The organism is Pseudomonas sp. FBCC-B1667 (genome assembly GCF_059133255.1).
The window spans coordinates 1,267,959-1,325,629 of record NZ_CP101437.1 but is presented as its reverse complement, the minus strand read 5'-3'; the positions used below and the strand labels follow the sequence as shown (position 1 = coordinate 1,325,629).

At 59.6% G+C, this 57,671-nt stretch carries 52 protein-coding genes (2 of these 52 cut by a window edge); 33 read left to right on the top strand and 19 right to left on the bottom strand.

What is annotated here, in order from left to right; all coding sequences use genetic code 11:
* Both lptG and lptF read right to left on the bottom strand, forming a co-directional pair.
* Nucleotides 1-982 carry the 5' portion of an LPS export ABC transporter permease LptG gene (gene lptG / locus NL116_RS05795; RefSeq protein ID WP_494376379.1) on the bottom strand. Its footprint begins 80 nt before the window's first position, so only the first 982 of its 1,062 coding nucleotides appear in the window; it begins with the start codon at nucleotides 980-982; the stop codon falls past the left edge of the window.
* On the bottom strand, nucleotides 975-2,093 hold the full coding sequence (gene lptF, locus NL116_RS05790) for an LPS export ABC transporter permease LptF (RefSeq protein WP_494376378.1): 1,119 nt from the start codon (nucleotides 2,091-2,093) through the stop codon (nucleotides 975-977). The genes lptG and lptF overlap by 8 nt, the downstream gene beginning before the upstream one ends.
* Nucleotides 2,094-2,401: 308 nt before the next feature.
* On the opposite strand from lptF, the gene NL116_RS05785 reads away from it, so the two are divergent.
* From NL116_RS05785 to rlmF, 5 genes are all read left to right on the top strand, one after another.
* Nucleotides 2,402-3,892 (top strand): leucyl aminopeptidase, encoded by a 1,491-nt coding sequence (locus tag NL116_RS05785; RefSeq protein WP_494376377.1) that lies wholly within the window; start codon nucleotides 2,402-2,404, stop codon nucleotides 3,890-3,892.
* A gap of 60 nt (nucleotides 3,893-3,952) precedes the next feature.
* On the top strand, nucleotides 3,953-4,381 hold the full coding sequence (locus NL116_RS05780; protein WP_494376376.1) for a DNA polymerase III subunit chi: 429 nt from the start codon (nucleotides 3,953-3,955) through the stop codon (nucleotides 4,379-4,381).
* Nucleotides 4,382-4,389: 8 nt separating this feature from the next.
* Entirely contained in the window at nucleotides 4,390-4,779 is a 390-nt protein-coding gene (locus NL116_RS05775) for a DNA polymerase III subunit chi (protein WP_494376375.1), read from the top strand.
* Nucleotides 4,780-5,003: 224 nt separating this feature from the next.
* The gene (locus NL116_RS05770; protein WP_494376374.1) at nucleotides 5,004-7,850 is read left to right on the top strand and encodes a valine--tRNA ligase; all 2,847 of its coding nucleotides are present in this window, start codon (nucleotides 5,004-5,006) and stop codon (nucleotides 7,848-7,850) included.
* Nucleotides 7,851-8,116: 266 nt separating this feature from the next.
* The gene (gene rlmF / locus NL116_RS05765; RefSeq protein ID WP_494376373.1) at nucleotides 8,117-9,139 is read left to right on the top strand and encodes a 23S rRNA (adenine(1618)-N(6))-methyltransferase RlmF; all 1,023 of its coding nucleotides are present in this window, start codon (nucleotides 8,117-8,119) and stop codon (nucleotides 9,137-9,139) included.
* 132 nt (nucleotides 9,140-9,271) lie between these two features.
* Here the strand turns inward: rlmF and NL116_RS05760 are convergent, their stop codons facing one another.
* Nucleotides 9,272-9,553 carry an HU family DNA-binding protein gene (locus NL116_RS05760; RefSeq protein WP_007905514.1) on the bottom strand — a complete coding sequence of 94 codons (282 nt, stop codon included), beginning with the start codon at nucleotides 9,551-9,553 and terminating at the stop codon, nucleotides 9,272-9,274.
* Nucleotides 9,554-9,948: 395 nt separating this feature from the next.
* On the opposite strand from NL116_RS05760, the gene yejK reads away from it, so the two are divergent.
* Nucleotides 9,949-10,953, top strand: coding sequence for a nucleoid-associated protein YejK (gene yejK / locus NL116_RS05755; protein WP_007944833.1), 1,005 nt, complete (start codon nucleotides 9,949-9,951; stop codon nucleotides 10,951-10,953).
* A complete protein-coding gene (locus NL116_RS05750; protein ID WP_494376372.1) occupies nucleotides 10,953-11,303 on the top strand; it encodes a glutaredoxin family protein in 351 nt (116 codons plus the stop codon). Before yejK ends, NL116_RS05750 begins: the two co-directional genes overlap by 1 nt.
* A gap of 34 nt (nucleotides 11,304-11,337) precedes the next feature.
* Here the strand turns inward: NL116_RS05750 and NL116_RS05745 are convergent, their stop codons facing one another.
* From NL116_RS05745 to NL116_RS05730, 4 genes are all read right to left on the bottom strand, one after another.
* Nucleotides 11,338-12,273 (bottom strand): glutathione S-transferase family protein, encoded by a 936-nt coding sequence (locus tag NL116_RS05745; protein ID WP_494376371.1) that lies wholly within the window; start codon nucleotides 12,271-12,273, stop codon nucleotides 11,338-11,340.
* Between the two features lie 88 nt (nucleotides 12,274-12,361).
* Complete coding sequence (locus NL116_RS05740; RefSeq protein ID WP_494376370.1) at nucleotides 12,362-12,682, bottom strand: GIY-YIG nuclease family protein; 321 nt, start codon at nucleotides 12,680-12,682, stop codon at nucleotides 12,362-12,364.
* 39 nt (nucleotides 12,683-12,721) lie between these two features.
* On the bottom strand, nucleotides 12,722-13,192 hold the full coding sequence (locus NL116_RS05735) for a nuclear transport factor 2 family protein (RefSeq protein WP_494376369.1): 471 nt from the start codon (nucleotides 13,190-13,192) through the stop codon (nucleotides 12,722-12,724).
* A 110-nt stretch (nucleotides 13,193-13,302) separates the two neighbouring features.
* Nucleotides 13,303-13,935 carry a response regulator gene (locus NL116_RS05730; protein WP_494376368.1) on the bottom strand — a complete coding sequence of 211 codons (633 nt, stop codon included), beginning with the start codon at nucleotides 13,933-13,935 and terminating at the stop codon, nucleotides 13,303-13,305.
* 354 nt (nucleotides 13,936-14,289) lie between these two features.
* Here NL116_RS05730 and NL116_RS05725 point away from each other — a divergent pair, with 354 nt between their 5' ends.
* From NL116_RS05725 to NL116_RS05695, 7 genes are all read left to right on the top strand, one after another.
* Complete coding sequence (locus tag NL116_RS05725) at nucleotides 14,290-14,919, top strand: DUF1120 domain-containing protein (protein WP_494376367.1); 630 nt, start codon at nucleotides 14,290-14,292, stop codon at nucleotides 14,917-14,919.
* 66 nt (nucleotides 14,920-14,985) lie between these two features.
* The gene (locus NL116_RS05720; RefSeq protein WP_494376366.1) at nucleotides 14,986-15,606 is read left to right on the top strand and encodes a DUF1120 domain-containing protein; all 621 of its coding nucleotides are present in this window, start codon (nucleotides 14,986-14,988) and stop codon (nucleotides 15,604-15,606) included.
* 50 nt (nucleotides 15,607-15,656) lie between these two features.
* The gene (locus tag NL116_RS05715) at nucleotides 15,657-16,373 is read left to right on the top strand and encodes a fimbria/pilus chaperone family protein (protein WP_494376365.1); all 717 of its coding nucleotides are present in this window, start codon (nucleotides 15,657-15,659) and stop codon (nucleotides 16,371-16,373) included.
* Between the two features lie 117 nt (nucleotides 16,374-16,490).
* Nucleotides 16,491-18,956: a fimbria/pilus outer membrane usher protein gene (locus NL116_RS05710; RefSeq protein WP_494376364.1), complete on the top strand. Its 2,466-nt coding sequence runs from the start codon at nucleotides 16,491-16,493 to the stop codon at nucleotides 18,954-18,956.
* Between the two features lie 10 nt (nucleotides 18,957-18,966).
* Nucleotides 18,967-20,103, top strand: a complete 1,137-nt coding sequence (locus NL116_RS05705; protein WP_494376363.1) for a DUF1120 domain-containing protein — start codon at nucleotides 18,967-18,969, stop codon at nucleotides 20,101-20,103.
* An 81-nt stretch (nucleotides 20,104-20,184) separates the two neighbouring features.
* Nucleotides 20,185-20,808 carry a DUF1120 domain-containing protein gene (locus NL116_RS05700; protein WP_494376362.1) on the top strand — a complete coding sequence of 208 codons (624 nt, stop codon included), beginning with the start codon at nucleotides 20,185-20,187 and terminating at the stop codon, nucleotides 20,806-20,808.
* Between the two features lie 78 nt (nucleotides 20,809-20,886).
* Entirely contained in the window at nucleotides 20,887-21,537 is a 651-nt protein-coding gene (locus NL116_RS05695) for a DUF1120 domain-containing protein (RefSeq protein WP_494376361.1), read from the top strand.
* Nucleotide 21,538: 1 nt separating this feature from the next.
* Here the strand turns inward: NL116_RS05695 and NL116_RS05690 are convergent, their stop codons facing one another.
* Nucleotides 21,539-22,849: a CynX/NimT family MFS transporter gene (locus tag NL116_RS05690; protein WP_494376360.1), complete on the bottom strand. Its 1,311-nt coding sequence runs from the start codon at nucleotides 22,847-22,849 to the stop codon at nucleotides 21,539-21,541.
* Entirely contained in the window at nucleotides 22,839-23,498 is a 660-nt protein-coding gene (locus NL116_RS05685; RefSeq protein WP_494376359.1) for a FadR/GntR family transcriptional regulator, read from the bottom strand. Before NL116_RS05685 ends, NL116_RS05690 begins: the two co-directional genes overlap by 11 nt.
* 210 nt (nucleotides 23,499-23,708) lie before the next feature.
* On the opposite strand from NL116_RS05685, the gene NL116_RS05680 reads away from it, so the two are divergent.
* Nucleotides 23,709-24,167: an REP-associated tyrosine transposase gene (locus NL116_RS05680; RefSeq protein ID WP_494376358.1), complete on the top strand. Its 459-nt coding sequence runs from the start codon at nucleotides 23,709-23,711 to the stop codon at nucleotides 24,165-24,167.
* 142 nt (nucleotides 24,168-24,309) lie between these two features.
* On the opposite strand, the gene NL116_RS05675 is transcribed toward NL116_RS05680, so the two are convergent.
* From NL116_RS05675 to NL116_RS05660, 4 genes are all read right to left on the bottom strand, one after another.
* Nucleotides 24,310-25,074 carry an amino acid ABC transporter ATP-binding protein gene (locus NL116_RS05675; RefSeq protein ID WP_494376357.1) on the bottom strand — a complete coding sequence of 255 codons (765 nt, stop codon included), beginning with the start codon at nucleotides 25,072-25,074 and terminating at the stop codon, nucleotides 24,310-24,312.
* Nucleotides 25,075-25,084: 10 nt separating this feature from the next.
* A complete protein-coding gene (locus NL116_RS05670) occupies nucleotides 25,085-26,182 on the bottom strand; it encodes an amino acid ABC transporter permease (protein WP_483840358.1) in 1,098 nt (365 codons plus the stop codon).
* A 10-nt stretch (nucleotides 26,183-26,192) separates the two neighbouring features.
* Nucleotides 26,193-27,374: an amino acid ABC transporter permease gene (locus tag NL116_RS05665; protein ID WP_494376356.1), complete on the bottom strand. Its 1,182-nt coding sequence runs from the start codon at nucleotides 27,372-27,374 to the stop codon at nucleotides 26,193-26,195.
* Between the two features lie 65 nt (nucleotides 27,375-27,439).
* On the bottom strand, nucleotides 27,440-28,471 hold the full coding sequence (locus NL116_RS05660) for an amino acid ABC transporter substrate-binding protein (protein WP_494376355.1): 1,032 nt from the start codon (nucleotides 28,469-28,471) through the stop codon (nucleotides 27,440-27,442).
* 467 nt (nucleotides 28,472-28,938) lie between these two features.
* Here NL116_RS05660 and NL116_RS05655 point away from each other — a divergent pair, with 467 nt between their 5' ends.
* The 5 genes from NL116_RS05655 to NL116_RS05635 all read left to right on the top strand — a co-directional run bounded on the left by NL116_RS05655 (nucleotide 28,939) and on the right by NL116_RS05635 (nucleotide 34,157).
* Entirely contained in the window at nucleotides 28,939-29,595 is a 657-nt protein-coding gene (locus NL116_RS05655) for an alpha/beta hydrolase (RefSeq protein ID WP_494376354.1), read from the top strand.
* 84 nt (nucleotides 29,596-29,679) lie between these two features.
* On the top strand, nucleotides 29,680-31,167 hold the full coding sequence (gene rhlB, locus NL116_RS05650) for an ATP-dependent RNA helicase RhlB (protein ID WP_494376353.1): 1,488 nt from the start codon (nucleotides 29,680-29,682) through the stop codon (nucleotides 31,165-31,167).
* A gap of 137 nt (nucleotides 31,168-31,304) precedes the next feature.
* Nucleotides 31,305-32,252, top strand: a complete 948-nt coding sequence (locus NL116_RS05645) for an ornithine cyclodeaminase family protein (RefSeq protein ID WP_494376352.1) — start codon at nucleotides 31,305-31,307, stop codon at nucleotides 32,250-32,252.
* A 60-nt stretch (nucleotides 32,253-32,312) separates the two neighbouring features.
* Nucleotides 32,313-33,440: an NAD(P)/FAD-dependent oxidoreductase gene (locus tag NL116_RS05640; protein WP_494376351.1), complete on the top strand. Its 1,128-nt coding sequence runs from the start codon at nucleotides 32,313-32,315 to the stop codon at nucleotides 33,438-33,440.
* A 90-nt stretch (nucleotides 33,441-33,530) separates the two neighbouring features.
* On the top strand, nucleotides 33,531-34,157 hold the full coding sequence (locus tag NL116_RS05635) for a helix-turn-helix transcriptional regulator (RefSeq protein ID WP_494376350.1): 627 nt from the start codon (nucleotides 33,531-33,533) through the stop codon (nucleotides 34,155-34,157).
* Between the two features lie 116 nt (nucleotides 34,158-34,273).
* Here NL116_RS05635 and NL116_RS05630 read toward each other — a convergent pair whose 3' ends face one another.
* The 6 genes from NL116_RS05630 to NL116_RS05605 form a co-directional block, all read right to left on the bottom strand.
* Nucleotides 34,274-35,050, bottom strand: a complete 777-nt coding sequence (locus NL116_RS05630; protein WP_494376349.1) for an ABC transporter substrate-binding protein — start codon at nucleotides 35,048-35,050, stop codon at nucleotides 34,274-34,276.
* A gap of 317 nt (nucleotides 35,051-35,367) precedes the next feature.
* Nucleotides 35,368-35,820, bottom strand: a complete 453-nt coding sequence (moaE, locus tag NL116_RS05625; protein ID WP_494376348.1) for a molybdopterin synthase catalytic subunit MoaE — start codon at nucleotides 35,818-35,820, stop codon at nucleotides 35,368-35,370.
* A 3-nt stretch (nucleotides 35,821-35,823) separates the two neighbouring features.
* Nucleotides 35,824-36,066, bottom strand: a complete 243-nt coding sequence (gene moaD, locus NL116_RS05620; protein WP_494376347.1) for a molybdopterin converting factor subunit 1 — start codon at nucleotides 36,064-36,066, stop codon at nucleotides 35,824-35,826.
* Nucleotides 36,063-36,536 (bottom strand): cyclic pyranopterin monophosphate synthase MoaC, encoded by a 474-nt coding sequence (gene moaC / locus NL116_RS05615; RefSeq protein WP_494376346.1) that lies wholly within the window; start codon nucleotides 36,534-36,536, stop codon nucleotides 36,063-36,065. The genes moaD and moaC overlap by 4 nt, the downstream gene beginning before the upstream one ends.
* 230 nt (nucleotides 36,537-36,766) lie before the next feature.
* Entirely contained in the window at nucleotides 36,767-38,161 is a 1,395-nt protein-coding gene (locus tag NL116_RS05610) for a PhoH family protein (RefSeq protein ID WP_494376345.1), read from the bottom strand.
* 345 nt (nucleotides 38,162-38,506) lie between these two features.
* Nucleotides 38,507-39,631: a polysaccharide deacetylase family protein gene (locus NL116_RS05605; protein WP_494376344.1), complete on the bottom strand. Its 1,125-nt coding sequence runs from the start codon at nucleotides 39,629-39,631 to the stop codon at nucleotides 38,507-38,509.
* Nucleotides 39,632-39,826: 195 nt separating this feature from the next.
* Between NL116_RS05605 and yaaA the strand changes: the two genes are divergently transcribed.
* From yaaA to NL116_RS05540, 13 genes are all read left to right on the top strand, one after another.
* Nucleotides 39,827-40,606, top strand: a complete 780-nt coding sequence (yaaA, locus tag NL116_RS05600) for a peroxide stress protein YaaA (RefSeq protein WP_494376343.1) — start codon at nucleotides 39,827-39,829, stop codon at nucleotides 40,604-40,606.
* An 825-nt stretch (nucleotides 40,607-41,431) separates the two neighbouring features.
* Nucleotides 41,432-42,748, top strand: coding sequence for a nucleotide sugar dehydrogenase (locus NL116_RS05595; protein ID WP_494376342.1), 1,317 nt, complete (start codon nucleotides 41,432-41,434; stop codon nucleotides 42,746-42,748).
* 103 nt (nucleotides 42,749-42,851) lie between these two features.
* Nucleotides 42,852-44,333: a mannuronan synthase gene (alg8, locus tag NL116_RS05590; protein WP_494376341.1), complete on the top strand. Its 1,482-nt coding sequence runs from the start codon at nucleotides 42,852-42,854 to the stop codon at nucleotides 44,331-44,333.
* A 35-nt stretch (nucleotides 44,334-44,368) separates the two neighbouring features.
* On the top strand, nucleotides 44,369-45,538 hold the full coding sequence (locus NL116_RS05585) for a PilZ domain-containing protein (protein ID WP_494376340.1): 1,170 nt from the start codon (nucleotides 44,369-44,371) through the stop codon (nucleotides 45,536-45,538).
* 9 nt (nucleotides 45,539-45,547) lie between these two features.
* Nucleotides 45,548-46,954: an alginate biosynthesis TPR repeat lipoprotein AlgK gene (algK, locus tag NL116_RS05580; RefSeq protein WP_494376339.1), complete on the top strand. Its 1,407-nt coding sequence runs from the start codon at nucleotides 45,548-45,550 to the stop codon at nucleotides 46,952-46,954.
* On the top strand, nucleotides 46,951-48,438 hold the full coding sequence (locus NL116_RS05575) for an alginate export family protein (RefSeq protein WP_494376338.1): 1,488 nt from the start codon (nucleotides 46,951-46,953) through the stop codon (nucleotides 48,436-48,438). Before algK ends, NL116_RS05575 begins: the two co-directional genes overlap by 4 nt.
* 26 nt (nucleotides 48,439-48,464) lie before the next feature.
* Nucleotides 48,465-50,054 carry a mannuronan 5-epimerase AlgG gene (gene algG / locus NL116_RS05570; RefSeq protein WP_494376337.1) on the top strand — a complete coding sequence of 530 codons (1,590 nt, stop codon included), beginning with the start codon at nucleotides 48,465-48,467 and terminating at the stop codon, nucleotides 50,052-50,054.
* A 10-nt stretch (nucleotides 50,055-50,064) separates the two neighbouring features.
* Entirely contained in the window at nucleotides 50,065-51,513 is a 1,449-nt protein-coding gene (locus NL116_RS05565; RefSeq protein ID WP_494376336.1) for an alginate O-acetyltransferase, read from the top strand.
* Nucleotides 51,514-51,521: 8 nt separating this feature from the next.
* On the top strand, nucleotides 51,522-52,646 hold the full coding sequence (locus tag NL116_RS05560) for a mannuronate-specific alginate lyase (protein WP_494376335.1): 1,125 nt from the start codon (nucleotides 51,522-51,524) through the stop codon (nucleotides 52,644-52,646).
* Nucleotides 52,647-52,857: 211 nt separating this feature from the next.
* Nucleotides 52,858-54,423, top strand: a complete 1,566-nt coding sequence (locus NL116_RS05555) for an MBOAT family O-acyltransferase (RefSeq protein ID WP_494376334.1) — start codon at nucleotides 52,858-52,860, stop codon at nucleotides 54,421-54,423.
* Nucleotides 54,424-54,434: 11 nt separating this feature from the next.
* Complete coding sequence (locus NL116_RS05550) at nucleotides 54,435-55,610, top strand: alginate O-acetyltransferase (RefSeq protein WP_494376333.1); 1,176 nt, start codon at nucleotides 54,435-54,437, stop codon at nucleotides 55,608-55,610.
* Nucleotides 55,611-55,627: 17 nt separating this feature from the next.
* Nucleotides 55,628-56,284 (top strand): alginate O-acetyltransferase AlgF, encoded by a 657-nt coding sequence (locus NL116_RS05545; RefSeq protein WP_494376332.1) that lies wholly within the window; start codon nucleotides 55,628-55,630, stop codon nucleotides 56,282-56,284.
* Between the two features lie 207 nt (nucleotides 56,285-56,491).
* On the top strand, nucleotides 56,492-57,671 hold the 5' portion of the coding sequence (locus tag NL116_RS05540; protein ID WP_494376331.1) for a mannose-1-phosphate guanylyltransferase/mannose-6-phosphate isomerase. It continues 272 nt past the right edge of the window; the window shows 1,180 of its 1,452 coding nt (coding positions 1-1,180); its start codon is at nucleotides 56,492-56,494; its stop codon lies off the right edge, out of view.

The following is a 57,671-nucleotide window of genomic DNA, read 5'->3' as shown; positions in this document are numbered from 1 at the left end:
AACCGAACACCAGGCTCGAAGGCCCCAGCAAATCCTGGACGATACGGAAGGTAAAGCCCACCAGAACCCCGGTGAACACACGCTGGCCGAGGGTCACCGAACGCAGAGGACCAAAGATGAAGGAAATCGCCATCAGTACCAGAGCCGCCGTCACCAGTGGCTGCAACACCTTGACCCAAAACGCCAGCCAGTAGCGGCCATTGCTCAGCCCCTGATCCGCCAGATAGTGGATGTAATTCCACAATCCGCTGATCGACAGTGAATCTGGCGCCATGACCACGGTGTCCAGCAATTGAGGGCTAAGGGCAATTTCCCAGCGTTCGACCGGGGTGGTAACCACTTCGGTGCTCTTGTCGTGGAACACCGTGGTCGTGACGTCGCTGAGTTGCCAGTGATCCTTGTCGAAGTCGCCACGCTTGGCAAAGCTTGCCGACAACATGTGCCGTTCTTTATCGAAGCGATAACGAGTCACGCCGTACAGGACACCGTTGGGCTGCACGGAGTTGACGTGGATGAATTCGTCACCCTGTCGGTGCCACAAGCCGTGCTTGGCGCTTTGCGCATCACCACTGCCCTGGGCCAGCGAGCGATTGGCCTGCGCCGTGACTTCGGTCGCAGGCGCAACGTATTCGCCGATCACGACACCCACGACCATCAGGATCAGCATCGGCTTCATGACCGCCCAGACGATCCGACCGATTGACACGCCCGCGGCGCGCATGATGGTCAGCTCGCTGTTGCTGGCCAGACTGCCGAGGCCAATCAGACACCCGATCAGGGCCGCCATTGGCAACATGTCGTAAAGACGACGCGGAGCCGTCAGCAAGACGTAACTGGAAGCATCCATCAGCGTATAGGTATCGCTGACCTCACCCATCTCGTCGATGAAGGCAAACAGTGTCGCCAGGCCGAGAATTATCCCCAGTACTGCCAGGATGGCCGTGAATACGCTGCTTCCGATGTAGCGATCGAGCTTAACCACGAGCCACCTCCAGCGCGCTGCGGCGACTCGCCATCTTCAAGCGCAACGGCTCCCAGTAAAGCAACCCGAGACCGATGATCAGGAACATCCCGTGAACCCACCATAATCCCAGGGCCGGCGGGATCTTGCCTTTATCGAGGGCGCCGCGGGCGGCAATCAGGATAGTCAGGTAAGCCATATAAAGAAGAATCGCCGGCAGCAGCTTGAGGAAACGACCCTGGCGCGGGTTGACCCGCGACAACGGCACCGCCATTAACGTCACGATGAACACCAGCAACGGCAAGGACAGACGCCATTGCAACTCAGCGCGCATACGCGTGTCATCGGTCCCCATCAAGGAACGAGTGCTCATTGCATCACGGTCGGTCACTTCGTCACTGACGTCCGGCTTTGGCAGCAATACCCCGTACTCGTCGTACTTGATCGCGCGATAGTCGGCCTGCCCCGGATTACCGTCATAGCGGTAGCCGTTGTCGAGAATCAGGTAGCGGTTGCCGTCCGGACGGATTTCCTGGCGGCCCTTCTCGGCCACCAGCACGGAAATCCCCCGATCCTTCTGGTCAGAGTTGGTGTTCTTTTGCGAAATGAACACACCTGCCAGATTGACACGATCATCGGTCAACTGCTCGGTGTAGGTGACCCGGGTCCCGTCCCGCAACGCCTGGAAGCGACCCGGCTCGAGGGTATCGAACTCGGTCAGCGCATCCTGCTTGTTCAGCAGCAACTGGAACTGGTTGGCACCTTGTGGCGCCAGGCTCAGGCTCAGCCAGGCCACGATCAGCGCCACCAACGTGGCCGGAAACAGGGTAATGACAAACAGACGCTGCTGGCTCATGCCGGTGGCCGACAGCACAGTCATTTCGCTTTCGAGGTACAGACGACCGTAGGCCAGCAGGATCCCGAGAAACAGGCCCAGCGGCAGGATCAGCTGCAGGAAGCCCGGCAGGCGGAAGCCCATGATCAGGAACAGCGAGCCCGGATCCAGAAGGCCCGAGGCCGCCTGGGCGAGGTATTTGATGAAGCGACCGCTCATGATGATGACCAGCAGCACGGCGCTGACAGCGCTCAAGGTCAACAGGACTTCGCGGGACAGATAACGGAAGACAATCAAACCAGACACTCCAGGGTTGTCAGGCTAAGGCGGCCAAACAAGCAAACGTATCAGACAGCCCGCAGGGCAGAGCCGCCGAAAAAGATGGCGCATTATCCTGTGATTGAGTGCGCCTGTCACTGCGCATGCTCAAGCTGGCGTTCAATGCGCTGAAGATCGTACAACCGAGGGTTGTCAGGCGCAGGGAGCGAGGTTCAAACTGCGGCCTTTGTCGCGGGCCGTGACCTGCGTTTTTCCATCTATATAAGCAAGCGTCTGTGCGTCGCCGTTTTGCCCGCGCACGTTGACCATTATTCAGGGACCCGGACATGGAACTGGTTGTAAAAAGCGTTAGCCCAGAAACGTTGAAGACCGCCACGCTGGTCGTAGCCGTCGGTGAAGGCCGCAAGCTCGGCGCCGTGGCCAAACAGCTCGATGAACTGACTGGCGGCGCGATCAGCGCTGTGCTCAAGCGCGGTGACCTCGCGGGCAAAGTCGGCCAGAGCCTGTTGCTGCACAGCCTGCCGAATCTCAAGGCGGACCGTGTCCTGCTGGTCGGCGTGGGCAAGGACGAAGAGCTGGGCGACCGCCCGTTCCGCAAAATCATTGCCGGCGTACTCAACACGCTGAAAGGCCTGGGCGGCACCGACGCCGTGCTGGCGCTGGACGAAATCGTGGTCAAGGGCCGCGACAGCTACGGCAAGACCCGCCTGCTGGCTGAAACCCTGGTGGACGGCAAATACACCTTCGACCAGTTCAAAAGCCAGAAAGCCGAACCTCGCGCCCTGAAGAAAGTCACCCTGCTGACCATCAAGGCTGCGCAGGCTGAAGTCGAGCGCGCCGTGACCCACGCTACCGCCATCGCCAACGGCATGGCCTTCACCCGCAACCTGGGCAACCTGCCGCCGAACATCTGCCACCCGACGTTCCTCGGCGAGCAAGCCAAGAACCTCGGCAAAGAATTCAAAACCCTGAAAGTCGAAGTCCTTGATGAGAAGAAGATCAAGGAACTGGGCATGGGTTCGTTCTACGCCGTGGGCCAGGGCAGCGCCCAGCCTCCGCGCCTGATCGTCATGCAATACAACGGCGGCAAGAAATCCGAGAAGCCGTACGCCCTGGTCGGCAAAGGCATCACCTTTGACACCGGCGGCATCAGCCTGAAGCCGGGCCTGGGCATGGATGAAATGAAGTACGACATGGGCGGCGCTGCCAGCGTGTTCGGCACCCTGCGCGCCGTACTTGAGCTGAAACTGCCGATCAACCTGGTGTGCATTTTGGCGTGCGCCGAGAACATGCCGAGCGGCAACGCATCGCGCCCTGGCGACATCGTCACCACCATGAGCGGCCAGACTGTGGAAATCCTCAACACCGACGCTGAAGGCCGCCTGGTGCTGTGCGATGCCCTGACCTACTCCGAACGCTTCAAGCCACAAGCCGTGATCGACATCGCGACTCTGACCGGCGCGTGCGTCGTGGCCTTGGGCGCCCACACTTCAGGCCTGCTGGGTAACAACGACGAACTGATCGGCCAACTGTTGAGCGCCGGCCAGACCGCTGACGACCGCGCCTGGCAATTGCCGCTGTTCGATGAATACCAGGAGCAACTGGACAGCCCGTTCGCCGACATCGCCAACATTGGCGGGCCGAAAGCCGGGACCATCACCGCTGCCTGCTTCCTGTCGCGTTTCACCAAGAACCTGAACTGGGCGCACCTGGATATCGCCGGCACCGCATGGACCAGCGGCGGCAAGGACAAGGGCGCGACTGGCCGCCCGGTTCCATTGCTGACTCAATACCTGCTGGACCGCGCCAAAGCCTGAAACCGTTGACCCGGGGCGGCGTTGCTTTCGGGCAGCGCCGTGCCTGGCTCAGGAACCGCAATGACCAAAGTCGACTTCTATATCCTGCCCAGCGCCGATCCTTCGGCACGGCTGGATTTTGCCTGCAAGCTCACTGAAAAAGCCTGGCGCATGGGCCACCGCATTTACCTGCATTGCAGCGATGCCGCTCAGCGTGAGGATCTCAATGCGCGCCTTTGGGCGTTCAAGGGCGAAAGTTTTATACCGCATGGCCCCGCCGACAGTGAACCGGACAGTTTGATCGTGCTGGGGCTCGGTGATGACTGCGGCCTGCACCAGGATCTGCTGGTCAATCTCGACCTGAAAGTGCCGGCATTCGCCAACAAATTCGCCCGCGTGGCAGAAGTGGTGGTGGAAGATCCGACGATTCGTGCGGCTGCGCGGGAGAGTTTCCGTTTCTACCGCGAACAGGGCTATCCTCTGCAAGATCACCGTTTACAGCGACTCTGAGCATTCCGATGGACACTCCAAAACCGCAACAAAAGTCCGCTCATCTGCTGGACGACCTCGAGTCGATCCGCCAATTGCTCGGCGATGACAACCTGCAACCACCGCTATTGACCGACACGGTCATCGACGGTGATCAGGAACAGATTCCCATGTTGTTCGAGTCTGTCGGCAATGCGCCGCAGTCGGTCGAACCGACGCCCCCGCCCGCCCCCGCCACGCAACCCTCGCCGAACACCAGCAAAGGCCCCGACGCCCTGCTGCATCTGGACAGCGAACTGCGCGCTGCTGCGATGCTGATCATGCAAGACGTGATCGACGACTTCGCTCCGCACATCGAGACCGAAATCAAACGCCGCCTCGAAGCGCGGATGGAGCGGCTTCTCAGCCAATACGAATAACCAGAATCCCCCCAAATCCCTGTGGGAGCGAGCTTGCTCGCGATGAGGCCATAACCTTCAACATCCATGTTGACCGACCGACCGCCATCGCGAGCAAGCTCGCTCCCACAGTAGATCAGCGCTGGATTTGACTGCGCCCTGTCCGCACCTGCTCGCCCTGCGCCCCATGCCCCGCTATACTTGCCGGCTTTTCCTGAATAAATGCCAATAGGGTCCCGCCGCGCATGGATAAGACCTACCAGCCGCACGCCATTGAAACTTCCTGGTACAACACCTGGGAGTCTGAGAATTACTTCGCCCCGCAAGGCGCGGGCGAGTCCTACACCATCATGATCCCGCCGCCGAACGTCACCGGCAGCCTGCACATGGGCCACGGCTTCAACAACGCGATCATGGACGCCCTGATCCGTTTCCGCCGCATGCAGGGTCGCAACACCCTGTGGCAGCCGGGTACCGACCACGCTGGCATTGCCACGCAGATGCTCGTGGAACGTCAACTCGAAGCCAAGGGCCAGAGCCGCCACGACCTGGGGCGCGAGAAATTTCTCGAGAAAATCTGGGAATGGAAGGATGAGTCCGGCGGCAACATCAGCCGTCAGATCCGTCGCCTCGGCTCGTCCGTAGACTGGAGCCGTGAGCGCTTCACCATGGATGACGGCCTCTCGGAATCCGTAAAAGAAGCCTTCGTGCGCCTGCATGAAGATGGCCTGATCTACCGCGGCAAGCGCCTGGTCAATTGGGATACCAAGCTGCACACGGCGATTTCCGACCTTGAAGTGGAAAACCACGACGAGAAAGGCTTTTTGTGGAACCTGAAGTACCCGCTGGCCGACGGCGTAAGAACCGCGGACGGCGATGATTTCCTGATCGTCGCGACCACTCGCCCGGAAACCATGCTCGGCGACTCCGCCGTCGCGGTTAACCCGAACGACGAACGCTACAAAGCTTTGATCGGAAAATTTGTCGAGCTGCCGCTGGTCGGCCGCCGCATCCCGATCATCGCGGACGATTACTGCGACCCTGAATTCGGCACCGGCTGCGTGAAAATCACCCCGGCCCACGACTTCAACGACTACGAAGTCGGCAAACGCCACAACCTGCCACTGCTGAACATCTTCGACAAAAACGCGGCCGTACTGCCGGCCTGCCAGGTGTTCAACCTCGACGGCACGCTGAACGAAAGCATCGATGGCAAGATCCCGGCCGAATACGCCGGCCTCGACCGCTTCGAAGCCCGCAAGCAAATCGTGGCTGCATTTGACGCTGCAGGCCTGCTGGTCAGCGTCAACGATCACGCCCTGAAAGTGCCGAAAGGCGACCGCTCCGGCACGATCATCGAGCCGTGGCTGACCGACCAGTGGTACGTTTCGACAAAGCCATTGGCCGAGCCAGCGATTGCTGCCGTTGAAGATGGCCGCATCCAGTTCGTGCCAAAGCAATACGAAAACATGTACTTCTCGTGGATGCGCGACATCCAGGATTGGTGCATCAGCCGTCAGTTGTGGTGGGGCCACCGGATTCCGGCCTGGTACGACGAGTCGGGCAAAGTCTACGTCGGTCGCGACGAAGCCGAAGTACGCAGCAAGAACAATCTCGGTCCAGACGTGGCACTGCAACAGGACAACGACGTTCTCGACACCTGGTTCAGTTCGGGCCTGTGGACCTTCTCCACGCTCGGCTGGCCTGAGCAGACTGAGTTTCTGAAGAAATTCCACTCCACCGACGTGCTGGTAACCGGTTTCGACATCATTTTCTTCTGGGTTGCCCGGATGATCATGCTCACCATGCATCTGGTGAAGAACGAAGACGGCACGCCGCAGGTTCCGTTCAAGACCGTTTATGTGCACGGCCTGGTGCGCGATGGCCAGGGCCAGAAAATGTCCAAGTCCAAGGGCAACGTCCTGGACCCGCTGGACATCATCGACGGTATCGAACTGGAAGAGCTGGTACAGAAACGCACCTCCGGCCTGATGCAACCGAAACTGGCGAAGAAAATCGAGAAGCAGACCCGCGACGAGTTCGCCGACGGTATCGCCAGTTATGGCACCGACGCCCTGCGTTTCACCTTCTGCTCGCTGGCGTCCACCGGCCGTGACATCAAGTTCGACATGGGCCGCGTCGAAGGCTATCGCAACTTCTGCAACAAAATCTGGAACGCCGCGCGTTATGTTCTGGACAAGGGTGAAGACTGCGGCCAGAACGGCGAAGCCTACGAACTGTCCCTGGCGGATCGCTGGATTATCTCGCAGCTGCAACGCACCGAAGCCGAAGTCACTCGTCAGCTTGACCAGTTCCGCTTCGACCTGGCGGCACAAGCCTTGTACGAGTTCATTTGGAACCAGTATTGCGACTGGTACCTGGAACTGTCCAAGCCTGTGCTGTGGGACGAAAACGCCCCGGTTGAGCGTCAGCGCGGCACCCGCCGCACCCTGGTCCGGGTGTTGGAAGTCGCGCTGCGCCTGGCGCACCCGTTCATGCCGTTCATCACCGAAGAAATCTGGCAGCGCATTGCGCCGCTGGCCGGTATTCAGGGCAAGACGATCATGCTGCAACCTTGGCCAGTGGCCAATGAAGAGCGCATTGATCCGGCCGCCGAAAACGACATCGAATGGCTCAAGGAACTGATGCTCGGCACGCGCAACATCCGTGGCGAAATGAACATTGGTCCTGGCAAGCCGCTGCCGATCTTCCTGAAGAATGTCAGCGCCGAAGACCAGCGCCGCCTCACCGAGAACGAAGCTCTGCTGAAGAAGCTGGCTCGCCTCGAATCGATCACTGTGCTGGCTGCCGGCGAAGAAGCGCCGCTGTCCGCCACGGCACTGGTGGGCGAGATGGAAGTGCTGGTGCCGATGGCCGGCCTGATCGACAAGGACGCCGAATTGGCCCGCCTGGACAAGGAAATCCTGCGTCTGCAGGGCGAAGTTCAGCGAGTGGGCGGCAAGCTGTCCAACGCCGGTTTCGTCGACAAGGCCCCGGCTGAAGTCATCGAGAAAGAACGCGCCAAACTGGCCGAAGCCGAACAGGCTTTGGGCAAGTTGGCCGAGCAGCACGCGCGAATTGCCAGTCTGTAACGGCACATCGCGATGAAAAAGGGAGGCCGCAATGGCGTCCCTTTTTTGTGCCTGCCCCTGTCCTCCCAATACCTCAAATCCCCTGTGGGAGCGGGCTGGCTCGCGAAGGCGGCGTGACATTCAACATTGATGTCGACTGACACCCCGCCGTCGCGAGCAGGCCAGCTTTCACACTTGATCGGCGTTGTCCGCACTTTTGTCATCAATACCGAGCCGATGTGGGACAATACCCGCCACTTTTAGCCATACCCGAATCGACAACGCCCATGAACGCCCCCCGCACACCAAGACCTGCGCGCAAAAAGCCTGACACCGCCACCCCGGCCAAAGCCGTGGAACCGCGTGAAAAGGCCAGCCTGCACCCGCGCAACCGCCATCAGGGTCGTTACGACTTCCCGGCACTGATCAAAACCACGCCGGAACTGGCGAAGTTCGTGATCATCAACCCGTATGGCAAGGAAAGCATCGACTTCGCCAGCCCGGATGCGGTACGTGTGTTCAACCGAGCGTTGCTCAAGTCGTTTTACGGCATCGCCCATTGGGACATCCCCGCTGATTACCTTTGCCCGCCGGTTCCGGGGCGTGCCGACTACGTGCACTTCCTCGCCGACCTGCTGGCCAGCGTCAATGACGGTGAAATCCCTCGCGGTGCGCCGGTCAAGGTGCTCGACATCGGCATGGGCGCCAACTGCGTCTATCCATTGATCGGCTATAGCGATTACCGCTGGCACTTCCTCGGTTCGGAAATCGACCCGACAGCCGTGGCCGCCGCCAAAGCCATCGTGCAATCAAATGGACTGAACAAAGCCATCCAGTTGCGTCAGCAAAGCAATCCCAAGCACATCCTGTTGGGCTTGCTGGAGCCGGGAGAACGCTTTGACCTGACGATGTGCAACCCGCCGTTCCACGCCTCGATGGACGAAGCGACCAAGGGCAGCGAGCGCAAATGGCGCGCTCTGGGCCGTGCCGACCCAAAACGTAAATTGCCGGTGCTGAACTTCGGCGGTCAATCGGCAGAGCTGTGGTGTGAAGGCGGCGAAGCGCGGTTTGTGACGCAATTGATCGCCGAAAGTGCGAGCTTCCAGCACAAAGTGTTGTGGTTCAGCACTTTGGTGTCGAAGGCCTCTAACTTGCCTGCGATCCAGACAGCGTTGAAAAAGGCCGGCGTCCTGGAAAGCCAGGTGGTAGAGATGTCCCAGGGTCAGAAACAGAGCCGCTTCGTTGCCTGGACCTTCCAGACCAAATCCGAGCAGCAGGTCTGGCGCGAGCGCTGGGTTAAAAAAAGCTGATTACCTGACCGTCACAAATCAAATGTGGGAGCAAGCCCGCTCCCATATGGGTTTAGCGGTGTTCGCGGCATATCACAGCCACAAAAAAGCCGTGCCCGGATTGCTCCGGAGCACGGCTTTTTTTACTGCGTCTTACTTGTTAACAGCGTCGGTCAGGCCTTTGGCCACAACCAGCTTGATAACTTTCTTGGCAGCGATTTCGATGGCAGCGCCAGTCGAAGGGTTACGGCCAGTACGGGCAGGACGCTCAGTCACTTTCAGTTTGCCGATACCTGGCAGAGTGATTTCGCCGCCGTTTTCCAGCTGATCAGCAACGATTTGGCCCAGTTGGTCCAGAGCGTTACGCGCGGTGGTTTTTGGCGCGTCGATAGCTTCAGCGATGTCGGCGATCAGTTGGTCTTTAGTAAGAGCCATGTAGTGTTCCTTCCCTATCAAATTCATATGGATTGCAGAGTGCAGTGTCAGCCATCGAGCCCGATCTTCTGGATCTGGCACCCTCGGCCAATAACCACTGGATCGGGGTTATAGATACCGAAATCAGGGTTTGGTTCGACCTGACAAATGCTGAATGCACGCTTAACGCAGTGACTTCGCGCAAGACGGGGCAAAACTAGCACAGAGACGGGGAAATATCCGCCTCTAGCTACCCATTTGGTCAGCTTTATTACTCTAAAACGGGAAAAAAACGCATAAGCGCCACCGGTCGCTCCGGATTTGCCCTTCATGCCGCGCCAAAACCAGTGGTTGCGGTACACTTGGCACTTTTTCGGGGGAGTACGCCCTCCTCTCTTCAATCAGCCGAGAAGCCCATGCCGATCCGTCATTGCATCGTCCACCTGATCGACAAAAAACCCGACGGCACACCTGCAGTTCTTCACGCCCGCGACTCTGAACTCGCCGAGTCGAGCGCTATCGAGAACATGCTTGCCGACCTCAATGAGAGCTACAACGCCAAACAAGGCAAGGCCTGGGGTTTCTTCCATGCCGAATCCGGCGCGCACCCGTTCAGCGGCTGGCTGAAGGAATACTTCGAGGGCGGCAAGGACTTCACGGCGTTCAGCCGGGTGGCGGTGGAACATCTGCAAAAGCTGATGGAAGAGTCGAACCTCTCGGTGGGCGGCCACGTGCTGTTCGCGCATTACCAGCAGGGCATGACCGATTACCTGGCGATTGCGCTCCTGCACCACAGCGAAGGCGTTGCAGTGACCGATCAGCTGGACGTAACCCCGTCCCGGCACCTGGACCTGGGCCAACTGCACCTGGCCGCGCGGATCAATGTGTCCGAATGGCAGAACAACAAACAGTCCAAGCAGTACATTTCCTTCATCAAAGGCAAGAACGGAAAAAAGGTGTCGGAGTATTTCCGCGATTTCATCGGCTGCCAGGAAGGCGTCGACGGCCCGGGCGAAACCCGCACCCTGCTCAAGGCGTTCAGTGACTTCGTGGAAAGCGAAGATTTGCCCGAAGAGTCCGCCCGCGAAAAGACCAAGACCCTGGTCGATTACGCCAGCAGCCAGGCCAAGCTCGGCGAACCGATGGGCCTGGAAGAGCTCTCGGAGCTGATCGACGAAGAACGCCCGAAAGCGTTCTACGATCACATCCGCAACAAGGACTACGGCTTGTCCCCGGAAATCCCGGCAGACAAACGCACCCTGAATCAATTCCGTCGCTTCACCGGCCGTGCGGAAGGCCTGTCCATCAGCTTTGAAGCGCACCTGCTGGGCTCGAAGATCGAGTACGACGAAGAAGCCGGCACGCTGATCATCAAAGGCTTGCCGACGCAACTGACCGACCAGCTCAAGCGACGCAACTGATGCTCGGCAGCGTACTCAAGAAATTCCTGCTGATCCTGCTGGTGATCGTGGTTTATCAGAACTGGGGCAAGATCGAGCGGGTGTTCAACCCTTCACAGGTCGTGTCGGAGCAGACTCAGGCCAAGGCCAGCGTCGTGCTCTACGCCACCGACTGGTGCGGCTATTGCAAATTGACCCGGCGTTTTCTCGATCAGAAAGGCATTCCGTACAAGGAATTCGATATCGAGAAGGATGCCGAGGCGCGCAAGGCGTATGAGGCGCTGGGTGGCGGCGGGATTCCGATCATCGATGTGAACGGGACGTTGATTCGCGGGTATGACCCGGACGCAATCCTCGCAGCCCTGAAATAACTGTGGGAGCGAGCTCGCTCCCACAATGTGTACGTCAATGTTTTTCGATGCGGAATCCAAAGCGCGGAAAATGCACATGCACCACACCGCCGCGTTCGTCCTCTCGGCGCAGGATCAATTCCTCGCTGCCCGCAAACAGCAACTCGCCCGCCACGGGATCAACCCCGTAATCGATGGCCGCGATTTTTACCTGCTCGCCAGGCTCAAACCCGTTCGGCTCTGCGAACGGCTCATCGGGCAACGCCGCTGGCGTGGCATTGCGCGCCACTTCCAACGCCTCCGCGGATGTCATCTCGCTGGACGCACCATGCCCAAAGCCCATCACCCGCCCAAACCAGGCTGACACAGCCGGATAGGCATCCACCCACGGCGATGTCACCGGCGTCGCCTTGAGAAACCACAACGGATGGGCCAAGGCGAAGTCGGCAATCGACGGCTCGCCAAACAGGAAATCACCCTGTTCGCGCTGCAGCTGCTGCTCCAGACGCGCCATGATCGTCGGCCATTGATGTTTTGCCTGCTCGGAGGACAGCCTGGTCGCGCTGCCACCACTGAACAGCCCGGCGCGGTCGGCGAGGAACGCCTTGATCGCTTCCGGCGACAACTTGCCAAAGCGCACGGCTATCGATTCCGGCTGAAAGACCAGGCTGACCGCGTGCTGGAACACCACCGAATCAGCCCAGGCCGCAAAGGTCGCGGCAATCATTTCCTGACCTTCCGGGAAAAACGCCGGCAAGGCTTTTTCCTGCTCCAGGCGGCGAGCGATCAGCGACGTGTCGCAATAGATATCCGCGCCGATCTGCAACACTGGCGTCCTGCGGTAGCCACCGGTCAGCGCCGTCAGATCGGGTTTTGGCATCACTGGCGAGATGTGCACTGAGCGCCAGGACAAGCCCTTGAAGCCCAACAGCAGGCGAGCTTTTTCGGCAAAAGGGGACGTTGGGTAATGATGAAGAATCAACTCGGACATGCTCGGCTCCGTCGCACGGATAAGGAATTCGCAGCTTAGCGCGCAATCAACAAGCGGCCTACGGGTCTGCCTGATAGGAACGTATCAGTCAGGTTGATAAGCCCACAGCGGCGCTCGCGACCAGACATTCCTTGGCGCTTTTCCTGAGTTTTTTGATCAACCGTTCCTGGCGCAACGCGTCGCTTTTATCGCGACAGGCTTCTGTGTAGACGAGCGCCACGGCCGGGCTGGAGAGGAAAAACCGCGCGCCCTTGCCGCTCTGGTGAGTAGCGAAACGGCGCACGGGGTCGTCGCTGATGCCGCAGTAGAGCGAACCGTTGGCTGCGCGAACGAGGTAGACAAACCAGGGTTTGCTGACGGGCAGCACGGAGTCGGCGGCAATGTCGGAAGATTCGCTGAGGGCGCTCATGTGACGATCAAGGCTTGTAGGAAACAAGCCGCAATCTTATCAGCGACTGGCCTGGAATGCCTTCAGCCCCTTCAGGGCTTGAGCACGAACGGCGTTTCTGACCTGAGGCGTCCAGCCCAGAATCAGCCCTTTGAAACCCAGCGCCTGCCGCGACCAGGACCACAGATCGAAGCTGTCATGGTGCTCGCAAATCTTGCCGTCGCGAAACACGAAGCGTGCCTGAATGTCGTTGACCACAATGTTGCCGGTCTGGCTGAACAGATACGTGGCGACCCAGTGAGCGCCACCGGTACGCTCGTCGGCCCGCACGTTGTCGAAGGTCAGGGAAAAGTCCTTGGCCCGCGTGGTGAGCATGCGCCACATGTCGCCGGCATCACGACCGCGCAATTCGCCGAATGCCGGATCGCTGAACACCACATCGTCGGTGTAGCAGGCGCTCATGGCTTCGGCATCCAGGCGCTGGAAGGCCTCATAGAACCGGGTGATCAAGGCGTTGTGGGCATCACTCATGGGCAAGCTCCGGACGTTTCAAGAATTGCCTGCACGATAGTCTGCAAACATGGGGAAGACCATGGGCATTCGCGGCGGGAATATCGGGACTGCCCGAGTGCGTTGCGAACCTAATGCACCATGCCACTCTCACGGGCATAGGCAAAAAGGTCCACATCCGTGGAAATGCCGAGCCGCTGCATCGCCATGCTTTTCTGTTTGCTGATAGTCGAAACGCTGCGTTTGAAGTGCCCTGCGATCTCACTGACGGTCATGCCACTGGCGAGCATTCTGACCACCTCGTGCTCTTTTGCCGAAAGCACAGCAGAACTCGACTGACCCTGCGCGTCTGCCTGAAGCAGTGCGGTGCGCAACGATTCGCTGACGTAACGGCGCCCATCAGCCACCGACTTGATCGCCTGGGGCAGTTCCTTTGTCGACGCGCCTTTGTCGATGATCGCCACCACGCCCAGTGCGAACGCCGCCCTCAGCGTGGTGACGCTGGCAAACATGGTGACCAGAATGATCGGCATCGTCGGGTAGCCACGTCGCACCCGGCTCAGCATTTTCAACCCATCGGCCTGCAAGTTGCCCGGCATGCAAAAGTCGGTGATCAACAGATCACAAGGCGTCGTGCACAGCAGACTCAACAGACTGTCGGGACCATCCGCCTCCCCTACCACCACGCATGTCCGGTTCAGATCGACGAGCATTCGCATGCCGATACGAACGACCGGATGGTCGTCAGCAATGATTACGCGCATTGTCGGAATAATCCTGTTTGGTGGCCGGAATGCGCGAAAAATAGCGCTATCCGGGTCCTACCACAACGCCCCATCCCGAGCGTCACACCACCTCACCCAATGTAATCGGGGGGCTGGTCTTTCTCCTATGGAACAAAAAGAACCGCCCTACATTTTCAAGCGACATCGGCCACACCGAAGGCTTACAGACAACGCGACGCAGGCGAGCGATTTGTAGCCTGCAACGCTCTTTCATACACCAGCCCCTCCGTTTTCGTATTAGTTGCATTCCGCCAGGCTACGTCGACCGATAGATTGCGCCCTGTCCGTACAGGGCAATTACCCAACAATCTTTCATCAAGGAAGAGCCAGCACATGAACACACGTTTATCCCTCCTGACCGCTGCTTTGCTGCTGACCGGTGTCTCATCCGCTTTCGCCGCCTCCAGCACGGACCTGACTGTAAAAGGCCTGATCACTCCGAATGCATGCACACCCGTACTGGCCGGTGGCGGCATCGCCGATCACGGCAAGTTTTCCGTGCAAGACCTCAATGCCGACACACACACTTACTTGCCTGAAATAATCATGCCAATGACAGTGAGCTGCGATGCCGCTACGTCGTTTGCCATAAACCCGATTGATAACCGTGCAGGCACAGGCACTTCGGGTAATTACTTTGGCCTGGGGCTGATCAATACCAACGAAAAGCTGGGCCACTTTCGCGTTATTCCGCGCAATGTGATGGCGGACGCTACCCATGCTCAAGCCATTCTCTCCACGGATGGCGGCGAGACCTGGCTCAAGGAAGGGTCGACAGCATTCTGGGGGGTCAACAACATCTGGAGTGTCGGTGCTCTGGGCGCCGACGTTGCTCCAATCGCGATGAAGGATTTGAGCCTTGAGTTACGTGTGCGTACCGGTATCGCCCCCACCAACAGCCTGACCCTGACCGATGAAGTCACACTCGACGGCTCCGCAACCCTCCAGATCAAGTACCTGTAGCCCTCCGTCAACAACGGGCAACACCCGGTACTCAACGTTGCCCGCTTACTCAAAGGACGACCCATCATGGACAGATGCTCCCTCGCTCTATGGACCCCACTGCTGATCGCCTGCGCCCCTGCGGCCTTCGCCTCCAGCAGCACAGAATTGAGCGTCACCGGCCTGATCACCCCCAGCGCCTGCACACCCAGCCTGTCCGGCGGCGGCATCGTCGACCACGGCAAAGTCACGGTGAAAGACCTGAGGCCGGACCAGCCCACGGCCCTGGAAAACGGCACGCTGTATCTGCAGGTGAATTGCGGTGGCGCCACGCCATTTACTCTGACAACGATCGACAACCGCTCGGGCACTTCCGCCTTCCACCCCAATAGCCACGGGCTGGGCGCCATCAACGACGATCAGAACCTGGGCAGCGTTGCACTGGGTCTGTTCGATACGGTGGCCGATGGGGTGGCGGTGAAAACCATCATTTCCCTCAACGACGGTGCCACCTGGCGAGTGTCCTCCTACCTGGGGCACGCTGGCCGGACCGCGTTCGCGGCCTTGAATGACCTTGGCACACCGATCGCTATCAAGGATTTGCGCGCACGCCTCACGGCGTTCACCACCATCGTGCGCGCCAATGACCTGACGCTGACCGATGAGATCCCCATCGACGGGCACATCACCGTGCAGTTGAACTACTGATCGACCGGTGTTTCCGGCTCCATTTTTTTGAACATTCAACGAGACACGTCATGACGATGTTTTCCAGAGTCACCCGTCATTTGTTCCATTCGGGCATCGGCGCATTTGCCCTGCTGCTGACCGCACACGCCGAGGCGGACGGCATGGTGCCGAACACTTCGGTGGTCATCGTCAACGAGGCCGACGGCGAAGCGTCCGTGTCCGTGACCAACACCGACACCCACCTGGCGTTGATGCACATCACCCTCGAAGACATTGCCGAAGATCGTGAGTCCCTGGTGTTCGTGACGCCCCCCCTGGCGCGCGTCGACGCGGGCAAAACCCAATTGGTGCGGTTCATTTTGCAAACGGAAAAACCTCTGCTCACGCAGCGTTTGAAGCGGGTGATCTTCGAAGGCATTCCCCAGGGCAAAGCGCCCGCCGAGGCAGGTCAGGCCCGTGTCGGCGTGACGGTGCGGCAAAACTTGCCGGTGATCCTGCACCCCAAAGGCCTGGCGCCCAATCGCACACCGTGGACCGACCTGAAATGGTCGCTGAAGGACGGTCAACTGACCGTGCGCAACGACACGCCTTATGTGGTGCGCCTGGGCCAGGAAGTGCAATTGTTGCCGGCGGCGGGCAATGTGATGCTGCCGAAAACCTACGTGCTGCCCGGTGAACACATCAGCATCAAGGTCGACGAGGGCCCCGCCACGCAAGTGCGTTTTCAACCGGCGACGGTCTACGGCTTTGCAGTGCCGCATTACGAGGCGCCCATCCAGTCCTGAACCATTCTGACGGCGTCATCAAGGAACGATGAGCGCCAATGTTTCAAGGCGACGGCCCCTTGGCCGTTGCCACAGGCGTGCCAGTAGGCGCACGCCGCAATAACCCAAGTGATCCTCATGAACACAGTATCGAATTACCGTGATGGCGAAGCCGTGCCCGTTATTCGGGATGGCGCTCGCCCTCATCCATGGCAGCGAACCACATTGGCGTTGCTGTTGAGCAACGTGCTGATGATGCTCGACGCCTACGGTGAAGTGTCGATGCCGGCGTCGTTCGACAAAGACACGTTACTGCAACGCGGCATCGATCCGGCGCTGGCGACGCTGCTGATGCTCGCGCCGCAGTTCACGGCCGGCCGCCACCCGGTCACGCTGATCGTCAACGGCCAGCGTCATGGCCGGGTCGATATCACGTTCGATCGCGAAGGTGCGTTGTGCTTCGATCGCGCGCTACTCGATGCAGCGAACCTGACAGTGCCCGATCGTTTGCTGGACGATGGCCCATGCCACGATTTTCTTGGCAGCGCTTCGCAGACCGTCATCGAACCCGATCCCGCGAGCCTTGCTCTGTCGTTGATCGTGCCCACCGACGCGATACGCCCCAGTGCCCGGGATTTTTCCGGCTATCAAACCGGTGGTATCGCCGGTTTGATCAACTACGACGTCACTGGTTTGCACAGCCGTTCTGCCGCCAGCACCAGCCGCTACGCCTCGGCCAACACCGAACTCGGCTTCAATGCCGGTGACTGGATCGTGCGCAGCCGTCAGGTGCAGACCTGGCAGGACGACCTGTCCACAACGACGCATATTGCGGCCTACGCCCAGCGTACTTTCGCCAGCCAGGAAGCGGTGCTGCAGGCGGGTCAGATCAACCTCTACAACCCAGTGCTCGCCGGTCCGCAGATCACCGGCGTACAGGTGCTGAATGAACAAGCACTGCAGGTCGAAGGGCAAAACGCAGTCATTGAAGGGATCGCCAACAGTCAGGCCCTGGTCGAGGTTCGGCAAAACGGTTCACTGATCCACTCCACGGTGGTACCTGCCGGCCCGTTCGCGCTCAGCAACGTGCGACGGCTCAACACGCGCTCCGACGTGGAAGTCACGATCAAGGAGACCGATGGCAGCGAGCGCAGCTTTACCGTGCCGGCCGCGATGTTGGGGGTCGGCCTGCCAGCGCCCGGTTATTCGCTGGGCGCCGGTCAGGTGCGCAATGTCGATGACGCGCAGGGTGGCGATCCCTGGGTCATCAGCGGCGGGTGGAGCGGTGCGCTCACCCCGCAGGTGTTGCTCAGCGCCGGCATGACCGGTGCAGCCGACTATCGCGCGGCGGGTACCAGCGTCGGCCTGTTGCCCTCGCCTGTCACCCAGCTGCAAGCCACGCTGATCGGTGCTGACGCCAGCGGCAGACACGCCAGTCAGGGGCTGCAAGCTGACCTGAGCGTCTCGCATCGATTGAGCGAGCAGTGGGCGCTCAATGCCGGCGGTTCTTACCGAACCCCGGGGTACCGGGAACTGGAAGAGGCGGTGTTTGCCAATACGTCCGACAACAGCCAATCCCTTTACCGCGATCAGCAAAGCGCGGCCCTGTCCTGGTCGCATCCATGGCTCGGCGCTTTCAGCAGCGGCTTTAGCCGGTCCAGTTCGTTCGACGGCCAAAGCAGCAGCCGCGCACTCGCATCCTGGGGCACCAACATTGCTGGCGTGTCCGTCTCGGCGACCGCCGAATGGCAGCTCAGCGGTTCGAACGGCAACGATGACAGTGTCTACCTGAACCTCAGCGTTCCGCTGGGCGAAAACCGCCGGGCGCGCAGCTGGGTACGCAGTTCCGCCGGCGAATTGCGCAGCGGCGTGGGCTTAAGTGAACGGGTCAACGATCAACTGGGTTACCGGGTTGGCGTCGAACACGACACTGGCGATAGACAGGTGCAATCCACGGCCGGCGTGTCGCTGCTGCCGCGCTACACCCAGCTCGATCTCAATTACACCCGCGCCGATGCCGAGCGCTCCAGCTACCAGGCCAGCGCTCGCGGTGGCGCGGTGCTGCACGGCGATGGTGTGACGCTGTCGCCGTACCCGGTGAGCGAGACCTTTGCGTTGTTGTCGGTCGGTGATGTGAGTTCCATCAAAGTATCGACCCCTAGCGGTCCGGTGTGGACCGACTGGCAAGGTCAGGCGGTGATTCCGCAAGTGACGGCTTACGGCAAAAGCCCGGTGGAAGTCGACACCAAAACCCTGCCGCGCAACGTCGACATTCACAACGGGCTGGCGGTTATTTCGGCCGGCCGCGGCGCCGTCGACAACGTTGAATTCGGCATCACGATGACCCGTCGGGCCTTGCTCAAGGCCACCAACGCCAACGGCGCGCCCCTGCCGCGCGGTGCCTCCGTGAACACCGCGGAGGGCGAGTTCGTGACCCTGGTGCAGGACGGCGGCCTGGTGTTTTTACCCAACGCTCTGGACCGTCGGGCGTTGTGGATAAGCGCGCCGGGGCTCGAGCGCTGCGAACTGCGCTTCGAACTGCCCGCCGTCGCCGACGCCGACGCGTACTACGAAACCGCTCCTGCCAAGTGCCAAGCACTGTGAGGATGACTTCATGACCCTGACTCGCTTCCCGCTATTGACCCTGGCCGCCCTGGCATTGAGCGGATTCACGCCATTCGCCTCGGCGTCCACGGACAACTGCCAGTTCAACCTGAGCCAGCCCGTGCTCGATTACGGGCTGATGAACCGGGCGATACGGCCTGATGCGGCACCGGAGCGCAGCCTCGGTGAACGCCTTATCAGCCTGACCTTGAGCTGTGCGCAGCCCATCGAGATGAGCCTGTTCTACCGGGCGATGGCCGCGACCGCCGGACGCTTTCACTTTGCCGAACGCGGCAGCTATCAGGTGCGTATTCGCGATGCCGTGCTCGATGGCCGATCGGTCGATATCGGGTTGATTGCCCGGATCGGACAGCCGCCGACAGAAACGGCGTCGAGCCTGATCTGGCGTCCGGAGCACGGGGTCGTCCCGGTGCTGGCCGGCGTGTCGGTACAGGGACGCCGTTTCTCGGCGCAGCTTGAACTGACGGCCTGGGTTCAAGAGCACGGCATGCAGGTGCGTGACGCGGTGACCTGGGAAGCCTTCGGGGTATTCGACGCCGCCGGACTTACCCGCGAGACGACGTTGCGCGCCCGCTTCGCTCCCGCGGCCTGCGAACCGGTGCTCTCCAACGGCGGTGTGGTCGACTTCGGCACCCTGTCGAAAAAAGACCTGCACGCGGACGAGCACACACGCCTGCCGCCCAAGCCGCTGACGCTGAGGGTCGGCTGCGACGCGCCGACGTCCTTCGCCTTGATCATGCATGACAACCGCTCAGGTTCGGCGACGCTCGACAGCGAGATTGACTACGGCCTGGGCAAGGACAGCCGCGGCAACAGGATTGGCCGTTTTTCACTGCGCGTGGACCCGGCCGACGTCCATGCCGACGGCTTCGCCCGCCTCTATCGAACCGAGTCCAGCACCGCCGGCTCGGCCTGGAGCACCGGCAGCGCCAACCCGGTCGCCGTCGGCAAAAGCCGTTACCTGGCGTTCACCGACAACGTCGGCAGCGGTGCCGGCCCGGCGCTGATCCAGAACCTCAGCACCACGGTGACCGTCGACGCCGTCATCGCCCCCACTAACAGCCTCGACCTGAGCAGCGCCATCGACCTCGATGGCGCCGGGACGATCGAGATTATTTACCTGTAACACCCAACCTGATCCTGCTGGGTCCGGACGCACTTGAGCGCCTCGAGACAGTCAGGGCACAACCGAAGAAGTGAGTAAACAATGATGAAAAAGTACTTTGCAGCACTCTCCACCACTGCGCTGATGGGCGTTGCACCTTATGCACTGGCGGCTTCGAGCACTGATTTAACGGTGACCGGTGTTATCACGCCGTCGGCGTGCACGCCGACACTTTCCAGTGGCGGTATCATCGATCATGGCAAGCTTTCAGCCAAAGACTTGAATCAGGACAAACCCACGACACTGCCTTGGCAGACCTTGCAGCTCACTGTGAGCTGTGACGCAGCGACCGCGTTCAGGTTATTACCGACCGATAACAGGTCCGGAACGAGTGATGACAGCAACGATTTCGGCCTGGGGTTGATCAATGGTGACCAGAAGCTTGGCGGCTACGTTGTACGCATCAGGACTCCGATTGCAGATGGTGTTGCCGTCCAGCCATTGTTGTCCGCCACCAATGGAAATACCTGGTTCGCCAGCCCCTTTGTGTCGCCTGACCAGCTCTCGGCATTCGGCGCTGTAGGGGGCCCGACCACACCGATTGCCATCAAGGATCTGCTGGCCGACCTTAGGGTATCGACTCAAATTGCCCGCGCCGACTCACTGGACCTGATCAACGAAGTCGCGCTCGACGGCTCGGCCACCATCACCATCGCCTACCCATGACCCCGTAGCCGACCTTGCCCGAGGTCCTGCTTCGGGCAAGGACTGATTCCGCGCCCCATACACAGCGAAACCGTTCCCATGAAAACAATTGCGCACACGCTGACGATGGCGTTCATCGTCCTGACTCCGCCACTCATCTTCGCTGGCTCGTCGACGGACCTGACGGTCACTGGCCTCATCACCCCACTCGCCTGCACCCCGATGCTGTCCAACAGCGGCCTCGTCGACTACGGAAAAATCTACCGACAGGACCTGAGCGTCGACAAACGCACACAACTGCGCGCCCAGACACTCGACCTCGACATCCAGTGCAACGCGCCCACGCGTTTTGCCCTGCTGATGCACGACAACCGCGACGGCTCGGCCATCGTCAACAGCGAGATCTACTACGGCCTGAACCATGATCACAGCAACAATAAAATCGGCTTGTATTCGCTGAATTTCGATCCGGCCAGCATGGTGGTGGACGACCTGACGCAGGTCTATCGAACCGACTCCACCACGGGCGGCAAAGCCTGGAGTCCGTCGAACAGCCAGGCCATCCCGATTGGCTCCCGAAGCTATCTCGGTTTTACTGACAGCGCAGGCAGCAGCGCCGGCCCGATAGCCATCCGCAGCCTGACCAGCCGGGTGACGGTCGAAACCGTCATCGCGCCGACCTCCGAGCTGGACCTGAGTACCGAAGTGCAACTCGACGGTTCGGCGACCCTGGACGTTGTTTACCTGTAGTTCAGAGCTTTTCGCTGACCACCTGCACGTACAGTGAACGTCCGGCGCCGAGACCCGCCACGATTGCGCCGAGGCCAATGACGCCGAAGATCCAGCCCAGCGCCGTCCAGCCGCCGGTCCAGTCATGCACGATACCGACCGCGAACGGCCCCATCGAGGCCAGGGTGTAACCGAATCCCTGGGCCATGCTCGACAGGTTGGCCGCGACATGCGAGTCCCGCGAGCGCAACACGATCAGGGTCAACGCCAGGCTGAAGGTAGCGCCCTGCCCCAGACCGAGGAGAATTGCCCAGCCCCACAGGCCTTCGAGCGGTGCGTAGAGACAGCCGAACAGGCCGCCGAGGGTCATCAGCATCACCACTACAATGGCCAGTCGCTGGTCCTTGCCGCGTGTCGCCAGCCAAGGCGCCGCGAGGGAACTGGCCAGCTGGACGATCACCGATCCTGACAGCACCAGACCGGCCTGGGTCGGTGTCAGCCCCCGACCGATCAGGATCGACGGCAACCAGCCGAATACGATGTACGCCAGGGACGATTGCAGGCCCATGTACAACGTCACTTGCCAGGCAAGCGGATCACGCAGCAGTCCGCGAACACGGTAAGCGACGTTGTGCGCGCCATGTTTCTGGCCACCCACTTGCGGCAGCCAGAAGATCGCCGCAACTAACGCCGGCAGCACCCAGAAGCCCAGGCCCATGGCCCAGCTCTTATCGAAATGCTCACTCAGCGGCACTGTCGCGCCGGCGGCCATCGCGGCGCCCAGGCACAACGCCATGGTGTAGACACCGGTCATGGTCCCGGCCTGCTTCGGGAAGTCGCGTTTGACGATGCCCGGCAACAACACACCGATCACACCGATGCTCGCCCCCGCCAGCACGCTACCGGCAAACAAGCCGATCTCGCCAAATGAACTGCGCAAAATGATCCCGCCCGCCAGTGTCAGCAGAATCCCCAACACCACTCGCTCGGCGCCAAAACGTCGCGCCAGCACTGGTGCCAAAGGGGCAAAAAGGCCGAGACAGAGCACCGGCAATGTCGTCAGCAATCCGGCCTTGGCTGCCGACAACCCAAGGGTCTTCGAGATCTCGCTGAGCATGGGTGCCATGCTCGATAGCGCTGGACGCAAATTCAGCGCCACCAGGATCAAGCCCAGTAGTAACAGCCATGGTCGGCGCAGGATCGGATGAGTTTGCTGAACGTGTTCGTCATCGGCCTCGGCGTCGATCAACAACTCTTCGAGGTCCGCCGTTCGCTTGGATTGCGTGAGATTGCTATCGCCAGTGGCCATGGATTTCTCGGTTTCAAGGTTCATTGATCAACTGCCTCGACAGGGCTTTGGCCCGTTCCGGGTCGCGTTGCTCGACGGCATCCAGCAGTTCGATGTGCAGGTCGAACACTTCCTGGCGTCGCGGAGTGATGTTCAGGGTCTGGCGCAATTGCGCGCCGACGACGCTGGAGAAATAGCGGTACAACTCGCTCAGTGTCGGGTTGTGCGCGGCATCCACCAGACGGCGGTGGAACACCAGGTCGCAGGCGATGTAGCTGTCGAGATCGCCGTGGTAATGGCTGCCGCTGACGGCGAGCGCTTCGCGCAAGGCCACCAGGTCCTCATCTGTTCGGCGCAGTGCCGCGAGGCCGATGGCTTCGACTTCAAGGATGTGCCGCGTCTCACGCGCCTGCTCGTGGGAGCAGCGGGACAGCGCTTTCATGGTGTCCAGCGGATCGATGACGGCCCGCAGGTAGCTGCCGTCGCCCTGACGGATTTCGATCAATCCGGAAAACGCCAACACGCGCATGGCTTCACGCACGGTATTGCGGCTGATGCCCAGCTCGGTCGCCAGTTCCGGCTCGGTGGGTAGACGTTGGCCGACGACCCAGATGCCCTGCGTGATGCGCAGGCGTAGCTGGTCCAGCGCTTGGTCGACCAAGGATCGCTTGGTCAACGGAGAAATGTCTGACATGGAATTCGCCCTTTCATCCAATCATAGGATGAATTTTCTGACATGTTAGTCAGCGTAGCCGGACAAGGCAACGGATTCACCGCAAACCTGTAGGAGCCGGCTTGCTGGCGATGGCGATCGTGCTGACACATTCGGAACCGAACTTTGGCAGCGCCTCTCACTATTGCGCACTAGCCTTTTTTTTCTTTCAAAACACAGGAGGGCAATGGAATGCCAGATCATCCCCATGCCAATCGCTTGCGCGCCGGCCGCTATTCCCAAACCGGACAAATCTATCTGCTGACGGCTGTCACCTGGAATCGCACCCCGTTTTTTACTGACTGGCGGGCAGGACGTCTGGTGGTTGACCACTTTCGTCAGGCGCATACCGAAGAATGGGTCGATTCCCTCGCTTGGGTGGTGATGCCCGACCCTTTTCATTGGCTGGTAGAACTGAAGAACAACTCGTTGTCGGCGTTGGTGCTGGCAACCAAATCGCGCAGTGCGCGGGCGGTAAACGCGCGGCTGAAGCGCAGAGGGACGGTATGGCAGAGAGGTTTCCACGACCGTGCGATTCGCCGTGAAGAGGATCTGCAAGCGGTCGCCAGATACATCGTTGCCAATCCATTGCGTGCGGGGCTTGTCACACGCGTGCACGATTACCCGCTGTGGGATGCCAAATGGCTATAGCCGGAATACTCGGTGGCGGCTGTTATGCCGCCATCGCCAGCAAGCCGGCTCCTACTGGTTTGGCAGTCAGCAGCTGGAGCATTTCATCAGACAAAAATAAACCCGGAACACTGTCCGGGTTTATTTCACTGCCAAGTGCCAATCAATGCAGAATCTGGCTCAGGAACATCTTGGTCCGATCATTCTGCGGGTTATCGAAGAAGTCGTTCGGTGCGGCCTGTTCGACGATTTCACCCTTGTCCATGAAGATCACGCGGTTGGCCACGGTCCGGGCGAAGCCCATTTCGTGGGTTACGCAGAGCATGGTCATGCCGTCTTCAGCCAGGCCGATCATGGTGTCCAAAACCTCTTTCACCATCTCGGGGTCGAGTGCCGAAGTCGGTTCGTCGAACAGCATGATTTTCGGTTTCATGCACAGCGCGCGGGCAATCGCCACACGTTGTTGCTGCCCACCAGACAGTTGCCCCGGGAATTTATGCGCCTGCTCCGGGATACGTACACGCTCCAGGTAATGCATGGCGATTTCCTCGGCCTGGCGCTTGGGCATTTTGCGCACCCACATCGGCGCCAGGGTGCAGTTCTGCAGGATGGTCAGGTGCGGAAACAGATTGAAGTGCTGGAACACCATGCCGACTTCACGGCGCACCGTTTCGATCTGCTTGAGGTCATTGGTCAGTTCCACGCCATCAACCACGATGCGGCCCTGCTGGTGTTCTTCCAGTCGGTTGAGGCAACGGATGGTGGTGGATTTGCCGGAACCCGAAGGGCCGCACAACACGATACGCTCCCCCTGCTTGACGTTCAGGTTGATGTCTTTCAACACGTGAAACTGGCCATACCACTTGTTCACGCCCTGCATCTGAATAATGCCTTCAAGGCTCGCAGGCTTTTTGATTGCTTCGCTCATTACAGAACTCCTAACGCTTGTGGCCAGTGTCGAGCTTGCGTTCCAGATGCATGGAATAGCGCGACATACCAAAACAGAAAATCCAGAACACCAGGGCCGCGAACACATAACCTTCAGTGGCCATGCCCAGCCATTTCGGGTCGGCGGCGGCTTGTTTGACGCTGTTGAGCAGGTCGAACAGGCCGATGATGATCACCAGGCTGGTGTCCTTGAACAGCGCAATAAAGGTGTTGACGATGCCGGGGATGACCAGCTTCAGGGCTTGCGGCAGGATCACCAGGCCCATGCTGCGCCAGTAACCGAGGCCCATCGCGGCAGCCGCTTCGTACTGACCTTTTGGAATCGCTTGCAGACCACCGCGCACCACTTCGGCCACGTAGGCCGACTGGAACAGGATCACGCCGATCAGTGCCCGCAGCAGCTTGTCGAAGCTCATGCCTTCGGGCAGGAACAACGGCAGCATCACCGACGACATGAACAGCACCGTGATCAACGGCACGCCGCGCCAGAATTCGATGAAGGTCACGCAGACCACTCGAATCGCCGGCATGTTCGAACGACGCCCCAGCGCCAGGACGATACCCAGCGGCAAAGCGCCGGCGATACCAACCGTGGCGATCACCAGGGTCAGCATCAGGCCGCCCCATTGGCTGGTCGCCACCTGGGTCAGGCCGAAGATGCCGCCATGCAGCAGGAAGTAGGCAATGATCGGGTACAGCACCAGAAAGCTCAGGCCATACACCGCTTTACGGTGAAAGCGCGAGATGAACAACGGTGCGATACCGATGACCGCCAGCCACACCGTCAGGTCGACGCGCCAGCGCAGTTCCGGCGGGTAGTAGCCGTACATGAACTGGCCGAAGCGCTGCTGGATGAACACCCAGCAGGCGCCCTCCTTCGTGCAGTCGGCGCGCGTGGTGCCGACCCAGTTGGCGTCCAGGATTGCCCAATGCAGGATCGGCGGCACCACCAGGTAAATCAGATAGAACGCGAACAGGGTCAGCAAGGTGTTGAGCCAGCTGGAGAACATGTTCGCCCGCATCCATGCAATCACGCCGATGCTGCTGCTCGGTGGAGGCATGTCAGGTTTGAAAGTATGAGTACTCATGCGCGATTCCTTACCGCTCGATCAGCGCAATGCGCTTGTTGTACCAGTTCATCAGCAGGGAAATGCTGATACTGATCGCCAGGTACACGCTCATGGTGATCGCAATCACCTCGATCGCCTGCCCGGTCTGGTTCAGCACCGTACCGGCAAACAACGACACCATTTCCGGGTAACCGATACCGGCCGCCAGCGAGGAGTTCTTCGCCAGGTTCAGGTATTGGCTGGTGAGCGGTGGAATGATCACGCGCAGGGCTTGCGGGATGATCACCTTGCGCAGGGTCGGACCGTTGCGCAGCCCGAGCGAGTGCGCCGCTTCGGTCTGGCCGTGGCTGACCGACTTGATGCCCGAGCGCACGATCTCGGCGATGAACGCCGCGGTGTACACGGTCAGGGCCAGGGTCAACGCCAGCAGTTCCGGAATCAGCACCCAGCCACCGACGAAGTTGAAGCCCTTGAGCTCCGGCAACTCCCAGTGCAGCGGCGCGCCGAAGATCAACGCGCACAATGCCGGGATCACCAGGAACAGCGCCAGGCCAACCCAGAACTTGTGGAACGGGACGCCGGTCTCTTCGAAGCGTTTGGTGGCCCAGCGACTCATCAGCACGATGGCGACAATGGCCACGACAATGCTCACCACAAATGGCCAAAAACCATCAGCCGTCAACGCGGCCGGCATGTTCAGGCCTCGGCTGCTGACGAAAAAGGTGTCGCCGAAGTTATGGCTATTGCGCGGCCCCGGCATGGTCAGGAACACCGCGAAGTACCAGAACAGGATTTGCAGCAGCGGCGGAATGTTGCGGAAAACTTCCACATAAACAGTCGCCAGCTTGCTGATGATCCAGTTCTTCGACAGTCGTGACACGCCGACGATGAACCCGAGGATCGTCGCCAGGATCACGCCGATGAACGTCACCAGCAGGGTGTTGAGCAGGCCGATGACAAACACCCGGGCATAGCTGTCCGATTCGGTGTAGTCGATCAGGTGTTGAGCGATGCCGAAACCGGCACTGCGCTCCAGAAAACTGAAACCGGAGGTAATACCCCGGTGTTGAAGGTTGGTCTGCGTGTTATCGAACAGGTACCAGCCCATCGAGACCACCGCCACAATGGTGATGATCTGAAACAGCCACGCACGCACTTTGGGATCGCTGAGGCTGAGCCTCTGCTTTGGTGCGCCGATTGAATTTTGCATGAAGTGCCCCGGATGTAATGGAACAGAACATCACCCGGTGGTTGGCCCACCGGGTGATAGAACCATCAGCGCACTGGTGGTGCGTATTGAATGCCGCCGTTGGTCCACAGGGCGTTCAAGCCACGGTCGATTTCCAGCGGAGTGCTCTTGCCGAGGTTTTTCTCGAAGACTTCACCGTAGTTGCCGACTTGACCGACGATCTTGACGACCCAGTCCTTCGGCAGTTTCAGGTCTTTGCCGTATTCGCCATCAGCACCCAGCAGACGGGCAACGTCCGGGTTCTTGGTCGACTTGGCTTGTTCAGCCACGTTTTTGGACGTCACGCCTGCCTCTTCGGCGTTGAGCATGGCGTAGCCAACCCAACGAACAATGGCCAGCCACTCGTCGTCGCCGTTACGCACGACTGGACCCAGCGGTTCTTTGGAAATGGTTTCCGGCAGAACCACGTAGTCTTTCGGCGAAGCCAGCTTGCTGCGCTGTGCGTAGAGCTGGGATTTGTCGGAGGTCAACACGTCGCAACGACCGGATTCCAGCGACTTTGCGCTTTCATCGGACGTGTCGAAAGTGATCGGGGTGTACTTCAGGTTGTTGGCACGGAAGTAGTCAGACACGTTCAGCTCGGTGGTAGTACCGGCCTGAATGCAGATGGTTGCACCGTCCAGTTCCTTGGCACTTTTCACGCCCAGCTTGCTGTTGGCCAGGAAGCCCACGCCGTCGTAATAAGTGATGAAGCCAGGAAACTTCAGGCCCATGCCCGCGTCACGGGAGCTGGTCATGGTGGAGTTGCGCGACAGCATGTCGATTTCGCCGGATTGCAGAGCGGTGAAACGCTCTTTGGCATTCAACTGGCTGAATTTGACTTTGTTTGCATCGCCAAACACTGCAGCCGCCACGGCGCGGCAGTAGTCAGCATCGATACCAACGATCTTGCCAGTGGAGTCCGGAACCGAGAAGCCCGGCAGACCATCACTGACACCGCACTGTACGAAACCTTTTTTCTGCACTGCATCCAGGGTTGCACCCGCCTGAGCGAACCCACTGATACCGAGTACTGCGGCTGCAGTCACGATAGCCAGGGTGGATTTCAACATCTTCATTCAAACCTCCAGTTTTGCTCTTGTTGTGTCGGAGCTTGAGTCCTGCCGCACCCTTTTGAGGCGTAATCGACCCGAGTTGGCTTTTTTTGGGGTCAACCGACGTAGGACCTGCGCTATGAGTCTAGTAGGAGAAAATCCACATCATGGATAACTCACTTCTCACCAATCGGCCGAACGGGCTGTAGCCCTTTCACGTTCGCGAAGCCCGTAACGGCCATTGGCGAACATCCATCACCGGATTCTTTGCTATCCCGCCGTCAGCAGTACACTGATAGTGTTACCGCAAGGGGCGAGATGGGTTGCACCGCTTTCCCATAGCAAAGCCCGTACCAGACTGCTCGCTGAAGCGATTTAGCGACAGGTCAATAGCTAAACTTGTAGCCTTGCGACATCTTGTTAACTGATCAACTGAAGGCGCACTGGGATCTCGCACCCAATGAGCACGCGCGCACAACAATGGAGCAGCCATGACCGAGCCCCTTATTCTTGAACCCGTAAAGCCCGTAGACGCTTGCGTTATCTGGCTGCACGGCTTGGGCGCCGACCGCTACGATTTCCTGCCGGTCGCCGAAGCCCTGCAGGAAAGCCTGTTGACCACGCGCTTCGTCCTGCCCCAGGCGCCGACCTGCCCCGTCACCATTAATGGTGGCTACGAGATGCCGAGCTGGTACGACATATTGGCCATGAGCCCGGCGCGTGCGATCAACCGCGAGCAGTTGGAGGAGTCGGCGCAACGGGTCATTAAATTGATCGAAGTGCAGCGAGCCGTTGGAATAGACGCCTCGCGGATTTTTCTCGCCGGCTTTTCCCAAGGCGGCGCCGTGGTATTGCACACCGCTTTCCTGAAGTGGCAAGGGCCGCTGGGTGGCGTACTTGCCCTCTCCACCTACGCACCGACGTTCAGCGATGAACTCGAACTTTCCGCGAGTCAGCAGCGTATTCCCGTCCTGTCATTGCACGGTCATTATGACGACGTGGTGCAAAACGCCATGGGCCGCTCTGCGTGCGAGCATTTAACGCTGCGCGGTGTCACCGTGACATGGCAGGAATACCCAATGGGCCACGAAGTGTTACCCAAGGAAATTCGCGATATCGGCACTTGGCTCGCCGAGCGCTTGCGTTAAAAACCTTCCTTTGATCATCCCGCTACGCCGCGCCCGTTTCTTGCATTACACTGGCCGGCGTATATTCCTTAACCAATTGATGAGATGACCGTGCTCAAAGCACTCAAGAAAATGTTCGGTAAAAGCGAGACTGAGCAGCTCGCGCCAGTCACCAGCGCTCCGTCTCACATTCCCAGCCACCGCACCGACGGTCATCAGCCTGGCCGGACCGCTGCGGTAGCGGCACCGAAGCACGAGCCCGCGACCACACCGGCCGCCCCTCCTGCCGAGGTCATCGCAGCGGAACAACCGCTCAGCGACGCTCCAAAACCTGCAAAACCACGTCGTGAACCGAAGCCAAAAGCGCCGGTCATCCCTTGGAAACTCGAAGACTTCGTCGTCGAACCCCAGGAAGGCAAAACCCGCTTCCACGATTTCAAACTTGCCCCCGAACTGATGCACGCCATCCAGGACCTGGGCTTTCCGTACTGCACGCCGATCCAGGCGCAAGTGCTGGGCTTCACCCTGGCGGGCAAAGACGCTATTGGTCGCGCACAGACCGGTACCGGCAAAACCGCCGCGTTCCTGATTTCGATCATCACCCAACTGCTGGAAACCCCGCCGCCGAAAGAGCGCTACATGGGTGAACCGCGGGCGCTGATCATCGCGCCAACCCGCGAACTGGTGGTGCAGATCGCCAAGGATGCGGCCGACCTGACCAAGTACACCGGCCTCAACGTCATGACGTTTGTCGGCGGCATGGACTTCGACAAGCAGCTCAAGCACCTCGAAGCCCGTCACTGCGACATCCTCGTGGCCACCCCGGGCCGCCTGCTCGACTTCAACCAGCGCGGCGACGTCCACCTGGACATGGTTGAAGTGATGGTGCTGGACGAAGCCGACCGGATGCTCGACATGGGATTCATCCCACAAGTGCGTCAGATCATTCGCCAGACGCCGCCGAAGAACGAACGTCAGACGCTGCTGTTTTCCGCGACCTTCACCGAAGACGTGATGAACCTCGCCAAGCAATGGACCACCGACCCGTCGATCGTCGAGATCGAGTCGCAGAACGTGGCCAGCGAAAACGTCGAGCAGCACATCTACGCCGTGGCCGGTGCCGACAAATACAAACTGCTCTACAACCTGGTCAACGACAACGGTTGGGAGCGGGTAATGGTGTTTGCCAACCGCAAGGATGAAGTGCGCCGCATCGAAGAACGCCTCGTGCGTGATGGCGTCAACGCCGCGCAACTGTCCGGTGATGTGCCGCAGCACAAGCGCATCAAGACACTGGAAGGGTTCCGTGAAGGCAAGATTCGCGTGCTGGTTGCCACCGATGTCGCCGGTCGCGGCATTCACATCGACGGCATCAGCCACGTGATCAATTTCACCCTGCCGGAAGTTCCGGACGACTACGTGCACCGCATCGGTCGTACCGGTCGCGCCGGTGCCGATGGCGTGTCCATCAGCTTTGCCGGTGAAGATGATTCTTACCAGTTACCGTCCATCGAGGCGTTGCTGGGTCGCAAGATCAGCTGTGAAACACCACCAACGCATCTACTGCGGGCGGTTGAGCGCAAACGCCCGTAACCGGGAATTTGCAAGAAGAGGCGCAGCCGGAAACGGACTGCGTTTTTTTTTCGCCCCGCTTTTTACAAGCGCTTGCTCAACACAACTAAAAGTCCATAATGGACAAATTAGTTTACTTGCAGCCTCCGGAGCCGACCATGTCCAGTACGCCTTATGTGATCACCCAGCCTCAGGCCCGCGAACTGCTGGCGAAGGTCGACGTGCCGCAGATTCTGCGCAAGCTGTTCCTTGATCTGGCCGCCGGGCAAGCGGTGCAACCGGCGCAGCAACAGGTGGAATTCCCTCAGGGCGCCGGCGATTTCATCAACTACCTCGGTGTGTTGGCTCAAGACGGCGTCTATGGGGTGAAGACCTCGCCGTACATCGTGCGCGAACAAGGCCCGCTGGTGACGGCGTGGACGCTGCTGATGTCGATGCAGACAGGCCAGCCATTGCTGCTGTGCGAGGCCGATGAGCTGACCACCGCCCGCACGGCCGCGACCACCGCGGTGGCAGTCGACGCCCTCGCCCCGGCAACCGCACAGCGTCTGGCGATCATCGGCAGCGGCAAAGTCGCCCAAGCGCACTTGCACTACGTCAAGAGTCTGCGCGACTGGAAAAGCATCACCCTGTACTCGCCGAGCCTCAGCGACACACATCCAGAAACCCTCGATCAGCTCAACCGCCTCGACCCGCGCCTGACCATTGTCGACAGTCGCGAAGCGGCGATTCACGACGCCGATGTGATCATGTTGTGCACCTCGTCCGCCGGCCCGGTAATCGACCCGTCAATTTTGAGCAAACCGGCGCTGATCACCTCCATCAGCACCAACGCCCCACGCGCCCACGAAGTGCCGCCGCAGAGCCTCAATGACATGCTGGTGTTCTGCGACTACCGTCTGACCACGCCGGGCTCGGCGGGCGAAATGCTGATCGCTGGCGAGCAACATGGCTGGGACAACCGCTTGATTGTCGGCGACCTGCCCGACCTGCTGAGCGGCAAGGCAGAGCGTCCCGACTACGACCGGACGGTGTTCTTCCGCTCCATTGGCCTGGGCCTGGAAGACATCGCATTGGCCAATGCCATTTACCAACTGATCCGCTAACACCCGCTACCACAGGGGGTCACCCTAATTTCGGCAACTGCGCACTTTCAGGAGACGTTCATGAGCCAGGCAGATTTCATCATCATCGGCGGCGGGATTGCCGGTGCGTCCACCGGTTTTTGGCTATCGCAGCAGGCCAGGGTGATTGTGCTCGAACGCGAATCCCATCCGGCCTATCACTCCACCGGACGTTCCGCCGCGCTCTACACCGCGGCCTACGGAACGCCCCAGGTTCGTGCGTTGACCCAAGCCAGTCGCGACTTCTTCGACGCGCCGCCTGCCGGCTTCTGCGAACACCCGCTGCTGACACCGCGCGGCGAGATGACCGTGGACTTCACCGGCGACCCGACCGAGCTGAACAATCAATACCTCAGCGCCAAAGCCACGGTGCCCGAGATGCAACGGCTCAGCGCCGAAGAAGCCTGCGCGCGCCTGCCCATCCTGCGCCGGGAAAAAGTCCACGGTGCGATCTACGACCCGACCGCCAGCGACATAGACACCGATGCCCTGCATCAGGGTTACTTGCGCGGCATTCGTCGCAATAAAGGCGAAGTGGTTACCGACACCGAAGTGCTAAGCCTGACCCGCGATGCCGAGGGCATGTGGCAAGTCACTACCAACGATCAGACCTTCAGCGCCCCCGTCATCATCAACGCCGCCGGTGCCTGGGCTGACAAAATCGGCGCACTGGCCGGCGCCCGTCCGCTGGGCCTGCAACCGAAACGGCGTGCAGCCTTCATCTTCGCCGGGCCCGAGGGCTTGGACATCCACCACTGGCCGATGCTGGTCAGCCTCGACGAGTCCTTCTACATGAAGCCCGACGCAGGGATGTTCCTCGGCTCGCCGGCCAACGCCGACCCCGTGGAACCGCACGACGTGCAGCCGGAAGAACTGGACATCGCCATGGGCATTTACCAGATCGAAGAGGCCACCACCCTGACCATTCGCCGACCGACCCGCACCTGGGCCGGGTTGCGCAGCTTTGTCAGCGACGGCGATTTACTGTCCGGCTTCGATCCGCTGGTCCCGGGCCTGTTCTGGGTGGCGGCACAGGGTGGCTATGGCATCCAGACTTCACCGGCCATGGGCCAGGCCAGCGCAGCCTTGGTACGCGGTGAACGCTTGCCCGAGCAGCTCACGCGCTTCGGTCTGGACGCCGACATGCTCTCCCTCGCTCGCCTTGGCTGATCGCCTGTTCAGGTGACGTGTCGCCACGATTGCGGCAAACTTCCAGCGCCCGTTTTTACAGGGCGCTGACGCTGCCTGGAGCTCCACTGTATGAACGCACCTGAAAAAGACCCGGCGCTGGACAATTACCGAGCGATCGCCGATGCCATCGCCACGCTGTTCTTTCCTCATGCCGAGGTGGTGCTGCATGACCTGCGCACTCAGAAGATCGACTACATCGCCAACAACCTGTCGAAACGGGAAATCGGCGATGACGCAGCGCTGGAGGACATGCTCAGCGACGATGTCAGCGAGACCAACATCGGGCCGTACGAAAAACTCAATTGGGATGGTCAGAAGATTCGCAGCTTGAGCACCGTGTTGCGCGATGGCGAAGGTCATCCGCTGGCAGTGCTGTGCGTCAACCTGAACATCTCGCTGTTCGAGAATGCCAAGGCGGCGCTCGACCTGTTCCTCTCGCCGAGCAAGCTGATCCCGCAACCGGATGCATTGTTTCGTGATGATTGGCAGGAGCGGATCAACACTTTTCTGCACGCCTGGCTGCGTGAGCGCCAGCTGAGTCTGAACCTGCTGACACGCGACCATAAACGCGAACTGGTGCTGGCGCTGCACGCCGAAGGCGCTTTCAAAGGCAAGAGCGCGTCGAACTATGTGGCCAATGTGCTGAACATGGGCCGGGCGACGGTTTACAAGCATTTGAAGGAATTGAAGGGCTAGGATCTGAGATTTGTGTTGCTTGATCCGGCCTCTTCGCGAGCAAGCCCGCTCCCACATTTGATCGCCATAAGACGCAGATCTAGTGTGGGAGCGAGCTCGCTCGCGATTGCTATCTATCAGTCACCATAGATATCGGATTTGAAGTACTTGTCCGAAATCTTCTGATATTCGCCATTGGCCCGAATGCCATCAATGGCCGCGTTCAATTCGCTGACCAACTCGGTATTGCCCTTGCGCACCGCAATCCCCGCGCCCTCGCCCACGTATTTCGGGTCCTTCAGCTCCGGCCCGACAAACGCGTAACCCTTGCCACGCGGCATCGACAGAAAGTCATTCAGCGGGATGGTGTCGGCAAAAATCGCATCGAGGCGACCGGCTGCCAGGTCCATGTAGATTTCTTCGTTGTTGCCGTAACGCTTGACGATGATGCCCTTGGGTTCGAACACCTCGGTGGCGTAACGGTCGGTGGTGGTCGCGCGCTGCACGCCAACGGTTTTGCCTTTAAGGCTAGCGTATTGGTCATCGACCACCGCGCCGTCCTTCATTACCAGGCGCGACGAGGTGAAGTAATACTTGTGGGTGAAGTCCACCGACTTCTTGCGGTCTTCATTGATGGTCATGGACGACAGCGCCATGTCGATTTTCTTCACTTTCAAGGAAGGAATCAGACCGTCGAATTCGCCTTCGACCCACACACACTCGACCTTCATTTGCGCGCAGAGGGCGTTGCCGATGTCGTAGTCGAAACCGACAATCTTGCCCTCGTCGGTTTTCGAGGCGAACGGCGGGTAAGCGGCTTCGATACCGATGCGCAGGGCTTTCTCGGCGGCAAACACACTGGTGCACGCCAACAGGCTCAGGGCCAGACCGGTGATGAGGGGGAATTTCTTCATGTTCGTTCTCTCGCGGGTTGTTGTTGGTTTGGCAAGACAGAAGAAAGAGCTGAAACGGGGGACGCCTTTTTTGTACTTATAATTCCATACTGGACTTTAATGTACAAAGCGTCAATCGGGTGTGCGCAGTTCACTGCGGCCGGTGGTCGGGCAGTGAATCAAGGAGTTAGTGACTGAAGCTGATGGCCCCATCGCGAGCAAGCTGGCTCCCACAGTTGATCTCCATGTCCACAGACGCTGTGTACGACGAATATCATTCGTGGGAGCGAGCTTGCTCGCGATGGCGGACTAAAAGAGACAAAGAAACAACAGACTGCTCACTTCTTCCAGCGATTCGCCGCCGCATGATCACTGTCACGCCCCTCAACCCAACGCGGGCCATCACTGGTGTTTTCCTTTTTCCAGAACGGCGCACGGGTTTTCAGGTAATCCATGACAAAGGCACAGGCATCGAAAGCCGCCTGGCGGTGAGCGCTGGCGGCGCCGACGAAGACGATCGGTTCGCCCGGTTCCAGCGCGCCGATGCGGTGCAACACTTCCAGCTTCAACAGCGGCCAGCGCTGCGCAGCCTCGATGGCAATCTTGCCGAGGGCCTTTTCGGTCATGCCCGGGTAGTGCTCAAGAAACATCCCGGCCACATCGAGCCCGTCATTGAAGTCGCGCACGTAGCCGACAAAACTCACCACCGCGCCCACGCCAACATTGGCAGCGTGCATGGCGTTGACTTCAGCACCCGGATCGAACGCCGTGGACTGCACGCGAATCGCCATGGATCAGCCCCCGGTTACGGTCGGAAAAAACGCCACTTCATCGCCCTCACTCACCGGCTCGTCGAGCTGGCAAAGGTCTTCGTTGCGGGCGCACATCAGGTTCTGCTCGCTCAATACGTCGGCACCGTCACGCTGGGCCAGCAGCGCACGCACGTCGTCGACCGTGGCGAAATCCCCCTCAACCTTGAGCGAATCCACACCGAGCGCTTCACGGTAGCGCGCGAAAAACTTCACGGTAACGTTCATGGCTGATCCGCCTGGAAATGACCGCTCTTGCCGCCAACCTTCTCCAGCAGGCGCACGCTTTCGATGGTCATGCCGCGATCCACGGCCTTGCACATGTCGTAGATGGTCAGTGCCGCCACGCTGGCAGCGGTCAGCGCTTCCATCTCGACGCCGGTCTGCCCGGACAACTTGCAGCGCGCGACGATGCGCACGGTGTCGCCACCTTCGGCACTGAGCTCGACTTTGACGCCCGTCAGCATCAGCGGATGGCACAAGGGAATCAGATCACTGGTTTTCTTCGCTGCCTGGATGCCGGCGATACGCGCCACGGCGAACACATCACCCTTGGGGTGACCGCCGCTGACGATCATCTGCAGGGTTTCGGGTTGCATGCGCACCAGCGCTTGGGCCGTCGCTTCACGGAACGTCACGGCTTTTTCAGTGACGTCGACCATGTTGGCGCGACCTTGGGAATCGAGATGAGTCAGCACAGGGTTACTCCTGATCAGGAGCGTCGATTGTAAACCTGCGGGTCAATTTTCCGCACGTTTGATTATCGGCTCACCACAATCCCCAAGGGGGCTTGCTCGCGCAGGCGTAGTGCCAGCCGACATTAACATTGACTGATACACCGCATTCCCAGGCAAGCCCACATTTGATGTCTGTCGGGCATAAAAAAACCGGGCGACCTTTGGGGGGCCGTCCGGTTTGGTTGGAGCAGTTACAAATGCGACTCTGCGTATTCGGCCAGAATCGAACGGGGCACCCCTTGCAGGGTGATGTGCACACCGTTGGGGAAGTCTTTGAAGCGTTCGGTCAGGTACGTCAGCCCGGAGCTGGTCGCGGACAGGTAAGGGGTGTCGATCTGCGCTAGGTTGCCCAGGCACACCACTTTGGAACCGGCGCCGGCACGGGTGATGATGGTTTTCATCTGGTGCGGTGTCAGGTTCTGGCATTCATCGATCAAAATCAGGCTTTGCTGGAAGCTACGGCCCCGGATGTAGTTGAGGGATTTGAACTGCAACGGCACTTTGCTGAGGATGTAGTCGACGCTGCCATGGGTGTTTTCATCGTCCATGTGCAAAGCTTCGAGGTTGTCGGTGATGGCGCCCAGCCAAGGCTCCATTTTTTCGGCTTCGGTGCCGGGCAGGAAGCCGATCTCCTGGTCCAGGCCCTGCACGCTACGGGTCGCGATGATCCGGCGATAGCGCTTGCTGACCATGGTCTGCTCGATCGCCGCAGCCAGTGCCAGGATGGTTTTACCCGAACCGGCGGCACCGGACAGGTTGACCAGGTGAATATCCGGGTCCAGCAAGGCATACAGCGCCAGGCTCTGATAGATGTCACGCGGTTTCAGGCCCCAGGCTTCCTGATGCAGCAGCGGTTCCTGATGCAGGTCGAGGATCAGCAAGCGGTCTTCCTCGATCTCCTTGATCCAGCCGACAAACCCCTGTTCATCAATGATGAACTCATTGATATGCACAGCCGGCAGGTTGTCGATCAGTTGCACTTGATGCCAGGTGCGACCGTGGTCTTGACGGGTTTCGACATTTTTCACGCGATCCCAGAAGGAGCCGTCCATGTTGTGGTAACCGTTGGGCAGCAATGAAACGTCGTCAACCAGTTGGTCGGTGCTGTAGTCCTCGGCCGCGATCCCGCACGCCCGGGCCTTGAGGCGCATGTTGATGTCTTTGGTGACCAGCACGACGGGCAGCTTGGGCTCGCGCGCGTGCAGATCGATCAACTGATTGATGATGATGTTGTCGTTCAGGTGTTCGGGAAGAATGATGTTCGGTTCGGCGCGTTTGCTCATCAGAATTGACAGCAAACCCTTGGGCCCACTTTTGCCACGCTGGATCGGCACACCCAGCTCGACGTCTTCAGGACTGGCGTCGCCCAGCGTCTTGTCGATCAGGCGAATCGCCTGACGGCATTCCGCAGCCACGCTGTGATGCCCGCTCTTGAGTTTGTCGAGCTCTTCAAGGACGGTCATCGGGATGGCAACGTGGTGTTCTTCGAAGTTAAGCAGCGCGTTTGGATCGTGAATCAATACGTTGGTATCGAGTACATAAAGGATTGGCTGGTTGGAAGAAGAGCTACGTCCGTGATCATCCATACTCGGTCACCTTTGTGGGAGCCAGTAGACGCAATACCTTGGCGGTGCTGCGCCTCGAAGTGACTGCCGAATCTCACCTGCGGAGAGTCAAGTGACTGCAAACAAACGGGTCTTGGAAGACGCCACCTGTGTTGCAGGTTTCGGCGGTCTGTCTTCGTAATACTCCAAAACGTGTGACAGAAAAAAGTACTTTGACGCTTTTTTGAAGTTTATTTTTCAGAATGACCAATAGCACTTGGCGGACTGCCATCACCCCGTTAAAGTCGGAAGTCCGCTCGCATCGAAACCCCTTTCAAAATCGCCCCAAACCCAATGTTTACGGGGTTTGTGCCCGTTCGTTGCGTTTCAGCGAAAACCGTCCTGACAGACTTCCCAGCCAATCCCGCTCTGCGCCGTTTGCGTGATGAGCCAGGGCATCGCCGTTTTCACCGCGTCCTGCTTCACATTGAAATTGATCACGCCATGGCGCCACAGCAGCATCAACGTCAACACGCGTTGCGCGCTTGCGTTGCCCTTGAGTTTGCCCGCCCCGTCCTGCGCATCGATGTTCCATAACGCAACCTGCAAGCCCTGGGCGTTGAAGAAGCCTTCGGCATCGGAGCGGCGTTGGCCATCGGGTGGACGAAACAGTGGCACGTAGTTCTCTGGCAACTTGCTCTTGACCAGCTCGACGCTGCGCCGCACCGAGTCTTGCCAGTCCTGCCAGTGGCTGTGGGAGCGAAACTCCCAGCCCTGCACGCCGATGCATTGCTGCGAGTACATCGCTTGCAGGCTGGCCACCGAGCCGGCAGCCAGACGCGCCTGAATGTCCTTACCGAGGACGAAGAACGTGCCGCTCATGTTCATCTTGCGCAGGTACTCGGCGGCCCACCCGGTGTTGTCCGGCGCGATGTTGGCGGCGCTGTCGAAAGTGAGCAAAAACAATCGGTCATGCATGGCATCGCCATTGTGCTCGTAGTCGCCAAAACGATCGACTTCGCTGCTGGTCTGTGGAAACAGGGCGGCCTTGCGCAGTTGCTCGTCCAGGTACTGCGCGTGGAACAACCGACTCGGCTCGGCCCACTTGATGTAGTAGCTGTCGTCGCTGACCTGGAACTTGGCCGCTTGCTCGCGCAAGGTCTCCCTGTCTTCGACCAGGAAACAGAACGACGCATCCTGATCGCAGCTTTGCTGGGCGAAGTTGTAGTTGGTCAGCAAGCGCTGCCACAGACGCTCGCGCAGTTGGTTGATCGCTTCCAGATTGATTTTGCGCAACCCCAGGCGTTGGGCCAGTGCGGGCTCATCCAGCGACTCGCTGGCCAGCAATACCCGCGCAAACATGAGAATCTCGGCCCGCGAGGCCACGTCGAACAGGGTCGGGTTGCTGAGTTTCTCAGGCCAGGTGCTGCGATCGAGCGTCGCCAGATCGCCGGGCGCCGCCATGGCGCCAAAGCTCAAGAGCCAGGCCGAGAATAGAAAAACGATACGCAATGGGATGTCTCCATAACAAAACCCGCGCCGCACTATAGCCGATCCCGTACTAGCGCCACGACTCACTGTGGGACAGAGCCTTGTGGCGAGGGCCACAGGTTATGTGCATCGCCACCGATCACCTATCACCTTGATAGCTGGAGTCATCCGGCTCTACCCCCTAGAATCGCCCCCACGATTAAAGGAGACGACTTCATGCTGATGGTGATTTCCCCCGCCAAGACCCTCGATTACGAAACACCGCCGGCGACCCAGCGTTTTACCCAGCCGCAGTACCTCGATCATTCCCAAGAGCTGATCATGCAGTTGCGCGACCTGACACCGGCGCACATCAGCGAACTGATGCACGTCTCCGACAAGATCGGCGGTCTCAACGCCGCGCGTTTCGGCAGCTGGACCCCCGCGTTCACCCTGGAAAACGCCAAGCAGGCGCTGCTGGCCTTCAAGGGCGACGTCTATACCGGCCTCAACGCACAAACCTTCAGCGAAGCGGATTTCGATTACGCCCAGCAGCACCTGCGCATGCTGTCCGGCCTGTATGGCTTGCTGCGCCCGCTGGATTTGATGCAACCGTATCGACTGGAGATGGGCACCAAACTGGCGAATGCCCGTGGCAAGGACCTGTATGCCTTCTGGGGCACGCGCATCAGCGAATGGCTGAACGAAGCGCTGGCCGATCAAGGTGATGACGTGCTGCTGAACCTGGCGTCCAATGAGTACTTTTCGGCCGTTAAACGCAACGCGTTGAACGCGCGCATCATCAATACCGACTTCAAGGATTTGAAGAACGGCCAGTACAAGATCATCAGCTTCTACGCGAAAAAAGCCCGCGGCATGATGAGCCGCTTCGTCATCGAAGAGCGTATCAACAGCCCTGCCGACCTGAAGCAATTTGACGTTCAGGGTTACCGCTACAGCGCCGAGCAGTCTAAACCGGACAATCTGGTGTTCCTGCGCGATCACGCTCCTGAGTAAGTGCTTTGACAGGCGCACGACTTCCATAATCCTCGTCGTGCGCCGACGCCCGCTCGTTAAACAATCCCCTCCCGTTTCGCCGACTTATTGACGCCAATAAAACATCACCAAATTGCCTAACTTTTGTTTCACTCGACTTCGGTGGTTTTTTTCAGTAGTGGCACAGAAAATTTTTATCGGTAGTGGCATAAAAATATCGAACTCGGTTAGCCCCCTATGTATCAAGGGTGAAACAGCGCGTGCCATCAATATGAAAGTAGTGCCATCTTTCTTAATATTTCAAGAAATTTCAGATTTCGCGATGGGCGGACTGGAACTATGTCCAAATGCGTAGTTCATACCACCGGTAACGATTATCAACGTGCTTGTACGAGATAACTTACGCAGACAAGCCATTCACGTAGCGAAGTTGTCACATTAACTTCCGTAGATGAGTCGCTTATTTGGTCAACACATGAAGGACAGGAGATACGCACCATTAATATCCCCTACAAGGCCAAGGCAGCGCCCCTATAAACGTGCTCTCCCGAGCACCCAACCGCTTGATTTACAGGCTTATCGCCTGGCATTGAGCGCGCAAGATCCGTGCACGAGCGTCCTCAGGCCAGAGGACCGGCTGCATAACAGGGCACGTCATAACAATAAGGCCTAGTTGCGCACATCTTGAGTGCACTTATTTAGACACTCGGAACTTAGTATGCCCGCACACGGCATTGTGGCGCCTGTAAGCCGCACTTTCGAGTGCACCATGACCGCTAAACACCTTTAACTCCGGCCATCTAAATGGCTTGTGAATACAGTCTTGATAACAGTGAGGTAATTGCGATGCGCATCAGCATATTTGGTTTGGGTTACGTCGGCGCTGTCTGTGCCGGTTGCCTGTCTGCACGGGGCCATGACGTCGTTGGCGTCGATGTTGCCAAAGACAAAATCGATATGATCAATGCCGGTAAATCGCCGATCGTTGAACCGGGCTTGGGCGAGCTTCTGCGCAAGGGTATCGATACCGGCAAACTGCGTGGCACGACCAACTTCGCCGAGGCGATTCGTGACACCGACCTGTCGATGATCTGCGTTGGTACGCCAAGCAAGAAAAACGGCGACCTGGAACTGAACTACATCGAAGCCGTGTGCCGCGAAATCGGTTTTGTCCTGCGTGACAAGACGACCCGCCATACCATCGTGGTCCGCAGCACCGTGCTGCCGGGTACCGTGGCCAACGTGGTGATCCCGATCCTCGAAGATTGCTCTGGCAAAAAAGCCGGCGTTGATTTCGGCGTTGCAGTGAACCCTGAGTTCCTGCGTGAAAGCACCGCGATCGCTGACTACGACCTGCCGCCAATGACCGTCATCGGCGAATTCGACAAAGCGTCGGGCGACGTTCTGCAATCGCTGTACGAAGAACTCGACGCGCCGATCATCCGCAAGGACATCGCCGTTGCCGAGATGATCAAGTACACCTGCAACGTGTGGCACGCCACCAAGGTCACCTTCGCCAACGAAATCGGCAACATCGCCAAGGCAGTCGGCGTCGATGGTCGTGAAGTGATGGAAGTGGTCTGCCAGGACAAAACCCTGAACCTGTCCCAGTACTACATGCGCCCAGGCTTCGCGTTCGGCGGCTCTTGCCTGCCAAAAGACGTGCGTGCCCTGACCTACCGCGCCGGTTCCCTGGACGTGGAAGCACCGCTGCTGAACTCGCTGATGCGCAGCAACGAATCCCAGGTGCAGAACGCCTTCGACATCGTTTCCAGCCACGACAAACGCAAAGTCGCCCTGCTGGGCCTGAGCTTCAAGGCCGGCACCGACGACCTGCGCGAAAGCCCATTGGTGGATCTGGCGGAAATGCTGATCGGCAAGGGTTACGACCTGAGCATCTACGACAGCAACGTCGAATACGCCCGTGTCCACGGCGCGAACAAGGATTACATCGAGTCGAAAATCCCTCACGTCTCGTCCTTGCTCAATTCCGACTTCGACGACGTGATCAACAACTCCGACGTGATCATCCTCGGCAACCGTGACGAGAAATTCCGCGCCCTGGCGCAGAACGCTCCGCACGGCAAGCAAGTGGTCGACCTGGTTGGCTTCATGTCCAAAGCCACCAGCGTCAGCGGCCGCACCGAAGGCATCTGCTGGTAAAGCAGCCGCAAGCTTCAAGCTCCAAGCCACAAGCTCAAAAGCGCCTCGCTCCAGGCTTGTCGCTTGGAGCTTGGGGCTTGCAACTGACTTCAGGATGTTGACTATGCACAGGCTAAAGCACGGCCTACTTCAGGCCGCCGGTTGGCTGTTTTACCTAAGTTTATTGATGGGCATCGCCATGGCGTTGCCTGCGTCCACGTTCGACTCCGAGTCGAAGGACTTCATCTTCCTGATCGGCTTCATCGGGATCTGGCGTTACTCGATGGGTGCCACGCACTTTCTGCGCGGCATGCTGTTTCTATACGTGGTCTACCCGCACCTGCGGCGCAAAGTGCGCAAGCTGGGCAAAGCGGCAGACCCTTCCCATGTGTTTTTGATGGTCACCAGTTTCCGTATCGACGCGCTGACCACCGCGCAGGTCTACGCCTCGGTGATTCGTGAAGCGATCGACTGCGGCCTGCCGACCACCATGGTCTGCTCCATCGTGGAAATGTCCGATGAGAAGTTGGTGAAGAGCCTCTGGTCGCGGATGAATCCGCCGGACCGGGTCAAACTCGACTTCGTGCGCATTCCCGGAACCGGCAAGCGCGATGGCCTGGCCTACGGTTTCCGCGCCATTTCCCGCCACCTGCCCGACGACCGCGCCGTGGTGGCCGTGATCGATGGCGACACCGTGCTCGGTGAAGGCACCGTGCGCAAGACCGTGCCGTGGTTCCAGCTGTTCGGCAACGTCGGCGGCCTGACCACCAACGAGTTCTGCGAAGTGCGCGGCGGCTACATCATGAGCGAATGGCACAAGCTGCGTTTCGCCCAGCGTCACATCAACATGTGCTCGATGGCCCTGTCCAAGCGCGTGCTGACCATGACCGGTCGTATGTCGGTGTTCCGTGCGACGGTGGTCACCAATCCGGAGTTCATTGCCGACGTGGAAAGCGACTCGCTGCAACACTGGCGCCTGGGTCGTTTCAAGTTCCTGACCGGTGATGACAAGTCGAGCTGGTTCAGCCTGATGCGCCTGGGCTACGACACCTTCTACGTGCCGGACGCCGCGATCAACACCGTCGAGCATCCGCCGGAAAAAAGCTTCATCAAGGCCAGTCGCAAACTGATGTTCCGCTGGTACGGCAACAACCTGCGCCAGAACTCCCGCGCACTGGGTCTGGGGATCAAACGCCTCGGCCTGTTCACGTCGGTGGTGCTGTTCGATCAGCGCGTGTCGATGTGGACGTCATTGCTGGGCCTGACAGTCGCGCTGATTGCCAGCTTCAAATATGGCACCGCGTTCATCCTGGTTTACCTGCTGTGGATCGGCATTACCCGCCTGATCCTGACCGTGCTGCTGTCCCTTTCCGGTCACCGGATCGGCCCGGCCTACCCGGCGATTCTCTATTACAACCAGATCGTTGGCGCACTGGTGAAGATCTACGTGTTCTTCCGCCTCGATCAACAGTCCTGGACTCGCCAGCCCACTTCTCTGACCCGTGATCTCGCCAGCTTTCAACGTTGGTTCAACACCTGGTCGTCTCGGACCATGACCTTCTCCGCCGGCAGCATTTTTGTCGCCGTGCTGCTGACGATGGTCTGACCCGCCCCTATTGAATTAACAAGGAAATCGCCCCTATGAATACCGCCGTCAACGCCAACGTAGTGCATGAATCCGAAGCCCAGCGCCAACACGCCCGAGTGAAAATCCCGGCCAAGCTGCGTTTCTTCGGTCCTGACCGGACCCCGGTTGAAGCCCGTGTAATCGACCTTTCCGCTGGCGGCCTGGCGTTCAACGCCGGTCAGCTGCCGCTGAAGATCGGTGATGTGTACAAGGCTCGCCTGCAATTCGTGATCGACAACCTCGGGCTGGCCATGGACGTGGAGTTGCAGGTTCGCTCCTTCGACCGCCAGACCGGCCGTGCCGGTTGCCAATTCCAGAACCTCGAACCGCAAGACATCTCGACCCTGCGCCACCTGATCACCTCGCACCTGGCTGGCGACATCGTCAGCATGGGTGAAGTGCTGGCGACCCTGCAGCGCGACAACTTCACCAAGGCGCGCAAGGTCAAGGACGGCGGCCACGGCATGAGCGCATTCGGTCGTCTGCGTGCTGTGACCTTCAGCCTGGGGATTTTCATCGTCGGCGTGGCGGCATTCGGTTTCGTTTTCAAATCGGTGTACGGCATGTACTTCGTCAGCCACGCACAGGCCGGTCTGGTCAGCGTGCCGGGCATGAACATCACCATGCCACGTGACGGCACCGTGCAAAGCCTGATCAAGGCTGACGGTGTGGCTGCCAAAGGCGCCCCACTCGCCACGTTCAGCACCAGCATGCTCGATGTGCTCAAAGGGCACCTGGACGAAGACCAACTGCAGCCGGCCAAGGTTGAAGAACTGTTCGGCAAGCAAATGACCGGCACCCTGACCTCGCCGTGCGACTGCACCGTGGCGCAACAACTGGTTGCCAACGGTCAGTACGCCAGCAAGGGCGACGTAATCTTCCAACTGGTGCCACGCAACAGCGAAGCCAACGTGGAAGCGCGCTTCTCCTATCGCCAGTTCCGTGACGTGCGCCCAGGTACTTCGGTCAGCTTCCAGATCGCCGGCGAAGACAAGACCCGCACCGGCAAAATCGTCAGCAGCACCAGCCTGAAAAGTGCTGACCTGTCGTCCGACATCCGCGTGCTGATCCAGCCTGATGAATCCCTGGACAGCAGCCTCGCCGGTCGCCCGGTAGAAGTGAACAGCGATCGCGGCCCGAACCTGAACTGGCTGATCGACAAAGCCATGGCTGCCGGTCTTTAAGTCGAGGACATGCCCGTGACGAGTCCACTCAGAATCCTGCCGGTCCCATTGACCCTGGCCATGGCCATCGCCCTGGCCGGTTGCGCCGGCCTGCCCGACCAGCGTCTGGCCAATGAAGCCCTCAAGCGCGGCGACACCGCGCTCGCGCAGCAGAACTACAAGCAACTGGCCGACCTCGGCTACAGCGAGGCTCAAGTGGGCCTGGCCGATATCCAGGTCGACAGCCGTGACCCGGCGCAGATCAAACAGGCCGAGGAGACTTACCGCGCCGCAGCCGACGTCTCGCCGCGGGCACAGGCTCGTTTGGGTCGTCTGCTGGTGGCCAAACCGGGTTCTACCGAAGCTGAACAGCACGAAGCCGAAGGCCTGTTGAAAAAGGCCTCGGCCAATGGCGAAGGCAACACCCTGATCCCGCTGGCCATGCTGTACCTGCAATACCCGCACAGTTTCCCGAACATCGATGCGCAGAAGCAGATCAGCCAATGGCGCGCCGAAGGCAAACCGGAAGCAGGTTTGGCGCAAGTCCTGCTCTATCGCACCCAAGGCACTTACGACCAGCACTTGGACGAAATCGCCAGCATCTGCAAAGCCGCGCTCAACACCACGGACATCTGCTACGTCGAACTGGCCACGGTTTATCAGAAACAGGCCAAGCCAGAACAACAGGCCGAGCTGATCAAGCAGATGCAAGCCGCACACGCTCGCGGCACCGTCTCCGCGCAACGGGTCGACAGCGTCGCCCGTGTGCTCGCGGACCCGACCCTGGGCAAGACCGACGAAAAAACCGCGCAGTCGCTGCTCGAACCCATCGCTCCGGGCTACCCGGCGTCGTGGGTCACCCTCGCGCAATTGATCTACGACTTCCCTGAACTGGGTGATGTCGACCAGATGATGAAGTACCTGGACAACGGCCGCGCCGCCGACCAGCCGCGCGCCGAACTGTTGCTGGGCAAGCTCTACTACGAAGGCAAAATGGTCCCGGCCGACGCCAAGGTCGCCGAAGAACATTTCCAGAAAGCCGTCGGCCGCGAAGTCGCCGCCGATTACTACCTCGGCCAGATCTACCGACGCGGCTACCTGGGCAAAGTCTATTCGCAGAAAGCCCTGGATCACTTGCTGACCGCTGCGCGCAACGGCCAGAACAGCGCCGACTTCGCCATCGCCCAGCTGTTTTCCCAAGGCAAGGGCACCAAGCCCAACCCGCTTAACGCATACGTCTTCAGCCAGCTGGCCAAGGCTCAAGACACCCCGCAAGCCACCGAGCTTGCGCAAACACTCGAAGCACAACTGCCGCCTGCCCAGCTCGCCGAGGCCCAACGCCTGTTGAAACAAGAACAGGCCGTTCGTGGGTCCTTGAGCCAGAACACGCTGGAACTGCATGCCCTGCAAGAAGAAGACGGCGAGGAATCCCTATGAAGTTGAATCCATTCGTTCAGGCCGGCATTGGCCTGACATTCGCCTTGTTGTGGTCGTGTCCCACCCTGGCGGCATTGACCGAAACCAAGAATTACGGCCTCGACGTGAAAATCACCGGCCAGTCCGAAGCCGACAGTGACCTCGGCACCCAGAGCGGCGGCGACGTCAACGGCGTCGGCCTCGACCTGCGTCCATGGATCTATGGCGAAAGCGGCGCGTGGAGCGCCTATGCGATGGGCCAGGCCGTGACCGCCACTGACATCATTGAGACGGATACCTTGCAAGGGACCGCCGGCGACGGCACTACGCCGACCACCAACGATGATCGCAAAACCAAGAAAAACTACCTGGCGATGCGCGAATTCTGGGTCGGCTACAGCGGCCTCACGCCGTACCCCGGCGAGATGCTCAAGCTCGGTCGCCAACGCCTGCACAACGCCGACGGCGAATGGCGCGACACCAACATCGAAGCCCTGAACTGGACCTTCGACACCACCCTGTTGCGCGCCAATGTCGGTGTCGCCGAACGCTTCAGCGAGTACCGCACCGACCTCACGGAGCTGGCGCCAAAAGACAAGGATCGCCTGCACGTCTACGCCGATGCGGAGTATCAGTGGACACCGGGACAGTGGGCGGGCATTCGCGCTCATCACGCCCACGATGACGGCAAACTCGACTACCCGCAGCCGGGCGTGCCCACCGATTCGCTGGACAAGCAACAGAACGGCGACCTCACCTGGCTGGGCCTGACCGCCGACAGCGACGCCTACAACTGGCGCAACACCAACACCGTCAATTACTGGGGCAGCATCACCGGCATGAGCGGCGACACCAACACGGTCAACCCGCTGAACGCCAACGGCACGCCTCCGACCGAAGCCAAACGCGGTCAAGACCTCAATGGCTGGGCCACGGATGTCGGCGTGCGTCTGCGCCTCGATCCGCAATGGCAAGTCGGTGCCGCCTATGCCCGTGCCAGCGCCGAGTACGAACAGAACGGCCTGGAAAGCAACCGCTCGAACTACACCGGTACCCGCTCGCGGGTGTCCCGTTTCGGCGAAGCCTTCCGTGGCGAAATGCAGAACATGCAGACCGCGACCCTGTTCGGTTCGTGGATGCTCAACGACGAATACGACGCCAGCCTGATCTATCACAAGTTCTGGCGCGTCGACGGCAACAAGCCGATCGGCAGCAACGGCATCAACGCGGTCGAGAACAACACCGACGACGCCACCGGTGCGATTCTGTCCACCACGTCCCTGCCGCTGAACGATGGCGAAAAGGACCTCGGTCAGGAAATGGACCTGGTCGTCACCAAGTACTTCAAGCAAGGCCTGTTGCCGGCGGCGTTGAGCCAGTCGATCGACGAGCCTTCAGCCCTCGTGCGTTTCCGTGGTGGTGTGTTCAAGCCGGGTGATGCCTACGGCAAGGAAGTCGATTCGTACATGCACCGCGCATTCATCGACGTGATCTGGCGCTTCTGATGCGAACTGCGAAGGGAGTGCCCGACATGAACAATCCGAAGCGAGGTTCGATCTCCTTGCTGGCCGGCGCCATGCTGCTGGCCAGCGCGGCTGCCTTCGCCAATGTGGAACCGGTCGTGCCCGTGCAGAAAGGGCAACCGGCGACCGTTGCCAAAGGTTTGCAACAGGCCAAGACCTACACCGTCAGCAGCGCGCCGACCGCACCGCTGGAGCTGGCCAAGCCAAAACTGCCGGACCTGTCCGGCTACACCAGCGACGCCATCGCCGCAAAAATCGTGCGCACCAAGGCTGGCAAGATCAGCGTGCGCCGGATGATGCAGGAAGACGCCCTGAAGGACTTCATCGGCGGTGACAACAAGATGGCCGAGTGGGTTGTTCGTCAGCACGGCATCCCGCAGGCCATTTTTGTCGACGACGGCTACATGAACCTCAAGGACCTGGCGAAGAAACTGCCCAAGCAGTACTTCAACGAAACCTCGCCGGGCGTATTCCTGGCGAAGTTGCCGATCGTGGTCGGCCGTCACGGCATCCTTGAAATCGACAAGCAGACCCAGGAATTGCGCCTGTCGCAAGAGGCCGGCTCGTTCCTGGTCAACGACGGCCAGCTGTTTGTGCGTGACACCAAAATCACCGGTTGGCGCGAAAAGGACAACGGCCCGGCGACGTTCACGTCGCCGAAGGAATTCCGTCCGTTCCTGCTGTCCTGGGGTGGCACCGAGACCTACATCGCCAACAGCAAGATCGCCAGTTTCGGCTACGCCAACAGTAAGTCCTACGGCGTGAGTATTTCCCAGTACACGCCGAATATGGCCAAAGTCTTGAAGCGCCCTGAACCGACCGGCTGGATCGTCGGCTCCGAGTTCTCGGACATGTGGTACGGCTTCTACTGCTACGAAACCCGCGACTTCGTGGTCAAGGGCAACACCTACAAAGACAACATCGTCTACGGCATCGACCCGCACGACCGTTCGCACCGTCTGATCATTGCCGACAACACCGTCTACGGGACGAAGAAGAAGCACGGGATCATCATTTCCCGTGAGGTCAACGACAGCTTCATCTTCAACAACCGCAGCTACGACAACAAGTTGTCGGGCCTGGTGATCGACCGTAACAGCGTGAACAACCTGATCGCCTACAACGAGATCTACAAGAACCACACCGACGGCATCACCCTCTACGAGAGCGCCGACAACCTGATCTACGGCAACAAGGTGATCAGCAACACACGCCACGGCATCCGTATTCGTAACAGCGTGAACATCCGCCTCTACGAAAACCTGTCCCTGGCCAACGGCCTGACCGGTGTCTACGGCCACATCAAAGACCTGAGCGACACCGACCGTGACATCAAGCTCGACCCGTTCGACGCCGAAGTCTCGCTGATTGTGGTCGGCGGGGAACTGGCCGGCAACGGCAGTGGCCCGCTGTCCATCGACTCGCCGCTGAGCGTCGAGTTGTATCGCGTGTCCATGCTCGCCCCGACCAAATCCAGCGGCATCAGCTTCAGCGGGATTCTGGGCGAGCGTCAGGATGAAATTCTCGACCTGCTGGTGCGCCAGCAGAAAGCCGTGCTGATCGACCCTGTCGAACGCCAGACCGAAATGCGGGACTGAGGATAATTTTATGCACCCACACTTGATCAAATTACTCAGCCTGTCGGCCCTGACCGCCGGCATTCTCGCGGCCAGCGGTGGTGTTCGTGCCGATGACGCCCAGGCGCCGAAGTTTGCTGCCGAGCCGTGCTGCAACCTGTGCCCCGAAGCCCATGACGCGAAGAATTACACCACGCGTTATCAACAGAACTTCACCACGCTGGTACAGGCGCAAGGCGACTGGCTGTTCCGTACGCAAGAAGACTTGCGCACCGAATTCGATACCTCCCCCGCCGGCTACAAACGCCTGAAAGAACTGCACGATGCGTTCAAGAGCAAAGGCGTGGAGCTCGTTGTTGTTTATCAACCCACTCGTGGCCTGGTGAACCGCAACAAGCTCAACCCGGAAGAAAAAGCCAAGTACGATTTCGACAAGGCACTGAAGAACTACAAGACCATGCTCGGGCGTTTCGCCGCGATGGGTTACGTCGTGCCGGACCTGTCGCCGCTGACCAACGAGTCGCTGCCCGACACCCTGCCCGCCCACGATTTCTATTTCCGTGGCGACCAACACTGGACGCCATACGGCGCCCAACGCACGGCGAAAATCGTCGCGGAAAAGGTCAAGCAGATCCCGGCGTTTGCCGGCATTGCGAAACGTGAATTCGAGACCCACAGGTCGGGTCGCATGGGCAAGACCGGAACATTGCACAACATGGCCGGTCAACTCTGTGGCACCAGCTACGCGATCCAGTACATGGATCAATTCACCACCGAGCCCAAGGGCGAAGCCGCCGACGGCGATCTTTTCAGCGACGCCGGCAATCCGGAGATCACCCTGGTCGGTACCAGCCACAGTGGCAAGAACTACAACTTCGCCGGTTTCCTCGAAGAGGCCATCGGCGCCGACATCCTCAACGTGGCGTTCCCCGGCGGTGGCCTGGAAGGTTCGATGCTGCAGTACCTGGGCAGTGAAGAATTCCAGACCAAACCACCAAAGATCCTGATCTGGGAATTCTCGCCGCTCTATCGCCTCGACCAGGAAACCATCTACCGCCAGATGATGGCGCTGCTGGACAACGGTTGCGAAGGCAAGGATGCACAGATGTCCGGCAGCACCACGCTGAAAACGGGCAAGAACGAATTAATGGTCAACAGCAAAAACCTGAACCTGCAAAACAGCAGCCATCAGGTCGACATCCGTTTCGCCGATCCGTCGGTGAAAACCCTGCAAGCCACCCTCTGGTACATGAACGGTCGCCACGAGGACATCAAGATCGAAAAACCGGAAACCTCCGACACCGACGGGCGTTTCGCCTTTGAGTTGCGCACGGACGAAGACTGGGCCTCGCAGAATCTGCTGGCCGTCGAAGTCCAGGGCCCTGAAGCCGGTGCCGCGCCGCAAAAAGTCGAAGCGAAAATCTGCAAACGCAACGTGTTCCCGAGTGCTGAGCAGCGAACTGCTCAGGCCGGGCAATGAGGTCTGCCATGCGAAACCGAACGTTGAAACATCTGCTCGCGCCATCGTTGCTGACCCTGGCGATGTTCGCCGGGGCCACCCAGGCTGCCGCGCCGCTGCGCCCGCCACAGGGTTATTTCGCACCGATTGAAAAACTCAAAACCGGCGACAGCAGTGAAGGCTGTGATGCAATGCCGACGCCGTACACCGGCTCGCTGCAATTTCGCAGCAAATACGAAGGCTCCGACAAGTCCCGTTCGACCCTGAACGTGCAATCGGAAAAAGCCTTCCGCGACAGCACCGCCGACATCACCAAGATCGAACGTGGCACCAGCAAGCGCGTGATGCAGTTCATGCGTGACGGTCGCCCGGAACAACTCGAATGCACGCTGACCTGGCTGACCGCCTGGGCCAAGGCCGATGCGTTGATGTCCAAGGACTTCAACCACACCGGCAAGTCCATGCGCAAATGGGCGCTGGGCAGCATGGCGTCGTCGTACATCCGCCTGAAATTCTCCGACTCGCACCCGCTGGCCAACCATCAGCAAGAGTCGCAGTTGATCGAAGCCTGGTTCAGCAAAATGGCCGATCAGGTGGTCAGTGACTGGGACAACCTGCCGCTTGAGCAAACCAACAATCACTCGTACTGGGCGGCCTGGTCGGTGATGGCCACGTCGGTCGCGACCAACCGCCGCGACCTGTTTGACTGGGCCGTGAAGGAATACAAGGTCGGCGCCAACCAGGTCGACGCGCAAGGTTTCCTGCCCAACGAACTCAAGCGCCAGCAACGCGCCCTCGCCTACCACAACTACGCCCTGCCGCCATTGGCGATGATCGCCAGTTTCGCGCAGGTCAACGGTGTGGACGTGCGCCAGGAAAACAACGGCGCGCTGAAACGCCTGGGTGATCAGGTGCTCGCCGGGATTAAAGATCCGGACCTCTTCGAGAAGAAGAACGGCAAGGAACAGGACATGACCGATCTCAAGATCGACTCGAAATTCGCCTGGCTCGAACCGTTCTGCACGCTCTACACCTGCGCGCCGGATGTGCTGCAGCAGAAACACAAAATGCAGCCGTTCAAGACCTTCCGCCTCGGTGGTGATTTGACCAAGGTCTTCGACCCGGCCAATGAAAAAGGCAACAAGGGTTCCTAGCGCCAGACACAAATCCCCTGTGGGAGCGGGCTTGCTGGCGAAAGCGGTCAGACATTCACCATTGATGTTGACTGCTACACCGCCTTCGCCAGCAAGCCGGCTCCTACAAGGGGTCGCGGTGATTTTGAATGCATTACATCCCCCGGTTTTCGGTGGGGGGTTTGGGGGGGCCGTTGGCCCTTGACTGTTGGTTAAACATGGAGAGATCGGGATGGTATTTTCATCCAACGTGTTCCTGTTTTTGTTCTTGCCGATCTTTCTCGGCATGTACTACTTAAGCGGAATACGCTATCGCAACCTGCTGCTGCTGATCGCCAGCTACGTGTTCTATGCCTGGTGGCGCGTGGACTTCCTCGCGCTGTTCGCCGCCGTCACATTGTGGAACTACTGGATCGGCCTCAAGGTCGGTGCCGCAGGCGTGCGGACCAAACCGGCCCAGCGCTGGCTGTTGCTCGGCGTCGCCGTCGACCTGTGCATCCTGGGCTACTTCAAGTACGCCAACTTCGGGGTCGACAGCATCAACGCGATGATGACCTCGGTCGGTCTGTCGCCGTTCATCCTGACCCACGTGCTGTTGCCGATCGGGATCTCGTTCTACATTTTCGAGTCCATCAGCTACATCATCGACGTCTACCGGGGTGACACCCCGGCGACCCGCAACCTGATCGACTTTGCGGCGTTCGTGGCGATCTTCCCGCACCTGATTGCCGGCCCGGTGTTGCGTTTCCGCGACCTCGCCGACCAGTTCAACAACCGCACCCACACCCTGGACAAATTCTCCGAGGGCTGCACGCGGTTCATGCAGGGTTTCATCAAGAAAGTCTTCATCGCCGACACCCTCGCCGTCGTCGCCGACCACTGCTTCGCGCTGCAAAACCCGACCACCGGCGATGCCTGGCTCGGCGCGCTGGCCTACACCGCGCAACTGTATTTCGACTTCTCCGGCTACAGCGACATGGCCATCGGCCTGGGCCTGATGATGGGTTTCCGCTTCATGGAAAACTTCAAACAGCCGTACATCAGCCAGTCGATCACCGAGTTCTGGCGTCGCTGGCACATCAGCCTCTCCACCTGGCTGCGTGACTATCTGTACATCACGCTGGGCGGTAACCGCAAAGGTACGCTGATGACTTATCGCAACCTGTTCCTGACCATGCTGCTCGGTGGTCTGTGGCACGGCGCGAACATCACCTACATCGTCTGGGGTGCGTGGCACGGCATGTGGCTGGCAATTGAAAAAGCCTTGGGCCTGAACACCTCGCCGCGCAGCATCAACCCGATCCGCTGGGCGCTGACGTTCCTGCTGGTGGTGATGGGCTGGGTGATCTTCCGCTCGGAAAACCTGCACGTCGCCGGCCGCATGTACGGTGCGATGTTCAGCTTCAACGAGTGGTCGCTGTCTGAACTCAACCAGGCCAGCCTCACCGGCCTTCAAATAGCGACATTGGTGGTGGCTTACGTGACGCTGGCGTTCTTCGGCATCCGTGATTTCTACACCAACCGTCCGCCAGAGAAGACCAAACCTGCGGTCAACGTCGAGACCGATGGTCCTGCCGCTGCGACCCCGGGAACGATCAAAGCCGTACCGGGCGATAACCCGGCCAGCATCCACCAACCGGGTTACACCGTCGGCGTTGAAGCCACCGTGCAACCGGCCTACTGGACCGCTGACTGGTCGCGATACGTGATGCGCGCCCTGGTGCTGCTGCTGTTCATCGCTTCGATTTTCAAACTCTCGGCGCAAAGCTTCTCGCCGTTCCTTTACTTCCAGTTCTGAGGGATCTGATCATGACCCGCTCATTACGCATCTTCTACATCGCCCTGTTCCTGCTGACGCTGCTGGCACTGGGCCTGTGGTCCACGCGCAGCTTCTTCGGCTTCAGCACCAACGCCGACGCGACGGTGCTCAACGGCCGCTGGACCAAAGCCGTGGAGACGCATTACGACGACGAGTTTCCGATCAAGCGCCTGGGCACCAACCTCTGGGCTGCGCTGGATTTCAAACTGTTCAACGAAGGTCGTCCGGGCGTTGTACTCGGTCGCGATCAGTGGCTCTACAGCGATGAAGAGTTCAACCCGATCGTCAATGAAGAGCTGAACCTGCAAGGCAACTACGCGCTGGTCGAAGGCGTGCGCCAGACCTTGAAAGAGCAAGGCGTGCAACTGGTGATGGCGATCGTGCCGGCCAAGACCCGCCTGTACCCGGAGCACTTGGGTGAGGTGAAGCCTTCCAGCATTCACGCCAACCTTTATCAGGATTTCCATGCTCGTGTGGCGGCCGACAAGATCCTCGCTCCCGACCTGCTCGGCCCGCTGCAACAGGCCAAGCACAATGGTCAGCAAGTGTTCCTGCGCACCGACACTCACTGGACCCCAGAAGGCGCACAAGTTGCCGCCGAGACCCTGGCCAAGACCATCGCCGACAAGCTCCCACTGAGCGGCGAGCCGCAAAACTTCGTCACTTCACCCGCGGAAAAAGTCACGCACAAGGGCGACCTGCGCCTGTTCCTGCCGCTGGACCCGCTGTTCGAAAACCTGATGCCGGCGCAAGAACCGCTGCAGAAGCGCAACACCGTGGCAGCTGGCGATCAGCCGGCCGGTGACGACGCCCTGTTCGCCAACACCGAAGTGCCGGTGGCCCTGATCGGCACCAGTTACAGCGCCAACCCGAACTGGAATTTCGTCGGCGCGCTGAAACAAGCGCTGCACAGCGACGTGGTCAATTACGCCGAAGACGGCCACGGCCCGATTCTGCCGATGCTCAGCTACCTGAAAAGTGACGCTTTCAAGAACAGCCCGCCACAGGTGCTGATCTGGGAGTTTCCTGAACGCTATCTGCCTGTGAACAACGAAATCGGCGACGCCGACCCGCAGTGGGTCGCAGAGCTCAAAGAAGCCGGCGCCCGCCAACAAAACGTAGCCGCAAACACTAAATCCGAGACGCCCGACCGGGCGCAAAACTGAAAGAGAGAGGTACTACCATGACTTTCACTACTACTCCTCGCCGTCTCGCCAAGACTTTTGCTCTGGCCGCGACCTTCAGCGTGCTGTCAATGAACGCCTTCGCCGGTGGCGACGCCGCACTCTACGGCCCGACCGCACCAAAAGGCTCGAGCTTCGTACGGGTCTACAACGCCGGTAACGCTGAAGTCAGCGCCACCGTCGGCACCACCAACCTGAGCGACGTTGCGCCGCTGTCCAGCACCGACTTCAGTTTCATGCCGGGCGGCGACTACAGCGCCAAGGTCGGCAGCCAGACCCTGCCAGTGAAACTGGCCGGTGACCACTATTACACCCTGGTCAACAACGCTTCCGGCGCGCCCCAACTGATCGAAGAACCGCCCTTCAAGAACAAGCAGAAGTCCCTGGTACGCCTGCAAAACCTGAGCGACAAGCCGCTGACCCTGAAAACCGCTGACGGCAAGACTGACGTGGTTCCGAGCGTGGCCGCCAAGGGCCGTGGCGAGCGTGAAATCAACCCGGTGAAGGTCAGCCTGGCGCTGTTTGAAGGCGACAAAAAAGTCGGCGATGTAAAACCAGTTGCCCTGGAACGCGGCGAAGCCGCCGTGCTGTACGTCACCGGCAACGGCAGCAGCCTGTCGCCAGTCTGGGTAAAACGCCCGGTGTCGACGCGCTGATTAATTCTCTGACTTGACGCTCCCCCTGTGGGAGCCGGGCTTGCCCGCGATACAGACACCTCGGTTCAACAGATACACCGAGGCGATGCCATCGCAGGCAAGCCAGCTCCCACAAGGACCGAGGTCAATTCGGACACGGAATAAGAACAAGAGTGAAACGACAGAACGTTCGTAGCTCTAACCAATCGATTTTAAAGGAGTAACAACATGATTCCGGTGATCTTGTCAGGTGGTAGCGGCTCACGTCTTTGGCCGCTTTCGCGTAAACAGTTTCCCAAGCAATTCCTTGCCCTGACCGGCGAACACACGCTCTTCCAGCAAACCCTGGAACGCCTGGTGTTCGAAGGCATGGACACCCCGATCGTGGTCTGCAACAAGGACCACCGCTTCATCGTCAACGAGCAGTTGAGCAACCGCAAACTCGAAGCCCAGCGCATCCTGATGGAACCGTTCGGTCGCAACACCGCGCCGGCCGTGGCCCTGACCGCGATGATGCTGGTCAATGAAGGTCGCGACGAGTTGATGCTGGTGCTGCCGGCCGACCACGTGCTGGAAGACCAGAAAGCCCTGCAACGTGCGCTGGCCCTGGCCACCGTCGCGGCGGAAAACGGCGAAATGGTGCTGTTCGGCGTGCCGGCCACCAAACCGGAAACCGGTTATGGCTATATCAAGTCGACGAATGATTCGCTGTTGCCGGAAGGCGTCAGCCGCGTCTCGCACTTCGTCGAAAAACCTGACGTGAAACGTGCCACCGAGTTCGTCGAGTCCGGCGGTTATTTCTGGAACAGCGGTATGTTCCTGTTCCGCGCCAGCCGCTTCCTCGAAGAACTGAAGAAGCACGACCCGGACATCTACGACACCTGCCTGCTGACCCTTGAGCGCAGCGAACACGACAACGACACCATCACTCTGGACGAAGCCACCTTCGCCTGCTGCCCGGACAATTCCATCGACTACTCGGTGATGGAAAAAACCCAGCGCGCCTGCGTCGTACCGCTGACCGCCGGCTGGAGCGATGTCGGTTGCTGGTCGTCGCTGTGGGAAGTGAACGAAAAAGACGCCAACGGCAACGTCACCAAAGGCGACGTGGTCATTCAGGACAGCAAGAACTGCATGATCCACGGCAACGGCAAACTGGTGTCGGTGATCGGCCTGGAAAACATCGTGGTGGTCGAAACCAAGGACGCCATGATGATTGCGCACAAGGACAAGGTCCAAGGCGTGAAACAGATGGTCAACACTCTCAACGAGCAGGGCCGCAGCGAAACCCAGAACCACTGCGAAGTCTATCGTCCGTGGGGCTCCTACGACTCGGTGGACATGGGCGGTCGCTTCCAGGTCAAGCACATCTCGGTCAAGCCGGGCGCGTGCCTGTCGCTGCAAATGC

Coding starts and splice junctions, on each gene's coding strand:
- NL116_RS05715 (WP_494376365.1), top strand. CDS start 15,657: ATGACGATGTTTTCCAGAGTCACCCGTCATTTGTTCCATTCGGGCATC.
- NL116_RS05690 (WP_494376360.1), bottom strand. CDS start 22,849: ATGAACCTTGAAACCGAGAAATCCATGGCCACTGGCGATAGCAATCTC.
- NL116_RS05560 (WP_494376335.1), top strand. CDS start 51,522: ATGCGAAACCGAACGTTGAAACATCTGCTCGCGCCATCGTTGCTGACC.
- NL116_RS05750 (WP_494376372.1), top strand. CDS start 10,953: ATGCTCGGCAGCGTACTCAAGAAATTCCTGCTGATCCTGCTGGTGATC.
- NL116_RS05710 (WP_494376364.1), top strand. CDS start 16,491: ATGAACACAGTATCGAATTACCGTGATGGCGAAGCCGTGCCCGTTATT.
- NL116_RS05565 (WP_494376336.1), top strand. CDS start 50,065: ATGCACCCACACTTGATCAAATTACTCAGCCTGTCGGCCCTGACCGCC.
- NL116_RS05640 (WP_494376351.1), top strand. CDS start 32,313: ATGAGCCAGGCAGATTTCATCATCATCGGCGGCGGGATTGCCGGTGCG.
- NL116_RS05610 (WP_494376345.1), bottom strand. CDS start 38,161: ATGGATGATCACGGACGTAGCTCTTCTTCCAACCAGCCAATCCTTTAT.
- NL116_RS05680 (WP_494376358.1), top strand. CDS start 23,709: ATGCCAGATCATCCCCATGCCAATCGCTTGCGCGCCGGCCGCTATTCC.
- NL116_RS05545 (WP_494376332.1), top strand. CDS start 55,628: ATGACTTTCACTACTACTCCTCGCCGTCTCGCCAAGACTTTTGCTCTG.
- yaaA (WP_494376343.1), top strand. CDS start 39,827: ATGCTGATGGTGATTTCCCCCGCCAAGACCCTCGATTACGAAACACCG.
- NL116_RS05585 (WP_494376340.1), top strand. CDS start 44,369: ATGAATACCGCCGTCAACGCCAACGTAGTGCATGAATCCGAAGCCCAG.
- NL116_RS05595 (WP_494376342.1), top strand. CDS start 41,432: ATGCGCATCAGCATATTTGGTTTGGGTTACGTCGGCGCTGTCTGTGCC.
- alg8 (WP_494376341.1), top strand. CDS start 42,852: ATGCACAGGCTAAAGCACGGCCTACTTCAGGCCGCCGGTTGGCTGTTT.
- rhlB (WP_494376353.1), top strand. CDS start 29,680: ATGACCGTGCTCAAAGCACTCAAGAAAATGTTCGGTAAAAGCGAGACT.
- NL116_RS05630 (WP_494376349.1), bottom strand. CDS start 35,050: ATGAAGAAATTCCCCCTCATCACCGGTCTGGCCCTGAGCCTGTTGGCG.
- NL116_RS05725 (WP_494376367.1), top strand. CDS start 14,290: ATGAACACACGTTTATCCCTCCTGACCGCTGCTTTGCTGCTGACCGGT.
- NL116_RS05550 (WP_494376333.1), top strand. CDS start 54,435: ATGACCCGCTCATTACGCATCTTCTACATCGCCCTGTTCCTGCTGACG.
- NL116_RS05695 (WP_494376361.1), top strand. CDS start 20,887: ATGAAAACAATTGCGCACACGCTGACGATGGCGTTCATCGTCCTGACT.
- NL116_RS05645 (WP_494376352.1), top strand. CDS start 31,305: ATGTCCAGTACGCCTTATGTGATCACCCAGCCTCAGGCCCGCGAACTG.
- NL116_RS05665 (WP_494376356.1), bottom strand. CDS start 27,374: ATGCAAAATTCAATCGGCGCACCAAAGCAGAGGCTCAGCCTCAGCGAT.
- NL116_RS05670 (WP_483840358.1), bottom strand. CDS start 26,182: ATGAGTACTCATACTTTCAAACCTGACATGCCTCCACCGAGCAGCAGC.
- NL116_RS05720 (WP_494376366.1), top strand. CDS start 14,986: ATGGACAGATGCTCCCTCGCTCTATGGACCCCACTGCTGATCGCCTGC.
- yejK (WP_007944833.1), top strand. CDS start 9,949: ATGCCGATCCGTCATTGCATCGTCCACCTGATCGACAAAAAACCCGAC.
- NL116_RS05780 (WP_494376376.1), top strand. CDS start 3,953: ATGACCAAAGTCGACTTCTATATCCTGCCCAGCGCCGATCCTTCGGCA.
- NL116_RS05635 (WP_494376350.1), top strand. CDS start 33,531: ATGAACGCACCTGAAAAAGACCCGGCGCTGGACAATTACCGAGCGATC.
- NL116_RS05735 (WP_494376369.1), bottom strand. CDS start 13,192: ATGAGTGATGCCCACAACGCCTTGATCACCCGGTTCTATGAGGCCTTC.
- rlmF (WP_494376373.1), top strand. CDS start 8,117: ATGAACGCCCCCCGCACACCAAGACCTGCGCGCAAAAAGCCTGACACC.
- NL116_RS05555 (WP_494376334.1), top strand. CDS start 52,858: ATGGTATTTTCATCCAACGTGTTCCTGTTTTTGTTCTTGCCGATCTTT.
- NL116_RS05745 (WP_494376371.1), bottom strand. CDS start 12,273: ATGTCCGAGTTGATTCTTCATCATTACCCAACGTCCCCTTTTGCCGAA.
- NL116_RS05705 (WP_494376363.1), top strand. CDS start 18,967: ATGACCCTGACTCGCTTCCCGCTATTGACCCTGGCCGCCCTGGCATTG.
- NL116_RS05685 (WP_494376359.1), bottom strand. CDS start 23,498: ATGTCAGACATTTCTCCGTTGACCAAGCGATCCTTGGTCGACCAAGCG.
- NL116_RS05775 (WP_494376375.1), top strand. CDS start 4,390: ATGGACACTCCAAAACCGCAACAAAAGTCCGCTCATCTGCTGGACGAC.
- NL116_RS05785 (WP_494376377.1), top strand. CDS start 2,402: ATGGAACTGGTTGTAAAAAGCGTTAGCCCAGAAACGTTGAAGACCGCC.
- NL116_RS05655 (WP_494376354.1), top strand. CDS start 28,939: ATGACCGAGCCCCTTATTCTTGAACCCGTAAAGCCCGTAGACGCTTGC.
- NL116_RS05660 (WP_494376355.1), bottom strand. CDS start 28,471: ATGAAGATGTTGAAATCCACCCTGGCTATCGTGACTGCAGCCGCAGTA.
- NL116_RS05730 (WP_494376368.1), bottom strand. CDS start 13,935: ATGCGCGTAATCATTGCTGACGACCATCCGGTCGTTCGTATCGGCATG.
- NL116_RS05740 (WP_494376370.1), bottom strand. CDS start 12,682: ATGAGCGCCCTCAGCGAATCTTCCGACATTGCCGCCGACTCCGTGCTG.
- algG (WP_494376337.1), top strand. CDS start 48,465: ATGAACAATCCGAAGCGAGGTTCGATCTCCTTGCTGGCCGGCGCCATG.
- NL116_RS05575 (WP_494376338.1), top strand. CDS start 46,951: ATGAAGTTGAATCCATTCGTTCAGGCCGGCATTGGCCTGACATTCGCC.
- moaD (WP_494376347.1), bottom strand. CDS start 36,066: ATGAACGTTACCGTGAAGTTTTTCGCGCGCTACCGTGAAGCGCTCGGT.
- NL116_RS05770 (WP_494376374.1), top strand. CDS start 5,004: ATGGATAAGACCTACCAGCCGCACGCCATTGAAACTTCCTGGTACAAC.
- algK (WP_494376339.1), top strand. CDS start 45,548: ATGCCCGTGACGAGTCCACTCAGAATCCTGCCGGTCCCATTGACCCTG.
- NL116_RS05760 (WP_007905514.1), bottom strand. CDS start 9,553: ATGGCTCTTACTAAAGACCAACTGATCGCCGACATCGCTGAAGCTATC.
- moaE (WP_494376348.1), bottom strand. CDS start 35,820: ATGGCGATTCGCGTGCAGTCCACGGCGTTCGATCCGGGTGCTGAAGTC.
- NL116_RS05675 (WP_494376357.1), bottom strand. CDS start 25,074: ATGAGCGAAGCAATCAAAAAGCCTGCGAGCCTTGAAGGCATTATTCAG.
- NL116_RS05700 (WP_494376362.1), top strand. CDS start 20,185: ATGATGAAAAAGTACTTTGCAGCACTCTCCACCACTGCGCTGATGGGC.